Source organism: Noviherbaspirillum agri, assembly GCF_054780595.1.
The window spans coordinates 399,030-456,700 of record NZ_BAAGWA010000003.1; the positions used below are offsets into that span (position 1 = coordinate 399,030).

Below are 57,671 nucleotides of genomic sequence, written 5' to 3' on the forward strand. Positions count from 1 at the left end.
AGGCCTGTTTCCGTGCATGGTTGACGCGTTTTTTCGATGCAATGCGGCACCGTTCTGTGACACACTTGCAATGCTGCGGAATGCTACGGCGCACTTCTCCTGCCATCACCATCGTTCTCACGAGCGCCATCGGCCAAGGCCGACGCGTCCAGCAGAAAATTCTCCGGCTTGTTTTTAGGATTTGTTGAAGTGGAAGCACACCAGGCATTGCCATACCTGCGCGAGACACTGCTGTTCCTCGCGCTTACCGGAATTCTGATCCCCCTGCTGCAGCGCTGGCGCGTCAATCAGGTGCTGGGCTTTCTCGCCGCCGGGACGCTGATCGGGCCGTTCGGCCTCGGCCTGTGGGCGAACGAACTGCCGTGGCTGCAGTACTTCAGCTTTCCGCGGCGCGAAGGCGTGGTGGCACTGGCCGATCTCGGCGTGCTGTTCCTGATGTTCATGATCGGTCTGGAGCTTTCGGCGGAGCGGCTGTGGGCGCTGCGGCGCTGGGTGTTCGGCGCAGGCACCGCACAGGTAGTGGTCAGCGCGGCGGCCATCGGCGGGCTCGCCTATGCGTTCGGCAACACGCTCGAAGCTGCGGCGATTCTCGGCTGCGTGCTGGCGCTGTCGTCCACTGCTGTGGTGATGCAGCTGATGACGGAACGGCACATGCTCGGCACACCGCTCGGGCAGGCCGGGTTTTCGATCCTGATGCTGCAGGACCTGGCCGTGGTGCCGATCCTGATCATGATGGGCGTGCTCGCCAAGGGCGGCGACGATGGCCTCGTCATGCTGGCCGGCGGCACGCTGCTCAAATCCGTGGTGGCGATCGTGCTCATCTATCTGCTCGGCCGTCGCGTGATCCGCCCGTTGTTCCATTCCTTTGCGCAGCAGCGCCAGCCCGATGTCTTCATGGCGCTGACGCTGCTGTCGACGCTCGGCATTGCCAGCCTGACCGAGATGGCCGGCCTGTCGATGGCACTTGGCGCTTTCCTTGCCGGCCTGCTGTTGGCCGAGACCGAGTTCAAGCACGAGGTGGAAGTCACGATCGAGCCCTTCAAGGGTCTGCTGATGGGCCTGTTCTTCATGTCGGTGGGCATGGCCATCGACGTGCGCGAAATCGCGGCGTCGCCGGTATGGCTGCCGCTGTCGGTGGTCGGCCTGTTCCTGATCAAGTCCGTGGTCCTTGCGGTGATCTTCCGCATCGGCGGTTTCAACTGGGGGAGAGCGGTCGAAGGCGGCGCACTGCTCGGACAGGGCGGCGAGTTTACTTTCATCGTGGTCGGCTATGCACTCACGACACAGCTGATGCCGCAGGCAATCGGCCAGTTCATCATGCTGGTGGTCAGTTTGAGCCTGTTTGCCACACCGGTGGTCGCGAAGGGCGGACGCATCGTTGCCGAGTGGTGGGACAGCCGCCATCCGGACAGCAACAGCATCGACAATGCGGAGATCGAACCGGTCAACGGCACCGTGATCATTGCCGGCTTCGGCCGCGTCGGCCAACTGGTGGCGCAGATGGTATCGGCCCACGGCGCTCCCTATATCGCCTTTGAGAACAACGCGCGCCTGATCGCGAAGATGCACCCGATGGGCATTCCGGTGTATTTCGGGGATGCCGCGCGCGTGGAACTGCTGCGCAAGGTGCATGCGGAAAAGGCAGCCGCGATCGTGCTAACGATGGACCATCCGGCGTCGGCGCTGCACGCGGTCACGGCGATCCGCCGCGAGTATCCGAATGTGCCGCTGTTTGCCCGTTCACGTGATGAGAAGCATGCGCTCGCGCTGAAGCAGGCAGGCGCCTCGTATGTGATCCCGGAGACGCTCGAAGCAGGATTGCAGCTGTCGGCATTCGTTCTGCAAACGCTTGGGGTATCGGAAGGGACATCCGCGCATTTGATCCAGGTCGAACGGGATCGCCGCATTGCCGAGATGCATGGTTAATGTTCCGGCGTTATCGTCTTATACTCACTCGGCAGAGACAAACCAAAAAGACAACCAACAAGAAAGGAAGCCATGAAGATCGTTAACGATGTCACGCAATTGATTGGCAACACGCCGCTGGTGCGCATCCGCAAGCTGGTTCAGCCGGGCGGCGCGGACGTGGTGGCCAAGCTGGAGTTCTACAACCCGGCGCATAGCGTGAAGGACCGCATCGGCGTGGCGATGATCGATGCCGCCGAACAGGCCGGTCTGATCAAGCCCGACACCATCATCGTCGAACCGACCAGCGGCAATACCGGCATTGCGCTCGCGATGGTGTGTGCCGCACGCGGCTACCGCTGCGTGCTGACGATGCCGGAGACAATGAGCAAGGAGCGCCGCATGCTGTTGCGCGCCTACGGCGCCGACCTGATCCTCACGCCGGGCCCGGAAGGCATGGGCGGCGCGATCAAGAAGGCAGAGGAGCTGTGCGCGTCCGACCCGCGTTACCTGATGCCGCAACAGTTCAAGAACCCCGCCAACCCGGAAATCCATCGCAAGACGACCGCCGAGGAGATTTGGCGCGACACCGACGGCAAGATCGACATTCTGGTGGCAGGCATCGGCACCGGCGGCACGATTACCGGCGTCGGTGAAGTGCTGAAGGCACGCAAACCGTCGTTCCAGTGCATTGCGGTGGAGCCGGATGCGTCGCCGGTATTGTCAGGCGGCCAGAAAGGCCCGCACCCGATCCAGGGCATTGGTGCCGGCTTCGTGCCCGACATCCTGAACACCAAGGTCTACGATGAAGTGGTGCGCGTGAAGAACGACGATGCATTCGACTTCGCCCGCCGCGCAGCGCGCGAAGAAGGCCTCTTGGTCGGCATCTCGTCCGGTGCAGCATTGTGGGCTGCCTGTCAGGTAGCGCGCCGCCCGGAAAACCAGGGCAAGCTGATCGTCACGATCATCCCGTCCTTCGGCGAGCGTTACCTGAGCACGCCGCTGTTTGCGAACCTGGCCGACTGACGGCCGGGGTATTTGCGGCAGGGGTGTGCGGAAATCCGGCGCCGAGCGGCGCCGGAAAAACTGGTCGGAAGTTGGTGGGAGATTGGTGGAATTAGGCCGCGCCGGCGAGAATGGCTTCCGCCACTCGGCGCGCGCTCGGCAGGAAGCGCGCAATGGTCGACAGCAGATCGTCTTCCGACACCGGCTTGCCGAGATAGGCATCGCATCCCGCCCAACTGCCGCGGAACTTGTCGAAGGCAGAGGACTTGCTGCTCAACATGACTACTGCGGTGTCTTTCGTCACTGGACTGGACTTGATGCGCTTGCAGACCTGGTAGCCATCCATACCGGGCATCAGGATATCAAGGAAGATGCAGGTGTAATTCTTCGCCTGCGCCATGTCGATCGCTTTTTCGCCATTCTCCGCGTAGTCCACGTCGAAGCGGAACGGGGCCAGCTTGGCGCGCATGAAGGCGCGCACGGTCGCACTGTCATCGACGACCAGTACCGATTCCACCGGCCGGGTTTCGACGAAGACCGGGGGCGGCGGCAATTTCTTGTCGCTGGCGCGGCGGAAGGTGCGTCCATCCCATTGATCCGGGGCGTGCGCGCGGCGCGTGCGCTCTTCCAGCGCCGCCTGCATCTGCAGGTCCATCTGCTCGAACAGGCGCATCCAGTGGATTGGTTTTTCCACCAGGGGCCACTCGCTTGGCGCCGGCCCGCGTCCGATCAGCACCGCCGGCGCGTGGATGTTCGGTGCGCGCGCCTGCAACTGATGCAGGCCGTCAGTGCTGTCTGCATTCGCCAGGTAAATATCGGCACGCTCGCCCGGCGTACTGGCTTCCGCGTAGCAGAAGGGACGCCGTCCCGTCAGGCGGAAGGTAGAAGCCAGCATCGTTTTTTCGGCGGCGGTGAAGCCCAGCATTTCCAGCACGAAGCGGCGGCTCGTGGTTGGTGTGGGTGCGGATTCGAGTGTCGTATCCATGGCGAGGACGACCTGTTCAGAGAGGGTTGATCTTAGCCCGCTATCATTGCATAAGTGACAATGCATTGGCTAGCAAGCGCGTTGATTTTATTGCTTTAGTTTCATGCCAACTGTCTCATTCGGGACAGTTGGCCCGGCCCGTCATCGAAAAGCCGGATAATGGCAGCTTTGCCGATTTTTCTTGTACACCATGAGCGATTTTCGAAGTGACACCGTGACCCAGCCGACCGCCGCGATGAAGCAGGCGATGATGGAAGCGCCCTTGGGCGACGACGTGTTCGGCGACGACCCGAGCGTCAACCGCTTGCAGGAGACGGCGGCGCAGATGCTCGGCTTCGAGGCGGCGCTGCTGGCGCCGAGCGGCACGCAGACCAACCTGATCGCGATGATGACGCACTGCCAGCGCGGCGACGAAGCGATCGTCGGCCAGCAGTGGCACACCTACCGCTGGGAAGCGGGCGGCATGGCGGTGCTGGGCTCGATCCAGCCGCAACCGCTGGAACACCAGCCGGACGGCACCATTGCGTTGGCAGACATCGAGGCTGCGATCAAGCCGGACGATCCGCATTTTGCGAAGACACGGCTTGTCGTGATCGAAAACACGACGGGCGGCAAGGTGCTTCCGCTGGCCTACATGCGCGCAGTGCGCGACCTGGCGCAGCGCCATGGCCTGCGCACCCACATCGATGGCGCGCGCCTGTTCAACGCGGCCGTTGCACAAGCCGAGCTGGAAGGGACCGACCCGGTGCAGCAGGCACGCGCGATCTGCGAGGGCTACGACTCGCTGTCCCTGTGCCTGTCCAAAGGCCTCGGCGCGCCGATCGGCTCCCTGCTGCTCGGCTCCGCCGACTTCATCCGCCAGGCAAAACGTGTGCGCAAGATGCTCGGCGGCGGCATGCGCCAGGCCGGCATGATCGCCGCAGCCGGCATGCATGCGCTGCAGAACCATGTGCACCGCATGGCAGAAGATCATGCACATGCCCGGCTGTTGTCCGAAGGCTTCGCCGACATCGCGGCCATGCATCCGAAGCTGGCCGGCAAGGTGTCGGTGCATCCGGCGCACACCAATATCGTGTTCTGCGATATCGAGAGCGACGTGGCTGAAGCATTGCAGCAGCACCTCGCAACGCACGGCGTGAAAGTCACCAGCGGCTACTTCCGCACGAAGGAACGGGCGATGAAGCGCATGCGTTGGGTGACGCACCTTGATGTGAGTCGTGCGGACGTGGAACACGCATTGCGCACTGTTGCGTCGTTCTAGCAGGCTCTCGTCAACTCACCTCGGACCGTTTCGACGCATCACCGAGGTGCGCTATTGCGCATTTGCTGGTTGCCCGGCCAGCCAGCCGTGCATGCGCGCATATACGTCTGCGCTGCTGAGCAGATCCATGTGTCCCGTTCCGCATGCCACCCATTGCCGCTCGGGCGCAAAATCCAGGCGACGCTCCGGCTGCTGGTGGATGCCCAGCGCACTGTCCAGCGGCACCAGGCCGTCGCCAAGGATGCGGTCGGTGATGCTGCCGATGCTCTTGCCCAATGTCGCCGCAATCGCGTAACACTCCACGTCGGGCGGCAAGGGCAGAAGCTGGCGCCTGTCCGGCCCGCGCGCAAAGCGGTCGCGTCCGCTCCAGTCCTCTTCCAGCACATTGCCGAAGCGCAGATCAGTAATTCCGGCGCTGCGGATCTTGCCCAGTCGCGCGAGGGGTGCCGCATAGCGCGTCGCCTTGAGCAGCACATCGATCCAGTTCCCGATCCGCTCCAGCGGAGCGCCGTGATGCGGTGTGCCGAGGAAAACCAGTTTGCGCAGCAGCGGCGGCCAGGCATGGTCTTCCGCAGTGCCGTAATGGCAGGCGCTGCGGGCGATGAGGCCGCCCATGCTGTGGCAGACAAGGACCAGTTCCTCCACCGGCTGCGGCCATTCAAGGATCAATTCCTGCAACAACCATGCGAGATTGCGTCCGTTGTCCGACACGTGCCTCCCGCTGTTGTAATGCAGGTAGAGCGGCGTGTAACCGAGATCGTGCGCGAGTGCGGCGCCATGGTCGTGGCCTAGGCGGCGCCACTGCAGGTCATTCATGCAAAGGCCATGCACCAGCACGACAAGTCGTGGACCTGCATCGGGCATGACCGCACTCAACGCGTCGCGCTCCAGGCGCAGGATGCTCCCGCCATGGCGCAAGTGCATCGGAATGGCGAGGGAATTGCCGGTGCTCGCCATGTAGTCGCCAAGCACGCCATTGAGTGCCGCCAGCATGGCCTCGCGCTCGGGTGAAGAAGCGCTCTCGCCAAAAAACGGGATCAGCTTTGCCAGCAGCTTGTCGATACCACCACCAGTCACACGCGCTATGCCGCGCACCGTGTTGTAGACCATGCCGCTGATGCCGCGCGTACGGTGCACGGCAGGCGCCGGCACCACTGCCGTCCCGGGCAACCGGACAACGGTGTGATGCACCGCTTCGACGAGGTCGGTCAGGCCGACGGTCGCATCGGTCGCCAGCCGGGCCAGGGCGCGCACATCGGAAGGATGGAGATGCCGCTTCTTGTTCATCTGCTTTGTCATGCCATTAAATAATGTTGAGGTAGCTCAACTCATGTCGTCATCGCGGACGACCACTATGCGGCCAATCCGGCGGGGCATGTTGATAAATGCTGACCCGTACCTGATTTTTCACGATCTTGCCACGATCTTCTTTCTTCTTCTCAATATTTCCTTCAAGAATTCCTAATTTCTGCCATCTGGAAAAAGTCCGGAACCGGCAAGAGTTGCCGTAGTCCTAGAACCCTGTACGCGGGGCAATTTTGCAAAGGCGAAAAATTTGCTTGTGCATTCATTCATGGACAGGAGCGACATATTGAAGACAGGATTTGCGGCTTTCGGGTTGATGGCAGGTTTGATGATGGCAGCGGGCGCACAAGCGAATCCCGCCGATATCGACAAGCTGGATGATGTCGGCGTCGCCGGCGCAGTCGGTACCACCGGCATCGGCTTCCACACCACGATCCCGCTGCGTCCGAACCTGAACGCGCGCTTGGGCATGGGCTATCTCGGCTACACCTACAGCGGCCGCACCAGGGACATGGATTACGACCTGAAGCTGACTGCGAACACCTATGATGCGCTGCTTGACTGGTATCCGCGCAAGGACAGCGCGTTCCGCCTGACTGCCGGCCTGTCCTACAACGGTAACAAGATTGATGTGGATGCGCTGCCGAATGCAAGCGGCACCTATACCATCCAGGGACGCACTTACGACGCCGCGAGCGCGGGCAAGGTCAACGGCAAGGTCGATTTCAACAAGGTTGCACCGTATCTGGGCATTGGCTGGGGCCGCTCCTCTGCCAAGGAAAAAGGATGGTCATTCTCGACCGACGTCGGCGTGATGCTGCAGGGCTCGCCAAAAACCTCGCTGACCAGCAGCGGCTGTACCGCGCCGGATTCCGTCTGCCGCGAATTTGCAAACGACATCGCGCGCGAAAACGCCGCATTGCGCGACGAAGTCGGCAAGTTCAAGGTTTATCCGGTGCTTCGCGTCGGTATCAGCTACAAGTTCTGAAGACGCCTGCTTCCGGTCTTTAATAGACCTTTCCTATTGAATTCCTTTAATAAATCAACTGGCTCAATCAAATGCGAATCACTATCATTTGCTGCATGACGCTTTGATTGGCAAGGAAAGGAAAACAATATGGTCACCGCCGCTAAAACCACGAGCCAGATCGCTGTACACATGGGTGTGGCATTCGCCACCATGTATGTGGTAACCGGTTCCGTCGCCTTTGGCGGCCTGGCGGCCATCCTCGAGCCGATCTGCAATGTGATCGTGATGCCGTTGCACGAGAAGCTGTGGGAGCGCATCCGCGCACGCATCGAAAGTGGAAAGTCGCGCATACCGCAGGCCAATGCGGGCGTAATGCAAGCGACTTGAACATGGCGCGGGCCGGCTTGATGCAATCTGAGTTTCCATCTCGCGATTGCGGCCCGGCCCGAAGGATTCCGTCTTATTTCTCCAGCAGCGAACGCAGCATCCACGCCGTCTTTTCATGCACCTGCATGCGCTGCGTCAGCAGGTCGGCCGTCGGTTCATCGCCGGCCTGGTCCACCGCCTTGAACATCGAGCGGGCAGTGCGCACCACCGCTTCCTGATCCTGCACCAGTTGCCGGATCATGTCCTGCGCCGACGGCACGCCGTCCGGCTCCTTCACCGTGCTCAGGCGCGCAAAGTCCGCGTACGTCCCGGGAGCATAACTGCCCAGGGCACGGATCCGCTCCGCGATCAGGTCTACCGCCAGTGCCAGTTCGTTGTACTGCGTCTCGAACATCAAGTGCAGTGTCTGGAACATCGGGCCGGTCACATTCCAGTGGAAATTGTGGGTCTTGAGATAGAGCGTGTAGGTGTCAGCCAGCAGTCGTGACAAACCATCGACGATGCTTTGCCTGTCCTGCTCGGAAATGCCGATATCGATATCCATCTTTTTTTCTCCTGTGAGGTAGGGTAGGGCTTGCCGAACGGGCCTTGTCAGCCCGAGAGTCGATCATGACGATATCGCCATGATACCCGAGTCATGTGGCGAGCGTCTCATCCCAGAACGCCGCTTCGATCTTGTGTCCGTCAGGGTCACGCACAAAGCAGCCGTAATAGGCCGGGCTGTATTCCGGCCGCGGCCCCGGGGCGCCGCTGTCTTCTGCACCTGCGGCCAGTGCGGCCGCGTGAAAGGCGTGTACGGCCTCCTTCGACGCCGCGACAAATCCGAAGTGCGTGCCGTTGCCGACCGACGCAGGCGTGCCGTCGATCGGCGTCTGCACCCAGAACTCCGGATACAGCTTGCCGTATGCGACGGCACCGGGATGCTCCATCAGCCGGCGTGCTCCGATTGCCGTCATCACCTTGTCGTAGAACGCGACCGCGCGTTCGAAATTGTTGGTGCCGACCGAGACATGCGAAACAATGCTGGGGTTTTCGGCTGCCATGCGACTCTCCTTTGCCATGCGGGGAAACAGGCATGATAGCGATTCATGAAAGGCCGTAACGTGGCAGCAAATTGGCGCATCTCAAGCGCAATGCATGTCCGGCTGCCGCGCGGCATCGAACCTCGCAAATCACGATTGCGTGGAACGGGTGCGTACAACATTACTCACCATAATCGGAGAACACGGCATCGTCTCCCGATGCCGCTTCGCCCCTCGACACAGATACAGATGCCCCCGAGCTTTGTTCCACCTGCATGCCGGTCACCGGGTCGCGCCCGAGCCTGCTGAGGAACCGGCCCAGTTCGTCGGAAGACATTGGCATCGGTGAACGACTGTCCTGGTAGTCCGGCATTTGCATGCTGTCCGGTGCGACGGCGACGGCATCGCTGTCGCCGTGCGTAATCACCACACCATAGCCCGGTGGCATCGTGCCGCTCTCCATTGCATCGGGCAGGGCGTTGACGATCAGCGGCGGCGGGCGTTTCGGTTGCGGGAATTTGGCCTTCACGTTGATCAGCTTGGCTTTGAGCGTATCGCGGAAAAAGTCGCCCACCAGCAGCAGCGCGTTGTGCCCGCCCTGACCCCAGTGGTCGCTGCGCATCGTCACGCGCGAATCGTTAAAGCCGACCCAGGCGCCGGCAACCAGGTTCGGGTGCATCAGGATGAACCACCCATCGGTATTGTTCTGCGTGGTGCCGGTTTTGCCTGCGATATCGGCCACGATGTTGAAGCGGTTCCGCACTTCGGTGCCGGTGCCTTGCCGCACCACACCGCGCATCATGTCGATCAGTTCGGTCGCGGTTTCTTCCGACATCACGCGTTGCGGCTCGGCGCTGAATTCGGCGAGGACCTTGCCTTCGCGGTCGGTGATCTTGCGGATGAACACGGGCGGGCGGTATTCGCCGACCTTTGCAATCGTGGAATAGGCAGTCGCCATCTCGAGCAAGGTCACCGGGCTGGTCCCGAGCGACAGCGACGGCACGGCGGCAAGCCGGCTTTGCTTGACGCCGATGGCGCGTGCAAGGCCGATCACATGGTTTGCGCCGACGTCCTGCATCACCTGCGCGGTGATCGTGTTCTTTGAATAGATCAGGCCCTCGCGCATGCTCATCATGCGGCCGCTGAAACCATCCATGTCGGTCGGCTTCCAGATACTGCCGTCGTCAGCATAAATCTCCACCTGCCCGTCCGGGTAGACGCGGTCGGGCAGGAATCCCTGCTCCAGCGCCGCGCCATACACGATGGGCTTGAACGTGGAGCCGGGCTGGCGCTCGGCCTGTGCCACATGGTCAAACTGGTCGCGTTCGAAGTCACGGCTGCCGATCCAGGCCTTCACTTCGCCGCTGGTCGGGTCGATCGCGACGAAACCGGCTTCAAGACGCGTCTTGTACTCGCGCAGGCGGTCCATGAATTTCGTGTCGGCTTTCAATTTCGCCAGTACCTTCTGCGGCGACTGTCCATCGGCAACGGCCTTCTTGTAGGCCGGCGATTCACGCACGAAGGTGTCCAGCAGGTCGGGGCGTTCATTCCAGAAGTGCTTGAACGGCTCGACCTTCTTGCGTAGGGCGGCATAGGCGCTTGGCGTATGCGACGCGACGCGGTCCGTGCTGCGCCCCCATTCCACATCGGCGATGTTCTGCAGCACCTGCGCCTGGCGTTCGACTGCATCCGCTGCCGCTTTCTGCAGCCGGTCGTCAATGGTGCTATGCACGATCAGGCCGTCGGTGTAGATGTTGTAGTTGTTAGCGTCGGCCCATTCGATCAGCTGCCGCCGCACATGGGCGGCGAAGTGGGGCGCCTCGCCGAGCGGATCGGGCTGGCGGTTGAGCGCCACGTTAAGCGGCTCTTCGCGAAGCGCATCGAACTTTTCCATGCTGAGCAGCCCATGTTTGACCATCTGGCCGAGCACCACATTGCGCCGCTTCTGCGCCCGTTCCGGATTGAGGATGGGGTTGTAGTAGCTGGTTCCCTTCAGCATACCGATCAGCGTCGCACTCTCCAGCACGTCGAGGTCGGCTGCAGTCTTGTCGTAGTAGGTGCGCGCGGCCATTTCAATGCCGACCACGTTGTACAGGAAGGGAACGGAATTCAGGTACAGCGCAAGGATCTCGTCCTTCGTGTAGGCCTCTTCGATCTTCAGTGCCGTGATGATCTCGCGCAGCTTGCGTTCAACCGTACGTGCGCGGCCGATTGCTTCGGGAAACATGTTTCTTACCAGCTGCTGCGTGATCGTCGATCCGCCCTGCGCATCGCCGCGGATCGTATGTACGATGGCCGACAAGGTGCGGTGTATGTCGACACCGCGATGCTCGTAGAAGCGGTGGTCTTCGGTCGCGATCAGCGCGTCGATCACATGCGGCGAGACCTGGCTCAAGGCCACGCGTTCCTGCTGGCCTTGGCTGAATGTTGCGATATGCGTGCCGGAAGCGGATAGCAGGACGCTGGGCTTCGCGTTCTGCGCTTCCAGCAACGCTTCCAGGCCGGGTGTCTTCGGGATCGTCTGCATCACGTAGGCTGCGCCGAGAATCCCGGCAGCCACTAACAGGATGAGGAACGACCCCACTATGTTCACAGTGTGCCGAACCACTGCACGCAGCAGTGGATGTCTTCTTGGGGGCTCCGGATTGGTTTGCTGCGGGTCTTGTTTCTGTGGTTGTTCGTTATCCACCGTCGGTACCCTTCTTCTTGCTTGACCGGGATTGGACACGGCTTGTCGCGATTGGTTTTGCAATTTCTGCAAATTGCCGCAGTGCACGCAGTTGGCTCAAGCCTGGAGCGCCGTTGGCGAATGTCAGCACGGCGCGAAGCGGAGCTGTTTAAATAGGGGCTGACGGTTTATCCTGCCAGTCGAACGCAACCCACAGCACCGCCACATGCCTTTCACCCTGTCCTGCTATTACCTGGATGAACCGCTTGCCGACAACGAACTGCAATTCGTCTCGCGCACGCTGGTGGGACCGTGGGCGACTTTTCGCACCAGGGCAAGCGACCTGGAGCAGCGGCGGGTGCCTGCCGTGCTGCCTACACCGGATGAGAACGGTATCTATGCGGAAAACCGCGAGCGGCGTGCTGCCCGCATGCGGGCCAATCTGCGCCATGCGGGCATCCGCGCCGACTCGGGACGTCAGGTGGTGTGGGTCATGCCGAAAGACAACGAGTGGGATGCGATCTTCCAGTTTGCGATACGTGAAGAAACCGGCTTTGCGCCATTCGTGGCGCAGCGATGGTTCATGGAACAGGGAGTACTGGTGCGCGGCAGCGTGCGCGTGATCGATACGCAGATGCTGTTGCGCGGCTTGTAGCACCGGCCCGCAACAACAGAAAGAAAAAAGCCCCGCAATGCCGAAGCTTGCGGGGCCAAATCCTTCCTTTAGGAGGGAGGAGGAGACAACTGGTACAGCCGTATTACACAGCGCTGAAATCGTGTGCGGGTTTCAGGTTGCGCAGGACGACGAATCCGTTATTCGCGGTGACGGTATCCGACACGCTGGCGATATCGCCAAATGCCAGGCCGGCCTGCGGACGCAGGTCAGCTCGCGCTGCCGGTGCCGAGATGCGAGCGGCGATCCTGTTCAGCGCCGGGCCCATCAGGTAAGCCACCGGGAAAGCGATCGGCCATGCTGTCAGCCAGCTTTCCATCCATGCACCGAAAAAGCCGTTGCTCAAGCCCGACCACATCAAGTGCATGACCGCGGTCATGACAAGCGTGATCACGCCGCTCAACAGCAGGGATGGCAGCATCGAAGCGAGGCTGTGCGAACGGCGCACGCGATAAACGGCGGAACCGGCAGCGCCCGTTGCGGCTGATTCTGTGCTCTTCGGCAGCGAAGAAATCGGATGCGATAACGTGGTCATGATTAGAACCTCTCGTCTGGATTAGTTCACGCTTAATTACGGGATGCGATCGAACGCAGTTCGGCCGCCAAGGCCGGATGGCTTGTCTCGACATCGCGCGCCATGCGGTGCATCAGCAATACGCTTTCCAGCATGCGGCGCGAGGAGCGCTCTTGCAGCGACTTGCGCGGGTGAATCACCAGCAGGGCGGCACGCAGCACGCCGATCAGCAGTGGCTTGAATACCATCAGTAGGGCGGCGAGAATGCCCAGACCCAGCAGGGGACGTGCAATGCTCAAGGCATTGGCCGCAAATACCTGAAAGGCCGGCAGTGCAGCTTCGGCAGGAAATGCGATGGCTAAAATGGACATGTCTTGCTCCCAATCAAAACGGAATTCTGAAATTTCTTTGTTGCGTTGCAGTATAGATAGACGAAAGTTATAAAACCAATTTAAAATGCGCATATCAGATATAATTTGCGTGAATAGCGATCGGGCGTTTTCTGTTTAATAATCATTGGTTTAGCGTGACATCATGAGTTTCCTCACATTGGATCTGAACCTGCTGCGGGTCTTCGATGCAGTGATGACCGAGCAGAATCTCACACGCGCGTCTAACCGGCTGGCAATGACACAGCCTGCTGTCTCCAATGCCTTGCGGCGCTTGCGCGACGCGTTGGGTGACGAGTTGCTTATCCGTACCGCGCACGGTGTCAAACCGACGCCGCGGGCGGAAAACCTCTGGCCCGCCGTGCGGCGTGCGCTTACCGAACTGGAAGAAGCGATCGCACCGGAGCAGACCTTCGACATTGCGGCGGCACAAACGACTTTCCGTATGGCAATGGCCGATGCGACTGCGGCCTTGTGGCTGCCGGCACTGGTGCGTTCGATCGAGCGCGAAGCGCCCGGCATCACGATTCGCATGGTGCCGCTGACCACCCGCGAACCCCGGCCGATGTTGTTAAGAGGCGACATCGACCTGGCGGTAGGTTTCTTTCCGGGTGTGGTGGCGCAACTTGCCGGGGGGCAAGGCGCTTCGGTGTCGCCGATCCGCCATGAGCAGTTGTATTCCGGACAATATGTCTGTGTGATGCGCAAGAACCACCCGCTAGCGCAGGGCGAACTGACATTGGACGACTATTGTTCGGCCAACCATCTGCTTGTGAGCTTTTCGGGGCGCGCGCATGGTCTGGTCGATGAGGCATTGGCGCAAGTCGGTCGCGAGCGGCGCATCCTGTTGACGGTGAACCAGTTTTTCACCGCGGGGCGCGTGGTTGCCACGTCGGACCTGATTACGGTGCTGCCGCGCCACCTGATCGCATCGACCGGCATCACCGGCGCGCTGGTCACGAAGGAACTGCCGTTCGCGATGCCCAACATGCACATCGACATGCTGTGGCACGAGCGCGACACGCGCAACCCGGCGCACAAATGGCTGCGTTCGCACCTGAGCGGCACCACGCGCGATACCGTCACCAAGACCGGCATTCTTTGATGCTTTTGATGCCTTTGATGCGGTAAGCGACCGAAAAGGGAAAGCCCGCTCAACGGGCTATGTAAAAAGTCTGTCAACCGGCGTCCAACAAATTGCCCCGCACAAGCGGGGCAATTTTTTTTGGGGAAGGGAATAAGCGATCAGGCGTGCAGCGCTCGCATCGTCAGACCGTCAGGCTGTTTTTACTCAGTCTGACGACGCGGGCTTCCTCATCCCGGCAATCCTTTACGCGAGGCTGCCGCCGATCAGACCGCCGTCGTCCTTGGTGATGACGACCGTTGCCGAACGCGGACGGGCAGTGCCGCCATCCGGCCAGTGGCTGCCAAAGCTGGTCGGGTCTGCGAAGTCGGGCGTGGTGTCTTCACCCGGATGCTGGATGTTGACGAACAGCACCTTGCCATCCGGCGTTTCGGCCAGGCCGGTGATTTCGCACTCCTTGGGGCCGACCAGGAAACGGCGCAGGTTGGTCTCGCCGGGCGCGGCGCCGACATAGGTATCGACTGCCTTTGTGCTCGCGCCATCGACATTGGTGATGGTCCTCTTGCCGCCGTCCCCGACTTTGCCGGGCACTGCAGCCAGCATCATGCAGTTGGTGGCGTCGGTATAAGCGCCATCGTCGGTCTGGATCCATAGCAGGCCGCTACGCGCAAACCACAGGCCGTCAGGGCTGGAGAAGTCGTTGGCCGCCGTCAGGTTGGACACGTTCACGTTGGTGGCGTCGGCAGTGGAGCGTGCACCGAACAGGAACACATCCCACTTGAAGCCGGTCGCCGTGACGTCGGCGTTGTCCTCCGCCCAGCGGATGATGTGGCCGTTCGGATTGCCTTTCTGCGCAGTCGCCCCCTTCGGGTCATTGTAGAAGCGCGGATTCGCCGCATCGGTCGACGCCAGGGTGCGGTTCGACGCATTGCTGTTGGTGAGCGTCATGTACACCTCGCCGTTGGCCGGATTGACCGCGCCCCATTCCGGACGGTCCATCTTCGTGGCGCCCGCGGCGTCGGCCGCAAGACGCGTATTGACCAGCACATCGGCCTGGTCGGCAAAGGCATAGGGCGCATAAGCGGCCGTGATGTTGTTGCTGCCGAACTTCAGCTCGACCCATTCGCCGCTGCCGTCGGCATTGAACTTCGCGACATACAGCTTGCCGTCGTCCAGGTACTTGTCACCGGCGGCCATGCCCTTGTTGGCGTCTGCCGGATCCCACGGCGCGTTCGACACGTACTTGTAGATGTACTCGTTGCGCGAATCGCAGCCCATATACCAGACCAGCGGCTTGCCCGGCACGACCGGACCCGGCCATGCGCCTTCATGCGCAAAGCGGCCGAGCGCGGTGCGCTTTTTCGGCGTGGAGGAGGGATCGAACGGGTCGATCTCGACAATCCAGCCGTAGGTATTGGCGACATTGCGGAAGTCGTCGCTGCCGTCGGCAGATGCGCCGGTCTTCATCGCATTCCAGCGCGAGAACGAGGTATCGGCCGGGTCGGCTGCCGTGACGGTCGCCCACAGTTCGCGGCCGTTGCCTGCCACGCCGTAGCGCGCAAACGATGCCCGTTCCTTCGCGCTGCGCTGCGGATCGTCGGTTGCCTTGATGCGGCGGAAGTAGCCGGCCCAGTTTTCTTCCGTGGTCAGGTAAGTGCCCCACGGCGTGTAGCCGTTGCCGCAATTGTTGATGGTGCCGCGCGTTTTCGAGCCGTCGGTGGAATAGGCGGTGATCATGTACGGCGTTTTCGCCACAGGGCCGGACAGGATCATCTCGGTGAAGGTGGTGATGCGGCGGTTGAATGCGGAATCCTTCTTGTAGCTGAAGGCGTTGCCGCTCCTGTTCACTTCAACGACGCTCACGCCGTGCGCATTCATTTCCTTGATGACTTCATCGGCAACGGTGCGCGTCATCGTCGCGGTATCGATGGTGGGGCCGTTCGGGTGCAGGTAGGCCGGGGTAATCGCTTCATGGTTCATGCACAGCAGGCCGCGGTCGCTGCTGGATGCGCTGAACTTGCCGTCGCTGCCGAGGCCGAAGTAATGCATGCCGTCGTGATGGTCGCCCGCGCGTTGCGCAAACGACGCTGCCGTATCGGTGCCGTCGTTCTTGTATGCGGCCACGCTGGCCGCAATCGGATCGCCGAGGCGATACAGCACCGTGGCCGTATAGCCTGCCGGGACAATCAGTGCATCGGCGAGGCTCTTGGCGACGGCATTGAAGTTGAGCTTGAGCGTCTTCGGCAGATCGGCCGTTTCGCCGCCGACCGATGGCGAAGGCGAAGCGCTGTCGGAACCGGAACCGCCGCATGCAGCAAGTCCCGCGCCGAAGAAGGTGGTCGCTGCCACGCCAAATGTTCCTTTCAGTATTGAGCGGCGGCTCAGGCGGGCGCGCAGTACGCTGTCAAAGCTCGGGTTGTTTGAATCGTTGGTGCCAACGTCTTCGGCATCGACGAGCAGCTCGTGTTTGGTCATGTCGTTCATGGATGATCTTGTCCTTTTCCTCTGTCGTTCTCGTTTTTTCCTGGTGTTCCTGTTGTGTATTCCGGGCCTCGGGGCGCAGGCAAATGCCATCTGCTTCTGTGCTTCCCGGCCGCCCGATGGAGAACGGCGTTCGTTTCAGTACAGCGGCAAGCGCTGCGCTTCGTTTCCGGCCATATAGCCATTGCTCGTCTTCATGATCGTCACGACCCCTTCGTCCTGGACTGCCACAGCCACTTCTTCGGATTGCAGCAGGATGTTCGCCAGGCGCAGGTGACCGTGCAGGAGGCGATAACAGTTGCCTTCTCGGACGATCAGGATGTCGGGACTGATGATGGGCGTGTCGGATATCGTCATGGCATTTCTCCACGCGCTGCATGCTACGCAGTGCGTGTGACGCGCAAATGACGACTGTATGAAGGTTTGATGACAGCGCGGTGGCGCCGGGAATCGCAGTCAGCTGTGCTGTTCAGTCGGCGGGAAGCGGCCTTGCTCGGTGTCCAGGAAATCGCCTTCGGCGATCGCGCGCAGTTCCGGCGCACGCGACTCGCTGCGCAGGTACTTGATCGGAGCCAGTGCGAGCACGATGATCAACGCCCAGAACAGGAGCATCGCGAGTGTGCCGAGCCAGTGCCATCCAATCCCGTCAGTCCACATCATTGCCTCGCTCCCGGTCCATGATTTCCTGCGCGCCCGCATCAACAAAATGCAGGAGAAAAAGGTAGTAAAACGCCTGTTTACTTTGACCTGTTCGGCATCAGGGTTCACTGATTCGAATCAAGGAGAAGCAGTGCCGTCAGCACGAGGAAATCGCGCTGTATGCAGGCAGCGCTGCGATGATGACAGCTCCATCGGCATTAATCATTCGCGCGCGGGTGCTGCCGATTGCGTCGGCAGCAATTGTTTCAGCAGGGATAGACCGATAGAGCGGCGCGGCGGCTATTGACTGGCGGCAGCACGTACCGACGCCGACTCACAGCACGACTTCGCGGCACAGCTACCGGCAACGATCAGCGGATCGGCAGCTTGGTCGTGTTCTTGACTTCTTCCATCACTGCATAGGTGTGCGTTTCGCGCACGCCCTTCAACTGCAGCAGAGATTTGCCGAGGAATTCTCTGTAGGCATTCATGTCCTTCACGCGCGCCTTCACCAGATAGTCGAAGCCGCCGGCGACCATGTGGCATTCCTGCACTTCGGGAATCACTTGCACGCTGCGCTTGAAGGCTTCGAATACTTCCGGCGTAGTCCGGTCAAGCACGACTTCGATAAACACGAGCAGGGACACGTCCAGCAGCTGCGGATTAAGCTGTGCCGTGTAGTTGACGATATAGCCGGCCTCCTGCAGCTTGCGCACGCGCTCGAGGCAGGCGGCAGGGGAAAGGTTGACGCGGGACGCGAGCTCCACATTGCTGATGCGGCCATCGTTCTGCAGTTCGGAGAGGATTTTCTTGCTGATTTTGTCGAGCATTTCACGCCTTCCGCGAAGAATTTTGTTCGGCGCGATTTTCACACAAAATACAAAATTCTGATAGCAGCACCGATTTCCAGAATTAATCTTTAGTGAGCCTCACTACAATCGCATCGTTATTTTCCTAATCCATACGGACAACATGCTTATTGCTACTAAAGAAACTTCTTCGGCTGCCACTGACACCGCCGCCGTGCCTTTCTCCGCGCTGCACGCCGAGATCGAGCATGCGCCGTCGCCGCTGCGCATGGCGATCACCGCAGCTTACCGCCGCGACGAACGCGAAGCGGTGCAATGGCTGCTTGCGCAGATCCGTCCGCATGCAGCAGCCCAGGATGCGACGCAGGCGCTCGCACGCCAGCTGGTCGAGGCCGTGCGCGAACAGCGCACCCGCTCCTCGGGCGTCGACGCATTGATGCACGAATTCTCGCTGTCGTCGGAAGAGGGCGTAGCGCTGATGTGCCTGGCCGAAGCGCTGCTGCGCATTCCCGACCACCAGACCGCCGACCGCCTGATCGCGGACAAGATCAGCAAGGGCGACTGGAAGAAGCACCTCGGCGAATCGCCGTCGTTGTTCGTCAATGCCGCCACCTGGGGCCTGCTGATTACCGGCAAGCTGGTCGGCACCAACAGCGAACAGGGCTTGGGTTCCGCATTGACCAAGCTGATCGCCAAGGGCGGCGAGCCGCTGATCCGCAAGGGCGTGGATCTGGCAATGCGCATGCTCGGCAACCAGTTCGTGACCGGCCAGACGATTGCCGAAGCGCTGTCCAACAGCCGCGACAATGAAAAGCGCGGCTACCGCTATTCCTACGACATGCTGGGCGAAGCGGCATTGACCGAAGAAGATGCGGCCAAGTATTACCGCTCCTATGAAGAAGCGATCCATGCGATCGGCCGTGCTTCCAACGGCCGCGGCATCAAGGACGGCCCGGGTATCTCGGTGAAGCTGTCCGCGCTGCACCCGCGCTATTCCCGCGCGCAGCGTGAGCGCACGATGAATGAACTGCTGCCGCGCGTGAAGCAACTCACGCTCTTGGCCAAGCAGTACAACATCGGCTTCAACATCGACGCGGAAGAAGCGGACCGCCTCGAACTGTCGCTGGACCTGATGGAAGCACTGGCATTCGACCGCGATTTGGACGGCTTCGAAGGCATCGGCTTCGTCGTGCAGGCTTACCAGAAGCGCTGCCCGTTCGTCATCGATTACCTGGTCGACCTCGCACGCCGCTCCGGCCGCAAGCTGATGGTGCGTCTGGTGAAAGGCGCCTACTGGGATGCGGAAATCAAGCGCGCGCAAGTTGACGGCATGCCCGGCTTCCCGGTCTACACCCGCAAGGTGTACACCGACGTCAGCTACCTGACCTGCGCGCAGAAGCTGCTCGCTGCTACCGATGTCATCTACCCGCAATTCGCCACGCACAATGCGCACACGCTGGCATCGATCTACAACTGGGCAAAAGTCACCGGCAAGGACAACGTTGGCGATTATGAATTCCAGTGCCTGCACGGCATGGGCGAGACGCTGTACGACCAGGTTGTCGGCGCAGACAACCTGAACAAGCCGTGCCGCATCTACGCGCCGGTCGGCTCGCATGAAACGCTGCTCGCCTATCTGGTGCGCCGCCTGCTGGAAAACGGCGCGAACTCGTCTTTCGTGAACCAGATCGTCGATGAGAATGTGTCGATCGACAGCCTGATCACCGATCCGCTGAAAGTCGCCAAGCAACTCGGCGGCGAACCACATGTGAACATCGCTCAGCCGCTCGACCTGTTCGGCGCAGAGCGCAAGAACTCGGCGGGCGTGGATTTCAGCAATGAAAACGTGCTGCGCGAGATCGACACGGTATTCAGCCAGCTCGGCAACCGCCAGTGGCAGGCCGCACCGCTGCTGGCCAGCACTGCCGCCAACAACGGCCAGCCGGTTGCAATCTGCAATCCGGCCGACCGCCGCGATGTCGTCGGCCAAGTGATTGAAGCCGGTGAGCAGGAAGTGGAAAGCGCACTTGCCGCAGCACAGGCGTATGCGACTGACTGGCAGACCACGCCGCCGGCAACCCGCGCCGACATGCTGGTGCGCGCCGCAGACTTGCTCGAAGAACACAAGCTGGAATTCATGGCACTCGCCATTCGCGAAGCCGGCAAGTCCTTGCCGAACGCTATTGCCGAAGTGCGCGAAGCCGTCGACTTCCTGCGTTACTACGCAGCACAGGTGCGCGACAATGCGAATGCGCAAGCTCTCGGCCCGGTCGTTTGCATCAGCCCGTGGAACTTCCCTCTGGCAATCTTTATTGGTGAAGTCAGCGCAGCGCTGGCAGCAGGCAACGTCGTACTCGCGAAGCCGGCGGAGCAGACACCGTTGATCGCGTGCCGTGCGGTGCAGTTGCTGCATGAGGCAGGTATTCCGCGCGGAGCATTGCAGTTCCTGCCGGGCACCGGTGAAACGGTGGGTGCGAAGCTGACGGCCGATGCCCGCGTGCGCGGCGTGATCTTTACCGGTTCCACCGAAGTGGCGCAGTTGATTAACCGCACATTGGCCAAGCGCGAAGTGCATGAAAAGCAGGACATCCCGCTGATTGCGGAAACTGGTGGCCAGAATGCGATGATTGTTGACTCTAGTGCCTTGCCGGAGCAGGTCGTGCAGGACGTCATCACCTCGGCATTCGACAGCGCCGGCCAGCGCTGCTCCGCGCTGCGCGTGCTGTGCCTGCAGGAAGACATTGCAGACAAGACCATCACGATGCTCAAGGGCGCCATGAAGGAACTGCGCATCGGCAATCCCGACCGTCTTGTCACCGACATCGGCCCGGTGATCGATGCTGAAGCACAACAGAACCTGCTGCGCCATATCGACCGCATGAAGTCGCAGGGCAAGAGCGTGCATCAGCTGCCGTTGCCGGAAGCATGCGGCCATGGCACCTTCGTCGCACCGACCGTCATTGAAATCAAATCGCTGGATGAACTGCAACGCGAAGTGTTCGGTCCGGTGCTGCATGTGCTGCGCTATCGCCGCGAAGCATTGCCGCAACTGATCGATGCGATCAATGCGACCGGGTACGGCTTGACACTGGGCGTCCACTCGCGCATCGACGAGACGATCGAGTTCATTACGTCGCGTGCGCACGTCGGCAACATCTACGTGAACCGCAACATCGTCGGTGCGGTCGTTGGCGTGCAACCTTTCGGCGGCGAAGGAAAATCCGGTACCGGCCCGAAGGCCGGCGGCCCGCTGTACATCAAACGCCTGCAACGCAATGCAACTGTTGCACGCGGCGCACATACGATCCACCAGCAACAGGCTTCGGCTGCCTGCAAGCCGGCATTCGACAGCCTGCTGGCCTGGGCGAGCACGCACGGTCATCAACGCATCGCTGCACTGGGAGAAACGTATGTACATGCGACGTTGCTGAATACATCGCTGGTGTTGCCGGGCCCGACCGGTGAGCGCAATACGCTGACGTTTGCTCCGCGCGGCACGGTGCTGTGTGCTGCAACGACTGTTGCAGGCTTGTTGAATCAACTCGCTGCGGCGCTCGCCACCGGCAACAGCATCGTCGTCTCGGCAGAAACGGCAGCTTTGTTGCCTCAGGGCCTGCCGCAGGAAGTGCGTGCGGCAATCAAGGTGGTGAAGCAACAGGAACTGTCCACCGTTGCGTTGCAGATCGCCTTGGTCGACAGCGCCTGGGGCGGCTCGGTGGTACCGGTGCTTGCCGCACGCGACGGTGCTCTGGTGCCGGTGATCGAAACGGGCGAAGCAGAGCCGATTCCGCTGTGGCGCCTGGTTGCCGAACATGCGGTATGCGTGAACACGACTGCGGCAGGCGGCAACGCAAGCCTGATGACGCTGGGCGCATAACGCGGATGCAATGAATCTTCTCTTCCGCGGTGAAGAGAAGATTCAGGACAGATAAGTCCCGCTTGGGAGAACGCCTTGCCGGCACTGCCGGTGAGGCGTTTTTTTTATTTTTTTTCTTTCTCGCACAACTTACTCGCGCCTGAACTCTTGCCCGCACGCCAAGTCCTATCCGGATGTCACGTGCATCAAGAATCGCCGCATGGAGCGGGCTTGCAGTCTTCGTCCTGCTCCTTGCCTGTATTGCAGTACTGCTCAGCTTCGACTGGAATCGCGCCAAGCCTTGGATTAATGCGCGCGTGAGCGAAGCCACCGGCCGGAACTTCGTGATCCACGGCGATCTCGCGCTGACCTGGCATGCGCCAAAAGGCGAGCGCGGCTGGCGCGCATGGGTGCCATGGCCGCGCCTGAATGCGCAGGATGTGAGCCTGTCCAATCCGGCATGGGCCAGGACGCCGCAAATGGCCCGCGTGCGGGAAATCACGTTTTCGGTCAATCCGCTTCCACTGTTGCAGCAACGGCTCGTCATTCCCTCCCTGGGACTGAACAATCCACAGTTGTCGCTCGAGCGTCTTTCCGACGGCCGCAACAACTGGACTTTCAAGCAGAAGGGCAGTGAGCCATCCGTCTGGAAAGTGGATCTGCAATCGCTTGTCTTCAACAACGGCAACATCATCGTTCTCGATGCAGTCAAACGCGCCAACCTGAAGATCGACATCACTGCGCTCAACAATGGCGGCATGTATCAGGTCGGCTGGCGGGTTGGCGGCATGTTCAACGGTGAGACGGCCAACGGCACCGGACGGGCGGGCGCGGTGCTATCGCTGCAGCGCCCGAATGCGCAGTATCCGTTCGAGGCAAAGCTGCGTGTGGGAAAAACCAGCATCGACGCGAAGGGAACACTGACCGATCCGCGCCGGCTTGCCGCACTGGATCTGAAGCTGAAGTTCTCCGGCGTGAGCATGGCGCATCTGTATCCGCTGATTGGCGTGACCTTGCCGGAAACCCGGCCGTTCACGACGGAAGGACGGCTGGTCGGGTCGCCCAATCGCGGTGCGCAAGGCGGGCACTGGACCTATGAAAAATTCACCGGCAGGGTCGGCAGCAGCGATCTGTCCGGCACCCTGCGTTATCAGTCGCCTCAGGCATGGCAACGAAGACCGCTGCTCGAAGGCACGGTGGTGTCGAACCTGTTGAACTTCAATGACCTGTCGCCGCTGATCGGTGCCGACTCGGATGCCAGCCGTGCACAACGCGGCGCGAGATCCGTGCAGCCAGACGACAAGGTGCTGCCGGTGGAAACCTTCAAGACCGAACGCTGGACGGCCATCGATGCCGATGTGCAGTTCACCGGCAAAAAGATCATCCGGCAGAAAGAACTCCCGATCAATAACCTCGTCACCCGCCTGCAGCTCAAGGATGGCGTACTGTCACTGGCGCCGCTGCGGTTCGGCGTCGCTGGCGGCAACCTGACCGCAACGCTTCGTCTGGATAGCAACAAAAAACCGATGCAGGCAGACATGCGGATGTCGGCGCGCCATCTGAAGTTGAATGAACTTTTCCCAACGCTGACCAGCATGCAGGCCAGCCTGGGTGAGATCAATGGTGAAGCGACACTGCGTGCCAACGGCAACTCGGTCGCCAGCCTGCTCGGTTCGTCGAATGGCGACATGCGCCTGATTGTCAACCAGGGAACGATCAGCAAGTTCCTGCTGGAAGCGGCCGGGCTGAACATCGGCAGCGTGGTGATCACGCGCCTGTTCGGCGACAAGCAGGTCGCGCTCAATTGTGCTGTGAGCGACTTCCAGATCAAAAAAGGCGTGATGCATGCGCGCGCCTTCGTGGTCGATACGCGCGATGCGACGATTTATGTGAAAGGGGATATCCGCCTCGGCCAGGAACAGCTCGACCTGACCGTGCTGCCGGAAACCAAGGGCGTACGCCTGATTTCGCTGCGCTCGCCGCTATATGTGAACGGCCCGTTCAAGAAGCCGCAGGTCGGCGTGGACAAGGGCACGATCGCCTTGCGTGCCGGCAGTGCGATCGCGCTCGGCGTGCTAGCGCCGGTTGCATCGGCGCTGATTCCTTTGGTGAACGTCGGGCCGGGCGCGCATAGCGAATGCGGGAATTTGCTGGCACAGGCTTATGAGCAGGCGGTTGCCGGCTCCGGGGAGCGCAACAGCATGGACAGCAGCGGCGAATAAATAGGTTTCCGTGTTCCCTGGCATGGAAGTGAGTCGGAACATGCCGTCCCCACTCGTTGAATCAGCAGGCTATCAAGAGGCAATGCACCTTGCTGTAAAGTCTGTCAGAGAACCGTCCCGTCCGGTAACGTTGTGCACGCGCTTGCAGAAAAGCCTCTGTCGCTTTGGCAAGAATGCTTTAGAACCGAGCATTCCAGAAAAATCATTTACTCGAGGCACTCGACGCTGAGCCGACTGCCGCAGCGCCGGAATAAAGGCGCAATTTGGAAGGAAGAACTCGCTGCCAAGCGCTCGTTCATTGCCCCCTCCCATTTCAAACCAACATTGACTGAGAAGATGCCTCAGCACCGTATGTGTCCATACGCGGGGGAGGATGTGGGCCGCACGCTTGACTGCGTCACGCATTGATTCCGGCATGCAGTTGATCGTGCTCTCAAACAACGAAGCCACGGCCTCACGTATATCGGGTCGCTTGTGCTGCTCCGCGACCTCTTGCTCTACATGTCGCCTGATGTCAGCAAACAGGGTAGCGCCAAAAGAAGGATATCGGCTCGGCAGCGAGGCGAGGAAGTCGCGCGCCGCCTCGGTGCGCATTTTGCGATGCGCGTTGCGCCGCGACTCGAATATCGCTGCGTCTTGCTCATTGAGGATGGTGAAGTGACCTTGCTTGTCGCGCTCGATTTCCGCGGCGATCATCTCGGCGCATCTCGATGCAATCCGCAAAGACAGCCTGGATTTGAACGTGGAACCTGCATCGACGCTTGTTCGTAGCAGCGTAAGAGCATCACTCTCCGAGTCCGCCGCCCCAGATGCCCCAAACCGGAAGTAGCACATTCCCGGAATCAGCCATTCGGCTGCAAAGGGCAGAGCTCGAATTCAGCTCTCGCCCAATTGTTCGAAAGCTCTGCAATTTGCTCTATCCGATGCTTTCAATATTCGCCAGGAAGCGCACTTTGCAACCGTCACAAAACGTTACATGCGTAAGTGCCCCATTTGCGCAGCAACCTTTAAAGGCGTGGAGAGGTGCATTTTCACTTTCCGTTGTGCTGTTGGAAACGGATGTTCGGTGGCGTAGTCACTGCACTGCAAACCTTCCCACTATTCTCAAGTTCAGAGTTTTCCAAGGTTTGATCCCATTTGCGGGAATGCACTTGATGTAACTAAGGGTCACCCGTACAAGCATCAGCCAACCCGCATCCGGGTGGAGCGGACATGACTCGGTTCTCCACGATGATTGGAAAGGCGTGTCGGCTGACGTGGCAACGCGCGAGAGCCGGTCTACTGCATGCGCCGATAAAATCACCAGACTAAAGCTCTCATGGGGAACGGCATTTCATGGCGACGACCGTCCCCCCGAGAGAGAAAGGATGAGACGCATCCTAATCTGTATCTTTTAGCAGGATACCGGCTGACTGAAGGCGTTACGGACCTGCTTATAGATCTAGATTAATGACGGCGCGCTCGCTTCCGGCGTCGCATCGTCATTTGGCTCGTTCTGAATGCCGCGCGCTGTTTTCCCGGGTTTTTACCTCGAAGCGCCTGTTTGAAAAAACGCTTCGTCCGGACCGCTTCTCGATCAGGGATTCGGCCGGCTCTCCAAGTGGCGCGCACTCCTGCCTCAATCGCGCTCATCCGCCTTCACTGAACGTGGTGTCGGCGGACCTTCAGACGTCTTGTCATACCGGCGCTCCGCTGCATTGGCAGATTCATTACACAGCAATAATTCCGGCGACATGCGTCCTACTCATACCATCCTTTCAACTTACATAAAGTAACGTTGACGACAGGAACCTTTCCTGGCGGAAATCACTCTTACCGCCAGTCATAGGGGGTGCGTTCCCTTCCCGGAACGGCGGGTACAACAAGCATCTGCCATTCCGACACCGTTTTTTCTATGCCTTAGGAGCACGCAGTGTCTTCCCGTATTACCTTTCCCTCCAGTCTTGTTCTCGCGTTGTTGCTCCCCGCCTGCGGCGGCGGCGACAGTGGAGACGCCTACGCCGGCAGACAACCGACAGAAGCAACCCTAGCGGCGGCGAGTTACGTTGATCCTGACTTTATTGAAAGCGCTACGGATACCGACGCCGATTCGGACACCCATGCCGGGACCGCCTCTCAAGACAACCGCTACCTGGCCGGGAGCACGGTTGTTGGCGCGAGTCCCTCCAACTACAAGGCGATGTGGTCTTGGCGGGATCGCGATATCTACAACGCGACCGAACAGCAAAAACTGTTGAATTTTGCCGTTGCCAACAAAATCACTTCCATCTATGTCAGCGCGGAATGGCTGATGCGTGACTACCCACAGCAGTTTGCCGCGTTCATTAACGCGGCCGCAAGCCGGAACATCACGGTGGAACTACTCTTGGCCAATCATGAATGGGCATTGACCGCCAATCACCAGCAAGCGATCGATCAGGTACGCAAAGCCAACGCTTTTGTGCGCAACCTGACAGGAGCCAAGCCGGTCGGTCTCCATTTCGATGTCGAGCCCCACTCGTTGCCGGGCTGGGAGACAAACAAGGTCTCCTACGGCAACCAAGTTATTGATCTGTATGCAAAGGTCAATAAGGTCAAGGATCCGAGCCTTTCCGTCAACGCCGACATGGCAATGAGCTATCGCACCATCAATATCGTTCGAAACGGCATCACCAAGACACTTCAGAAATGGGTCATTGACTCGACGGACCACACCACGTTGATGGCGTACCGGGATTATGCGCTTGGCGCGGACAGCATTACCTATCACGCCAATACCCCGGTAACCTATGCGGGTCGACGCGGCAAGGTAACCTATGTCGGCGTCGAAACAACCTGTAATCTTGCGCCGGAAAAAATCACTTTTTGTGAAGAAAAACGTGCTGGCCTCAACACGGAACTGAGTCATGTCGTAGCAGAGTATGCCGGGGCGCGCGGCTTCGGCGGCCTGGTCGTGCACGACTACGCGGGTTACTCCATTCTGCCTTGACCACAAACCGCACGCCTTGAAGCCGCTTATCCGCTTCTGGCGTGTTCACCTCCTGTGCCGGCGCAGTACCGGCACAGGTCATTACCGGAGCACGAAAATGGATTCCGGAGGATTAGTATCCGGCATCTGGTAATAGACCATTTCGGTGCATTCCGCGACGGTCCCGTCGATGTCCAGATACGTCTCCCGGTCACCATGCTGTTCGATAGCCCGGATGAGTAGCTTCACGATTTCAGTACTCAACATGGCAACTGCTCCTTTTAGGGATCAGACCGCTTATTCGACTGTGACGCTTTTTGCGAGATTTCGCGGCTTGTCGACATCGGCGCCGCGTGCCAACGCGGTATGGTAAGCAAGCAACTGCAACGGCACCACATGCTGGATCGGCGACAGCACCCCATAGTGCTGGGGCAGAGTCAACACGTGGAGCCCGGGTTCGGCCGATATATCTGAACCCGCGTCCGCTAGTACATAGAGTTCTCCGCCGCGGGCGCGTACTTCCGCCATATTGGATTTCAGTTTTCCCAGCAGGGCATCGTTAGGTACCGTGGTAATGACCGGCATGGCCGAAGTCACCAGGGCAAGCGGTCCATGCTTGAGTTCGCCTGCCGGATAGGCTTCGGCGTGGATATAGGAAATTTCCTTCAGCTTCAACGCTCCCTCGAGCGCTATCGGATAGTGCGCACCGCGCGCGACAAACAAGGCGTTCTCCTTGGTCGCAAACTCCTGCGCCCATTCCTTTAACGCCGGTTCCAGCGCCAGCACGGCCTGGATTGCAGTCGGCAGGTTCAAGACGGCCTCCCGGTAAAGACGCTCGCGCTGCAGTGCGAGGCGTCCCTTTGATTTGGCCAGGGACATTGCAAGGAAAAAGAGTGCCACCAGCTGCGTCGTAAACGCCTTTGTCGATGCGACACCGGTTTCGGTACCGGCCCGCGTCAGAAACGTCAATCCGGCCTGCCGGAAGATGGCGGAACTGGCCACGTTGCAGATCGCCAGCGTATTCCGATGGCCGAGCGATTTGGCATACGAGAGCGCCGCCAGCGTGTCCGCCGTTTCTCCCGACTGGGAGACGACCACGATCAACGATTGCGGATCGATTGCCGGCTTGCGATACCGGTATTCACTGGCAACTTCCACCGCTACCGGAACACCGGCGATTTCCTCGATCCAGTACTTTGCCGTCATCCCGGCATAAAAGCTGGTGCCGCACGCCAGAATCTTCACTTCGCTGCAGTCGCGAAAAATCGCCTCTGCGCCGGCGCCGAAAGCAGCGGATGAAAAACCGTCCATTGCCTTGATGGTTTCGTTAATCGCGCGCGGCTGTTCAAAAATTTCCTTAAGCATGTAGTGCTGGTAATCGCCCAGGTCGCAGGAGGCCTGTTCTGCGTCAAGCGTCACGACCGACCGCACGACGGCGTTGCCACCGAGGTCCTGGATCTGCACGCTTTGCCGCTGCACATCGACGATATCCCCATCTTCCAGATACATGATCCTCTTGCTCGCGCCGGACAGCGCCAGCACATCGGACGCAAGGAAATTTTCTCCATCACCAAGGCCGACAACCAGCGGACACCCCATGCGCACACCTACCATGCGATGCGGCTCGTTCTCACAGACCACGGCCAGCGCATATACGCCTTCCAGGCAGGACACGGCGCTCCGGACCGCGGCCAGCAGGTCACCCCGGTAGAACCGGTTCACCAGATGAACTACCGCCTCCGTATCCGTTTGCGACTCGAACGTATAGCCTTCGAGCATCAGCTCGTCTCTGATTTCGGCATAGTTTTCGACGATTCCATTGTGCACAAGCGCTATGCATTTACCGCTCGTGCGCGTTCGCGAGAGGTGGGGATGCGCATTGTCCATATTCGGGATACCGTGGGTCGCCCACCGGGTGTGCGCAATCCCTGCGGAACCCTCAATAGCCGTTTCGGCGACCTGGCGCTGAAGATCCGCGACCCGGGAAATTGTCCTGGCCCTCCGCACTCCCGTCTCGTTGATGGCAAGGCCGCAGGAATCGTATCCACGGTATTCGAGCCGCTTAAGCCCTTCAAGCAGGAAGGGAACCACATTACGTTGCGCAATCGCGCCGACAATGCCACACATACGCTTCCTTTCACCCGGCGAAGGCCGTTTTCACCCCAAACCTCTTAAACCAGCCTAATGGCCCGCGTTACCGTAATCGCTTTCCTCGTAAATCAGGAACACATTCGACATCAGGCGGGAGCCGCAGCGTTCGATCCGCTCGCCTACACGCTGCGATTTCAGTTTCTTGAACCGGCTTACCACCGCCGGGGCCAGATGATCGAGCTCGACGGGTGTCTTGCCTCCCTCATCGCGCCAGACATAAAGGCCAGAATTCGGCCGCTCTTCGATACAAATCATGACAACCTCCAATCCCGATCCACATCCCTTGCGGATCCTTCGTTAGTTGTGAACGCTCGCGACCTTGTCTTCCCTCGTCTCGCGCCAGAATGCCAGGCGCTCAATCGGGAAGTGGCGATCAAACTGCACGTTTACAGGCAGTACATTGACGCGATACTGCTCCGGCAAACCCTCCAACGGGTCGAGCAGCACCACGACCGAGTGGTGGCGGACGGTCAGCGGATTGGCGCGATCGGGCGGGAGCCGTTGCGCCTGCATCTTCACTTCGGTGACGCGCGCACGGTGCGAGTAGCCATCGAGGAAATTCACCGTTGCCCAACTGTTGACGGTGGCATATTTTGCCCACGACGGCTCCACGAACACTTCAATTTTTGCCGGCCGCTGGAGCCGCAGGCTCGCAACCTCGGCGCCCGCGGCGATCCACTCACCGTGCTTGCCGAAGACCTGCGCGACGATGCCGTCCTCCGTCGCGCGCACCTTCATTGCTTCAAGCATGGCTGCCTTCTCAGCCAGCCGCGGTTCCTGCGTTACCAGCGGCACAACCTCCGGTGACGAACCCGTTGCCCGGGCAGAGCGCGACCGGACTGCCTTCAGGTCATTTTGTGCCGTACGCAGGTTGCGCTGCGCTGCAGCCATGTCCGCGTATGCTTGCGCGACCTCCGTTTGCGTCGCCGCGCCTTGCCCGGCCAGTTCGCTCATCCGTTCGTACTGTTGTTTTCTCAGGGAAAACAGCTCGCGTGCTTCAGTCACCGCAGCGTTCAGGTTCGTGATTCCGCGGCCGCCGACACCGCGCGATTCTGCGTCGTTCGGCGCCGGTGCAGCCTTTGCCCGCTGGCTCTCAAGCAGAAAGTTATATTCCTGTTCCAGTACCTCGTTGCGCAGCTCGGCAATCACGTCGCCCTCCCTGACGCGTCGGCCGACCGGTATCGTGCTCACTACCCGTCCGGCGACAGGCGCCTTAAGTACCGTTTCATCCATCGCGACAAAGCCGGGCATATCGGCCCAGACGGCGCCATAGATGAGGCGCGACAGGAAAATAAGCAGCGGCGCCAGCACGAAAAGAACGAGAATGCGCCAGCGCCAGTTCGCGATTTCTCGCTTGCTCGCTGCATAACGGACGGCAAGGCCGTTTACCTCGTGGGCGACGGCCGGATCAGCAGAAAACCTAATCTTCATAAAGTGCTCCATTGAGGTAATCGTCCAGCGACTGGACAATGATTCCTGCGAAGTTCGGTTCGGCTTGCAGGCGCAGGGCAATCTTGTGGAATGCGCTTACCACGGTCTTTTTCGGCCTTTTCGCATAGCTCTCTTCCTTCGACAGGACGGGCTCGATCGACTGGGCCAGGCTAAAGCGAAGATCGGGATGCGAACGCATCACATTAGCGATGTTGTCAGTGACTCTGTCCTGGTTGGTTGAATACTGCATGAGCGCCACTTCGGCTGCTCCGGCGTCTTTCAGGCCGGAGAGCAAACCTTCGACCGCCACATCGCGCGGATGCAGCGTCACCGCGATGGGGAGATCGGTTTTCCCGTGCAGGTCGCGGACCAGCGAAACGAGTCCCGGTGCCCAAAGGGCCTTCTTGTCGTCGGGCACCTGGCTTTTTTCGATATCCAGATGGATCCCCGAAAAACCGAAGCCGTTGAGCTGCTCGACGATCCGGAGCAGTTTCTTGTCTTCGCCGGGTTGGATCCAGCCGGGATCCCCGAGCAACAGCCCTACTTCGATCTGCCGTTTTCTTGCGCTGGAAAGGAATGCGTTGAGGCGCCTGCGCTCTGCCCGGCGCGTTGTCACACCCTCGATCTGTAACGCGTTCAACGAGAGCAGCACACGGTTGGTTCTTGGAATTTTTTCCCAGAATGCGTCGGCGTTGGCGGGCTTGAACCTGTTGAAAGCGTGCCATGCATACCAGCCAAGCAGCGGTACGTTGCTGTCCCTCGCGGCAATGACCTGGTCTTTTTTTGCGCCTTGAAGCGATGCCGAACGGAAGTGCAGCGATTGCGGCGGCAGGAGCGTCTGCATTAGAAGTGGCTCGGCCTGGGTGACGAGGTCTGTGCGCGCCTTAGCCTCGCCGGCGCAATCGCCCAGGCCCATCATGTCGATGCGTGCCTTTGCAAGCATCAGTTCCGCGTCCAACTGCTCATAGAATGCCTGGTACAGCGCATGACGCGTCCGTACCAGATGCGCGACGGTATCCCCGTCCCGATGCGACACTCTCAAGCGCGCCACTCTTTCAGCTTCTTTTGCCGCGCCGAGCCGCTGTTCGAGCATGGCAATATGTTCCTGCCGAACGACCACTTCTCGTTTTACTTTCTCGATCGCTGAAAGATATTCCTGCCTTTGCTGATCCAGCTCGATCTGTGCCTTGGCCATCTCGGCTAGCGCAAGGTTCTTTGCCGTACTGTGCGGATCGGGCCCACCCAGCGGGAACATAATGTCGATGGAAACAGCAGTGCTTGTGCCGCTGTGGCCGTTCTCGTAACGGCTCAGGCCCTGGCTGATGGTGAGGCCGGAATCAGGAAGCCGCCGCCCGGCCAGCGCAAGCGCTCGCCGCTTTTCCTCCAGCGCAGACGCCAGCAACTGCAGCGTCGGGTGCGTCTGGGCGTCGTCCGCACCCGCCGTCGCCAGCCTGCAATTGACGGGAAATTGCGGCACCTGAACCTCGAAATCGTTCCGCGGATAACCGGTGATTTTCTGTATTTTCGCGGCGCTCTCTGCCGCGAGCGCGTTGGCGGCGACTTCGTCATTGCCCGCCGTATGGAGGCTCGCCTTGAGCGCCTTGTAATCGGCATTCAGGATCAGCCGGGCATTCATTCGGGCGTCGAGCACCTTGAGCGTATCGCCCTGGCTATAGGAATATGAGCGGGCCAGCCGCGCCTGCTCGCGACGAAAATAGTGTTCGGCATACGCATAGCGCAGACCCTTCAGCGTCTCCATCTGCGCGACCTTCTCGCGTGCCTTTGCAATGGCGATATTGGATTCGGCAATTTCCGCGGTCTTGAGCAGCGCGTCGCGCCTTCCGAACAGCGGTATCTGCAAACCGATCACGGCAGAATACCGGGCATACCGCTCCTGATCTGCGGTAAGCACTGTTTCTGAACGGTTAACGGCGCCCGACGCTTGTGTCGTCTCGACGCCGTACCGCTCCGGGCGCACCGGATCCTTCGTGGAAGCCGCCGTTCCGCTCACAAAAAGCTTTGGCGCCATGTTGGAGAGTGCCAATCCATGGCGTGCCTCGGCCGCTTCGCGCTCGCTCACGGCGATCCGTACGGGAGGAGACGACATCACCATGCTCTCCAACATCGGCAGGCTTAGCTTTTCCTGAGCTAAAGTTTCCACGGTGGAGGCGACTGCCGCCACGAATACAAATAGCTTTTTCATTTCAGAATTTGGTTTTCTTGAGAACCCACCAGGGCGCCATCGACGTATCCAGATGGCCTCGATTAAACACCTCGTGCATCAACCCTATCGTGCTGCATACCCGTTCATAGAATGCGAAAAGCGGGTAAATAGGCAGATAAAGAAAGTAGAAGGCATCGGCCTTGGGCCGCTCCGACACGAGCAGCCAGTACAGCGCGAAGAAAATGGTCAATGCCGCCAGATAGACCAGGTATACGAAAAATAGGATGCCGACCACAATGCCCGCGTCATACGCGAGGAACAGGTAGGAGGTATATCCGAGGATCAGGAAAGGCATCATGATCTGGAAGATCACGCCGGTCACCAGGTGGGAGATGAAGTTCTTCCAGCCAAGCAGCCCCGGACGCAGGTTCTTCCGGTACTTCCTGAGGTAGATGTAGAAAAGGTCCCCGTCCCAGCGCAGGCGCTGCATGAAGAAACTCCAGAACGTGTCAGGCACGTCGGTGTGTCCGACCACCTTGGGATCGAACACGATGCGGTAATCGGGGTGGCGCCTGAAGTACTGCTTCAGGCGCTGTGTCATATCCAGGTCTTCGGCCGTACCGGCGTCCCAGCCCCCGACCAGGTTGAGGATGTCGGCGCGAAAGATGCCGAATGCGCCGGAGATGTTGTTGACTACGTTGAACGCAGCCAGGCCGGTCTTTCCTCCGCCTATCGAGATCAGATACTCCAGCGCCTGAAAACGCGTCACGAGCGACTTCGCAGCGTTCCTGACGCGCAGATTGCCCGCAACCGCTATCACGTTCGGATCGTTGAAGTGACGCACGGCGTTGTACACCATGTCGTTGTCAAAAGAGGTGTCGCCATCCAGTGCCATCACTATCTTGCCAGTCGCAATGGAACGGCCCGTGTTAAGGGAAGAGACTCTTCCACCGCGCTGCCACTTCGGCAGGACGATCAGTTTGCGCTGCGGCATGGCATTGATCGAGCCAAGGTGGCGACGTGCCGCCAGCAGCGTATCCCGGTTCTGTACCGCTCCGTCGATGACGGCAATGATTTCTATTTCACCCGGATAGATCTGCGTGGCCAGCGATTGCAGCGTAAACCGCACGTCTTCCTTTTCCGAATAGCAGGTAATCACGCATGACACCTTCGGAAATTTCTTGGGCACGTAAACTTGCGCAATATTTTGGAGAATGGCATACCGCATGATGCCGAGCATAACGATCAGCATCAGGGGAAGTTCGAGGAATAGTGCGAACGGAATAAATCGGGTCAGGATCTCGCCGAAGGTTGATGCGCTCACGCCCAGCACCATGGTGAGGAAACTGACCAATGCGGAATAAAGCATGGGAATTCACCTTGCCAGAAGCGCCTGCATGATGTTGTCGGAGCTTTCGCCGACGGCGATGTCGCGCGGGGCAAATGCGCTCTTGATGCGGACAGCGAAGGTCACCGCAGCATTTGCCGGCTGGATTTCCTTGACCTTTGCCACCAGGCGCCTTTCGATTTCCTCCGGGTGCGAGAACGGCAGCAACAGCCACAGGCGTTCACTGCTGTCGATGCAGGTAATGTCCGACTCGCGCAGCATCTGGCGCATCCGCGACGCATACTCGTTGATCAGCGAATGCACCTTCGCTGTTCCTAATGCAGACAGCAGCTCCGGGATATTCGTGAACTCCACCACCATGACGCCGAAGTTCACCGTTTCATACCGCTGCTGGGTCCTGGAAGACCAGTCCAGGAGGTGGCGGAAATAAGCGGGAATCACATGATTACCGTCATCCGTAATCGAGAACGATTCATGGAATTGCCCCTGGCGCAAGGCCTCCATGCCACGTGAGTTCAAGGTGAGCGTGTACACTTCCTGGACATCGAGTTGATCGGGGTCTACCTTGGCTTCGCAGTCAAGACAATGAGCGACGATACGCGGCTCCATTGCGAAGGAATTACACTTCCTGCAGGCGTATTGCGCCGTCGGCAAATCGTAATCGACGCCGATGTGGCGCAGCCGCGCCTGACACTTTGGACACACCAGCGCGCCTTCGAGCTCGAAATCCCCTTTACGGGATGAATGACCGCACGTAAAGCAGTGGAGAGACGGCGTGTGCTTTACGTCGATACTGGAACAACTGGGACATACGTCAACGAACGAAACGTGCCCGCTGCCGCACTCTTTGCATAGTCGGATCCTGTTGACCAGCCGTGCTGGAGAGAGCAGCCGGTTGCGGACCAGCCGGTCTATCCATTCGGAAGTTTCTTCGTTGGCGCCCAAGTATTGCGCAATCGGATAGACATAGAGCGATTTTGCCTGCGGCGTGTATTGCGGAATCAGTTCGTGATCGCCGCGCACGTACAGGTAGAGCAGGAGTTTCTCCGCCGGGATAAGACTGCCGAAGTCGATATGCAGGCCCTTCTTTGCCAAGTCTGCACGTGCAATACGAATGACGGCTTTTTCAAACTCTTCACATCCATCAAGTATTGGACAGGAGCACTCTACTTCGGTGAATGCCAACCTGTCCCACCAGAATGAACTCCTGATTTGGTCTGCAAGCTTTGAAATGTCGCCTTGCCAGGTTCTGTCGATCCAGAAACCGCTTGCATCACTATTGGATTGAATGAAGTCATCCCATCTTTCAAAACATCGTGTGCCGTCGGGATAGACATCCGGGTTCGCCGTTAACACAGTTACAAAACTCATGGCTTCTCCTCAGGGAGTCTCGATAGAAAGCTTCGCGCGGTTCACGAGGGGGCAATGCAATGACGCAGTCCTAACCGACTATCAGTCACTTAATAATCCAAGGCCCTTATGATGAAGACGTATGCAAGAAAACATTTGTGGTACCTCAAGCACCGCGGTATTGAAAAATGTTTATTGCAGCGTTTGCAATGCGTAAGAATTTCAGACGATGTGACCTGCTATCAGAGATTAGTACGGCAATGATGTAGAGACTGCCCATGGGATGCAGGCATGAAAAAGCGATTCACAGAAGAACCGATGATCGGCGTCTTAAATGAAGCGAAGCGGACATGAAGGTGGCAGAACTGTGCCGCAAGTATGGCATTAGCGACGCAACCTACTACAACTGGAAGGCCAAGTTTGGCGACATGACCGTGTTTGAGGGGCAGCGACTGAAGGTGCCGGAAGCCGAGAACAACAAGCTCAAGCGATTGCTGGCAGAGACCATGCTGGAAAATGGGGCCTTAAAGAATGTTGTGGGTCGAAAGTGGTAAGCCCGCAAGCCAAGCGTGCAGCGGTGTTATATCTTATGACTGCCCATCAATTGGGTGTCACGCGCGCATTTCAGGATCACCTGCCGCGCACAGAGGCTCGCTCCAACTGCCGGCGAACGAGGGCGCGTCAGCTGAGTAGGCCGAGAGCGAAAGAAGCAACGCACACAGGGCTAAAGGGCAGCGGATTAGCATATGCTCTCTAACTGCGTATTTCGATAGGCCGATGAAGAGGAAAGATGCGCTGTGCGGTGCAGATGTCGAGTGGCTGGTGCGGGCGGGTGCGCTTCGGGAACAGCCAGTCCTGCGGCCACGCGTACTTCCAGTAGGTGCGCAGTTGGGCCAGCAGTGCCGGCGACAGCAGCGTGTAGCGGTCCTTGTTCCCCTTGCCGCATACGACGCGGATCATCATGAGGTTTGCATCGATGTCGGCGCACCGCACATGGCAGGCTTCGCTCACGCGCAGCCCGGCCGCATAGGCCGTCACCAGCAACGTGCGGTGCAGCGGCTGCCGTGCCGCGTTCAGGATGCGGGCCACTTCGTCGCGTGACAGGATCTCGGGCTGCCTGCTGCCGGCGCGCTGCCGTTCGGTGATCAGGTGGTGCAGGTACTGTTCGATCTCGGCAATCGACAGCGTGTCGGGGGAGCGGTGGTAGTGGCGGGCGATCGCCGCCACCGCGCCGATGTACGCCTTCTGCGTACCGGGTGCCAGGCCGCGTACCACCATGTCGGCCTGCATCTACTGGCGTAATACGCTCATGTGCGCCTCCTTGACTGGACCGGGAACATTCCATCGTCCAACGTAGGAGACGCTTTAGCACCGCACGCATCGGGTCGCGCTTCTTGCCACTACGCAGCGGTTTAGTTCAACGTTGAATAAAGTCCAGCTCAGAACTTTCAAAGCTGCTACTGCTCTACCTTGCTCACTGATCGATTTGCCGAGGACAAGGATGAACATACTCATGGTGTTGACGTCGCATGACCAGCTGGGCGATACCGGCAAGAAAACCGGCTTCTGGCTGGAGGAATTCGCGGCTCCTTACTACGTATTCAAGGATGCAGGCGCCAAGATCACTGTGGCCACGCCCAAGGGCGGCCAGCCGCCGCTCGACCCCAAGAGCGATGCACCCGACGCGCAGACCTCGGCCACCGAGCGATTCAAGAAGGACCAGGAAGCACAGCGCTTGCTCAGCGACACCGTGCTGCTGTCGAGCGTGTCGCATGAAGAATTCGACGCTGTGTTTTATCCCGGCGGACATGGTCCCTTGTGGGATCTGGCAGCGGATCAGGATTCGCTCACGATGATCCAAAGCATGCATGCCGCCAACAAGCCGGTCGCTGCGGTCTGCCATGCGCCAGGCGTGCTGCGCGATGCCAAGCTGCCCAATGGCCGTCCGCTGGTCGAAGGCAAGCATGTGACTGGTTTTACCAATACCGAGGAAGAAGCGGTGCAGTTGACCAAGATCGTGCCTTTCCTGGTCGAAGATGCATTGAAGAAAGCCGGCGGCATGTATTCCAAAGGACCGGACTGGGCGCCGTATGTGCAGATCGACGGCATGCTGGTCACCGGCCAGAATCCGGCGTCATCGGAAGAAGCCGCAAAAGCGGTACTGAAGCTGCTCGCCGAACGGCACTAAAGCCTTCGTTGCGGGCTGATGTGGGCTGCTAGCAGCGTGTTCGGTGCAGTGAAATGTCGGTTGAGTTCCTACGAGCAATGGCAGAAAAGCACTGTTGATCGGACACTGCAAAGGATTACATAAAGGCAAAAATCGATCCAAAGCGGAAGTTCACATTGACGAAAAGCTGCCGCTCAGCGCCGGGATTGGCGCCTCATGATCTGCTATCACGATGCTGTCGAACTAAGCTGTCGGACGCATGAGCGCCTATCAACTCGGACCGATTTGCTAGGCTAGATCTATGGGATATGACCGAGAAATTTCATCTTGGCAATCTACTCTTGCGAGGTTAACGGCGGAACTCGCAAGGACTTGCAATTGCCTTAGCGTATTGTTCACTTGTCTGAGGCGGGTCTAAAGCACTTTCTTTTCCAAAAACAGACGCTTCGCATGGTGGTATTCGGGAGTGTTACTTGCAACGGTGGCGATACCGTGGTTCTGAATGATAATTTTCCCCTGTGGCGCGTTTCATTCTACGCACTTATCGCTCGTCCACGTAAAGATACCGCCAGATAATTTGTTACTCCGGCTTCCCCAGTCCTTTCTTCATGGCTTGCCGATGCACGAACCTACATGAATCCATGGGGTCCTAAAGATTCCCGTCCGTAGTGTTTTTCTTCACACGCGCCGCGAAGGCGCTGTTTCAGAAAGTACATCATGGCCGTCAACACGGTCCTCATCGTTTCCAACGACGATCCAGACGCGAAGTTGCTCAAAGACACGCTCGCTACTGCGCGGGATGGACCCTTTGTCACAGAATGGGTTCGTCATCTGTCTGATGCCGTAAACCGCTTGGAAAAGCATGACGTCGACATTATTCTGGTCGACCTTTTCCTCCCGGACAGTCACGGTATCGCCACCTTCGATGTGCTCTTCACGGTGAGTCCGCCCATTCCGATCATGACGCTCTGCGACGAGGAAAATGAACAACTCGCCATGGAAGCGGTGCAGCGCGGTGCCCAGGGTTTTCTCAGCAAGGGCCACTTCCAGAACTCCCTGGTGCCTCAGGCCCTTCGCAACATCATCCAGCGCAAGAAAGTGGAAGAAGCGCTCTTCGTGGAACGGGAGCGGTCGCGCGTCACCCTTGAATCAATAGGGGACGGCGTTCTTAGCACCGATCTCGCGGGTAACGTTACCTACATGAATGCAGAAGCGGAACGGATGACAGGCTGGTCACGTGACGAGGCGTTGAGCCGGCCGGTTGCCGAGGTTTTGCATCTGATTGATGGCGAGACGCGGCAGTCCGCAAGAAACCCGGTAGAAATGGTCATCGTGCATGGCAAAAACCTGGCCCTTCACGCCAATTCGGTTCTGGTGCGCCGGGACGGATATGAATCGCCGATTGAAGATTCCATCGCACCAATCTTTGACCGATACGGCGACATTACTGGCGCGGTTGTGACGTTCCACGACGTCTCCGAAGCCAAGTCCATGGCACAGAAAATGGCGCACCTGGCGCAACATGACTACCTTACCGGCCTGCCGAACCGCTTGCTGTTAAACGACCGCCTGACGCAGGCCATTGCCTACGCGAAGCGGTATACCACCCAGCTTGCGGTTCTGTTTATGGACCTCGACAATTTCAAGCACATCAACGACTCACTCGGGCACGCAGTGGGCGATAAGCTGCTCGAATCCGTCGCAAATCGACTCTTATCTCAAGTGCGGCATTCCGACACGGTAAGCCGCTTGGGTGGAGACGAGTTCGTTGTCCTTGTGCTGGAAGATGCACTGGCAGAGCACGCCACCATTACGGCTGAAAAAGTCCTCCATGCACTCACATCACCGCACCACATCGCTGGTCATGAGCTCCACATCACGACGAGCATCGGCATCAGCGTGTTTCCTGCCGACGGGGACGACGCCGATACGTTGGTCAAGAATGCAGATGCGGCCATGTATCACGCGAAGAAAAAGGGCAAAAGCAACTACCAGTTCTTCAATAGCGCCATGAATGCGTTAGCAGTGGAGCGCCAAGCCACGGAGGTGGAACTGCGTCGCGCAATTGCTGGAAACGAGCTCCTGGTGTATTACCAGCCAAAGGTCGACTTGATTTCAGGAATGGTTACTGGCGCGGAAGCACTCGTTCGTTGGATTCATCCCAAGAAAGGCTTGATGTTTCCGGACTCATTTATTGCCATAGCTGAAGATTCGGGCCTGATCGCCGCTATAGGGCAAATAGTCCTGCGCCAAGCATGCCAGCAGGCCAAGGCATGGCGCGACCAGGGAATGCAATCCTTCACCATTGCCGTCAACGTATCGGCGATCGAATTTCGAGATAGTCGCTTCGTGGAGAATCTCCGGAATGTGTTGGACGAAACAGGCTTGGACGCGCGATTTCTTCAGCTCGAGCTGACTGAAAGTGTACTGATGCGAAACGTGGTATCAAGCAGTGCGGTCCTTCATGAACTGAAACAGCTTGGCGTGCAGCTTGCCATCGATGATTTCGGCACCGGCTATTCCAGCTTGAGCTATCTCAGCCAGTTCCCGATCGACGTGTTGAAAATAGACCAGTCCTTTGTGCAAAGCATCTCATCGAACGGCGGTAATGGCGTCATCGTCAATGCCGTGATCGGTATGGGAACGAGCCTTGGGCAAAGAGTCGTTGCGGAAGGTGTCGAAACACCGGCGCAGCTTTCATTTCTCCATGCACATCACTGCGCCGAGGGGCAGGGGTATCTTTTTAGTGCGCCAATACCGGCAGACGAATTTATGCGGCTTATACAGCGGGGCACCATCGGTGCCAGTGTTCCGCTGCAATAACGGCGTGCTCCTAATTTCCTAATTTACCAATTACCTCGCATAAACTGCGCCATTTTTACGCCCGTTGCCGAACATCAGACCTTCCCGTCCTCTGGAGCTCCACTCAGTCGAATGCGTCTGCATCGACAGACTTTAGTGCTCGAGATCACCCGCTTGCCTGCAAGCCGTCCGCCTCGCGGGCTACGAACGATCAGCGTGCGACCGGATGCGGCCAGTCGCCTTGTGTACACAGGCGCTTGACGATGCCGAAGGCATAGCGCGATGCAACGCGGTCGATAAATTGCATGAAGTCGAGCGGCGAATCTTCATTCGCGCCGTCGGAAATCGTGCGCACCACCGCAAACGGCACGCCGAACTCAAAGCAGACCTGCGCAACGGCCGCGCCTTCCATCTCCACTGCCAGTAAGGCAGGAAATGCTTCCTTCAGCGTCACTTGCCGTGCACGGCTGTCAATGAATTCATCACCACTGGCAATCAAGCCGCGATACACACGCGGCTGACTGAGCCGGAACGTGTCCCGATCCTGGGCGGTAATCATGGTGCCAAGATCTTGGGAAACAAAGTCCTGTGCCGATTGCACAAGCCTGTCGGTCAGGTGCAAATCCGACGCGAAATGCGACTGGCCGAGCAGCGGCACTTCAAAGCGTGGAAACAACGGCGTGGCATCCATGTCGTGCTGGACCAGCGATTCCGCAACCACGATGTCGCCGACCTGCATGTCCGGTTCCACCGCACCGGCTACGCCGGTAAATACGATATGCGTGACGCCAAAGCGCTCGATCAGGGTTGCGGCGGTGGCTGCGGCAGCGACCTTGCCGATGCGCGACAGCACGCAGACCGTATCGATCCCCCACAGCTTGCCCGTCACGTAATCCCGCATGCCGCGGCTGATCGTTTGCGCGTCCGGCATGGTGTCGATGAGGCCGGCCTGCTCCTGGTGCAGTGCGCTAATCAGGCCGAGGCGGGGAGTAACTGAAGACATGGGGGAGACCTGTAAAGACCTGCGTTGTACAGAAATGAAGCGAAAAGGCGTTTTTTTGAAGCACGACCGTAGCGTAGTGTGGATGCGGATCTTTGTCCAACCGCGGCTGGTGAGAGGTTTGGGGTTTTTTATTTTGTAGTTGATATATATATCTGGTAGTGATTGTTAACAGTGCATCACTTCTGTGGATAAGTGGGTAAACGGCTACGTAAACAAGCGCTTAAGCGAAGCATAAATAGCTGAACAAGGCGTGTATGGCGAAAGGATAGTTTCGGGATAAAAAACGCCTCGTTGGTGTTTTCAATCCTTATCCTGTTTACATCCAGCGCCTATCCAAAGACTTATCCACAGGATGCTGCAAAAAATATTTTTCAAACCGCGCGATTTATTGCCTTGTAGGTAACGAAAACCGCTATGCCTGCCACAAATCGTGCAATAACGAGAACACCGCAGCGATCAACGGCTCATTTTTCCGTTTCGCCAGCGCAATAAAGGACAGTTCGGTCGACAGGCTGACTGCATCGGCAATCACCAGCCCATGCACATGCGCTTCCCGCAGCGCGACCGATTCGCGTACCAGTGACAGGCCGACACCCGACTTCACCAGATCCAGCATCGACGGCTCCTGGTCGACCAGCGCAACCTTGTTCGGCGTGACCTTGTAGTGGGCGAAAGTTTTCGTCAGCAGGCGGTTGTGCGCGGATTCCGGCGGCGTCCAGATCCACGGCAGTTTGGCCAGCTCCGGCCAGTCGCGGCCGGCGATCCGGTTTTTCCAGCCTTGCGGCGCAACCACGTTGTAAGTGAAGGAGGTCAGCGTCTGGGCATGGAATTCCTTGCCCGGCGCGCCGAGAAAATAGCCGGCATCGAGTCCACCGCTCTTGATCTGCTGTAGTACCCAGCCCGACATGCCGTGTTGCAGGCGTGTCGAGACCTGCGGGTAGGTTTCCACCAGCCGTTTCAGGAAGGGGCCGAGGCGGATGAATTCCGGATCGAGGATGGTGCCGATCGACACCTGGCCGGACAGTGTGGAATGCAGCGAGGCTGCGCCCTGGCGAAATTCCGTGACGCTTTCCATCACGCGCTCCGCAAACGGCAGCAGCTTGGCTCCGTCATCGGTCAGCGCCATGCCGGACGGCGTGCGGGTGAACAACTGCAGGTTCAGCTCCGCCTGCAGCGACTTGATCTGCAAGCTGACGGCCGGTTGGGTCAGGTGCAGCCGTTCGGCCGCCCGTGTCAGGTTGCCCTCATCCGCGACGGTGACGAAGGCACGGAGTTGTGTCAGATCCATGGGGCAGGTCCATCCATTATTAAATCCGCTTATAACAAACTTGATAATAACTCATTGGATTCCGCCGGAAAGCGCCGTTATGCTGCTGAAAATCGCCAAACTTCCAAAGGAATTCTTATGACGCAGGTAATCCAGCATTACATCGGTGGCCGTGTGGTTGAGTCGACCAGCGGGCGCAAACAGGACGTATTCAATCCCGCCACGGGTGAAGTCAGCGCGCAGGTCGCGTTGGCCAGCGTCGATGAAGTCAATGCTGCGGTTGCCGCCGCGCGCGAAGCGGCACCGGCCTGGGCCGACACGGCGCCATTGAAGCGTGCGCGTGTGCTGTCGAAGTTCAAGGAACTGCTCGAAAAGCATCATGACGACCTCGCCGCCGCGATCACGCGTGAGCATGGCAAGGTGTTCTCCGATGCAAAAGGCGAAGTCACGCGCGGCTTGGAAGTCGTGGAATTTGCGACCGGCATCCCGCAATTGCTGAAGACACAGTTCACCGACAACATCGGCGGCGGCATCGACAACTGGCAGTTGCGCCAGCCGCTGGGTGTGACCGCCGGCATCACGCCGTTCAACTTCCCGTTCATGGTGCCGATGTGGATGGCGCCAATGGCCATTGCGACCGGCAATGCGTTCATCCTGAAACCGTCCGAGCGCGATCCGTCGCCGTCGTTGATGGTTGCCGACCTGTTCAAGCGCGCCGGCCTGCCCGATGGCATCTTCAATGTCGTGCAGGGTGACAAGCTGGCTGTCGATACGCTGCTGCACCATCCGGATGTGAATGCGGTGTCCTTCGTCGGCTCCACGCCGATTGCGGAATACATCTATACCGAAGGTGCCAAGCGCAAGGGAGCGTATCCGCTGCGTGTGCAGGCATTGGGCGGTGCGAAGAACCACCTGGTCGTGATGCCGGACGCCAACCTCGACCAGGCCGTCGATGCGTTGATCGGTGCCGCTTACGGTTCCGCCGGTGAGCGTTGCATGGCGATTTCGGTCGCAGTCGCAGTCGGCAGCGTCGCCGACAAGCTGGTCGAAGCGCTGATTCCGCGCGTGAAAGCATTGAAAGTAAAGAACGGCATGGAGCCGGATGCGGAAATGGGTCCGGTCGTGACCGCGCAGCACAAGGCCAAGATCGAAGGCTATATCGCCGCCGGCGTCGAAGCGGGCGCAAAACTGCTGGTCGATGGCCGTGGACTGCAGGTACCGGGCCATGAAAAAGGCTTCTTCCTCGGCGGCTCGCTGTTCGACCATGTGACGCCCGAGATGACGATCTACAAGGAAGAGATCTTCGGGCCGGTGCTGTGCGTGGTGCGCGTGCCGGATTTTGCATCGGCAGTACAACTGATCAACGCGCATGAGTTCGGCAATGGCGTGGCGCTGTACACATCCGATGGCAATACCGCCCGCGAATTCTCGCGCCGCATTGAAGTCGGCATGGTCGGCATCAACGTGCCGATTCCGGTGCCGATGGCCTGGCATTCCTTCGGCGGCTGGAAGCGTTCGCTGTTCGGCGACGCGCATGCCTACGGCGAAGAGGGCATCCGTTTCTACACCCGCTACAAGTCCATCATGCAGCGCTGGCCGGACTCGATTGTGAAGGGCGCGGAATTCACGATGCCGGTGGCAAAGTAGTAAGTCCTGTTAATACTGCCTGTGGATAAGTCTCTGGAGAAGCGCTGGATGTAAACGGGATAAGCAATGAAGTCTTCACAAGCGCATTTTTTGTCCCGAATCCATCCCATCGTCATACAGGGATTATTCAGCTGTTTATGCAGCGCCTAAATCATTGAATCGGCAATGGTTTACCGACTTATCCACAGAAAAGGGGAGTTGTTAACAACTACTACTATTTTTATATATCAAATACAGATATAAAAATCCGCTTCACTTCATCGGCGGCCGCAAGGCAAAAAACGGAGCAACAACATGGAATCCGCAGGAAAGTACGACTACATCATCATCGGTGCCGGAACAGCAGGCTGCGTATTGGCAAACCGTCTGGCACAGGATGCGGGTGTCTCCGTGCTCTTGCTGGAGGCAGGGCGCAAGGACGACTACATGTGGATCCATATCCCGGTCGGTTACCTGTATTGCATCAACAATCCGCGCACCGACTGGCTGTTCCGCACCGAAGCCGATGCCGGATTGAATGGGCGCAGCCTGATTTACCCGCGCGGCAAGGTCCTGGGCGGTTGCTCGTCGATCAACGGCATGATCTACATGCGAGGGCAGTCTCGTGATTACGATACGTGGGCAGAGCTCACCGGCGACCCGAGCTGGCGCTGGCAGCAAGTGCTGCCGGTCTTCAAGAAGAGCGAGGATTACCACGGCGGCGCGGATGCTTTCCACGGCGCCGGCGGCGAATGGCGCGTCGAACGGCAACGCCTGTCATGGGAAATCCTCGACGCTTTCCGCGATGCGGCGGAGCAGGTCGGCATTCCGAAGTCTGACGACTTCAACCGTGGCGACAATGAAGGTTGCGGCTACTTCGAAGTAAACCAGAAGAAAGGTTTGCGCTGGAACACCGCACGTGCCTTCCTGAAGTCTGCCGAAGGGCGCAAAGGCCAGCTCGACATCATGACCGGCTGCCACGTAAAGCGGCTGCGGCTGCAACAGACGGAGCAGGGCATGGTGTGCACCGGCGTCGAGTTCACCGGAGGCGGCACGGAGTGGTTTGCCGAGAGTAGAAAGGAAACGATTTCCACTGCCGGTGCCGTCGGTTCGCCGCAGATCCTGCAACTGTCGGGCATCGGACCGGCGTCGCTGCTGCTACAGCATGGTGTGCCAGTGGCTGTTGATTTGCCGGGTGTTGGCGAAAACCTGCAAGATCATCTGCAACTGCGGATGGCGTTCAAGGTGAAGGGTGTGAAAACGCTCAACACGATGGCGAACAACTGGTTCGGCAAGATGCGGATCGGCATGCAATATGCAGTGTCGCGCAGCGGCCCGATGTCGATGGCACCGTCGCAGCTCGGCGCATTCACGCGTTCGGACGCGTCGCAATTGACGCCAAATCTCGAATACCACGTACAGCCGCTATCGCTGGAAAAATTCGGCGAACCGCTGCATGCGTTCCCTGCATTTACCGCTAGCGTGTGCAACTTGCGACCGACGTCGCGTGGTCATATTCGCATTGCAACCGGTGATCCGTTTGCTGCACCGAAGATCACACCCAATTATCTGAGCACGCCGGAAGACACGAAGATTGCTGCACAGGCACTGGCGCTGACACGTCGCATCGTTGATGCACCGGCACTGAAAAAATATGCACCGGAAGAATTCAAGCCTGGTCTGCAATACCGCACCGAAGACGAACTGGCGAAAGCGGCGGGCGATATCGGCACCACGATCTTCCATCCGGTCGGCACCTGCAAGATGGGGCGCGACGATGATCCGATGGCGGTCGTCGACAGCCAGATGCGCGTGAAGGGCGTGCGCGGATTGCGCGTTGTTGATGCCTCGGTAATGCCGACAATTACATCGGGGAATACCAATTCGCCGACGATCATGATTGCGGAAAAGGCAGCGCAGTGGATTCGCGAAGCGCGTACCGGAGAAAAGGCTGCGACGTTCAATATGCCGGAGGTAGTGGTAAGCCCTGTAAGTTAGCTGTAAGTAACAAAAAATTTCTTCGTGCTAACATCCGTGGACGCTTGCATCGAACAAAACAGAACATTGATGCAGGCTAAACAATCAACAGATCAATTGTCTGTTGTATTGCCACCCCCCTAGTCGTACTGTGTACTGTGCATCATCGTTATGCACAACCTTCTGTCCAATAACAGTCAACAGGGAGAACCAATGGCGGATGTTGTTTTGGAGACGAGACGGCTGACCAAGGAGTTCAAGGGGTTCACAGCCGTCAACAACGTAAGTTTGAAGGTGCAGCGTGGACACATCCATGCATTGATCGGCCCCAATGGCGCCGGCAAGACGACCTGTTTTAATTTGCTGACCAAGTTCCTGACGCCTACTTCAGGGCAAATCCTGTTCAATGGGCGCGACATCACGGCGGCCAAGCCGGCGCAGATCGCGCGTCAGGGCATTATTCGATCCTTCCAGATTTCCGCCGTGTTCCCGCACCTGACCGTGCTGGAGAATGTGCGCATCGGTTTGCAGCGCCCGCTCGGCAATTCTTTCGCCTTCTGGCAAACCGAAAGGAAGCTGAACACGCTGAATGATCGTGCGATGTCGCTGCTGGCACAGGTCGATCTGGAAAAGTTCGCCGACACGATGACCGTCGATTTGCCGTACGGCCGCAAGCGTGCTCTGGAAATTGCGACGACGCTCGCAATGGAACCGGAACTGATGCTGCTGGATGAGCCGACACAGGGCATGGGCCATGAAGACGTGCATCGCGTGACCGAGCTGATCAAGAAAGTATCGGCCGGCCGCACCATCCTGATGGTCGAGCACAACATGAGCGTGATCGCCGGCATCAGCGACAAGATATCCGTGTTGCAGCGCGGCGCCGTCCTCGCAGAAGGCCCGTATGAAGAAGTATCCAAGAATCCGCAGGTGATGGAAGCCTACATGGGTACCACCGGCGGTGAATTGCAGGGAGCCCATTGAATGGCAGCGGCGCTTGAAATCAAGGATCTGCACGCCTGGTATGGCGAGTCGCACATCCTGCATGACGTGAATTTGTCGGTGAACCAAGGTGAAGTCGTCACGCTGCTCGGCCGCAACGGCGCGGGTCGCACTACGACGCTGCGCGCGATCATGGGGCTGACCGGCGCACGCAAGGGTTCGATCAGGATCAATGGTGTGGAGGCAATCAATTTCGCGACGCACCGCATTGCCCATCTCGGCGTCGGTTATTGCCCGGAAGAGCGCGGTATCTTTTCTTCCCTGTCTGCGGAAGAAAACCTGTTGCTGCCGCCGGCGGTATCAAAGACCGACAAAGGCATGTCGATCGACGAAATTTACGAGATGTTCCCGAACTTGCGGGAACGCAGGGCAAGCCAGGGCACGCGTCTTTCGGGTGGTGAGCAGCAGATGCTCGCCGTCGCGCGCATCTTGCGCACTGGCGCACGCCTCTTGCTGCTGGACGAGATTTCCGAAGGCCTCGCGCCGGTCATCGTGCAGGCGCTGGCGCGCATGATCACCATGCTCAAGGCCAAGGGCTACACCATCGTGATGGTTGAACAGAATTTCCGCTTCGCTGCACCGCTGGCCGATCGCTTCTTCGTGATGGAGCACGGCCAGATTGTCGAGACTTTCGCTGCATCCGAACTGGATAACAAGATGCCCGTGCTGCATTCGCTGCTCGGAGTATAAAAAGCAGGCCGAAGAAATAAATGGGCCGCCATATTCATAAAAGGAGATCGAGATGAAATTGAAAGCACTTGCACTTGCAGTATCAGCAATGTTTGCAGTTGGTGTCGCAGGAAGCGCGTCTGCGCAGATATCCGGAGATACGATCAAGATCGGCTTTATTACCGACATTTCCGGCTTGTATTCCGACATTGACGGTGCCGGCGGCGTCGAAGCAATCAGGATGGCGATCGCCGATTTCGGCGGTTCGGTGAACGGCAAGAAGATCGAGCTCATTTCAGCCGATCATCAGAACAAGGCGGACGTCGCGGGCAGCAAGGCACGTGAATGGTTTGACCGCGAGGGCCTGGATGTCCTGATCGGCGGTACCAACTCCGGTACCAGCCTGGCGATGGCGAAGGTCGCGGCGGAAAAGAAAAAGCCGTTTCTGGCGATCGGTGCCGGCACGGCCCGCCTGACCAATGAAGAGTGCACGCCGTACACGGTGCATTATGCGTATGACACCGTGGCGCTGGCCAAGGGAACCGGGTCTGCGGTCGTGAAGCAGGGCGGAAAAAGCTGGTACTTCCTGACGGCTGACTATGCGTTCGGCGCGTCGCTGGAGAAAGATACGTCTGACGTCGTCAAGGCCGCGGGCGGCCAGGTGCTCGGCAGCGTCAAGCATCCGCTGTCGGCCTCCGACTTCTCCTCCTTCCTGTTGCAGGCACAATCCTCCAAGGCGCAGATCCTCGGTCTTGCGAATGCGGGCGGCGACACGATCAACGCGATCAAGGCAGCCAACGAGTTCGGGATTACCGGTTCGATGAAGCTGGCCGGCTTGCTGATGTTCATCAACGACGTGCATTCGCTCGGCCTGAACCTGACAAAGGGCATGTACCTGACCGACGGCTGGTATTGGGACCAGAATGACGACACCCGCAAGTGGGCGAAACGCTACTTCGAGAAAATGAAGAAGATGCCGTCCATGCTGCAGGCTGCGGATTACTCGGTCACCATGCAATACCTCAATGCGGTCAAGGCCACCGGCACCGACGACGCAGACAAGGTGATGGCGCATTTCAAGAGCACCAAGATCAACGACATGTTCGCGAAGAATGGCGTGGTCCGTCCGGACGGGCGCATGGTGCACGACATGTACCTGATGCAGGTGAAGGCACCGAACGAGTCGAAGTACGCCTGGGATTACTACAAGGTCGTACAGACGATTCCGGGTGATCAGGCATTTACCACCAAGGCCGAATCGAAGTGCGCGCTCTGGAAATAACGGCCGTGTAGCAGGGCGGGGCGGCATTGCATGCTGTCCCGTTTTCTGGATCAAGGGACAGAAGCGATCCCTTCCTCTTGCGCGAGAAGCGGTGCACGTTGTTTGCGCCCGGTTCTCGCGCTCTCATTGTGAGAAAAGTTCGACTGCGCAAGTCGCTGAATTGCCAGTGCCGCTGGTTCACCGCATTGCGCGCATGCGAATACTTACTTTCAATGGAAGCCGCGCGCCATATGACAATGGCAATATCAAGGCAACACCTTCTCGAAACCGGTCGCTATGGAAATCTTTGGCATACCTTTGCAAGCAATGTTGAGCCAGCTGCTGTTAGGCCTGGTCAACGGCTCGTTCTACGCGATGCTGTCGCTGGGGCTGGCGGTCATTTTCGGCCTGCTCAACGTGATCAATTTCGCGCATGGCGCGCTGTACATGATGGGCGCGTTCCTCGCATGGATGGGCCTGAATTACTTTGAAATCAATTACTGGGTGATGCTGCTGCTCGCACCGATCCTGGTCGGCATCTTCGGCATCCTCATCGAGAAATCCATGCTGCGCTGGCTGTACAAGCTCGACCACCTGTACGGGCTGCTCTTGACCTTCGGCATCACGCTGATGCTGGAAGGCCTGTTCCGCTCGTTCTATGGCGTGTCCGGCCAGCCGTACTCGGTGCCGGAAGCGCTGGGCGGCGCGTTCAACCTCGGCTTCATGATCCTGCCGAAGTACCGCGCGTGGGTCGTTGTTGCGTCGCTGATCGTGTGCTTTGCGACCTGGTTCGTGATCGAAAAGACCAAGCTCGGCGCCTACCTGCGGGCCGGTACCGAAAACCCGAAGCTGGTCGAAGCGTTCGGCATCAACGTGCCGCTGATGGTCACGCTGACCTACGGCTTCGGTGTCGCGCTGGCCGCGTTTGCCGGCGTTTTGGCCGCGCCGGTGATCCAGGTGTCGCCGCTGATGGGGTCCAACCTGATCATCGTCGTGTTCGCGGTGGTCGTGATTGGCGGCATGGGATCGATCATGGGCTCGATCATCACCGGCCTGGGGCTCGGCGTGATCGAAGGCCTCACGCGTGTGTTCTATCCGGAATTGTCGGCCACCGTGGTGTTCATCATCATGGCGATCGTGCTGATGATCCGTCCGGCCGGCTTGTTCGGTAAAGAGAAATAAGGAGTTGGAAATGAACAAGAAAGTCGGATATGCCATTGCGCTGGCCGCGGCGCTGGCCTTGCCGTTCTATATGTACCCGGTGTTCCTGATGAAGGTGCTGTGCTTTGCGTTGTTTGCGTGCGCCTTCAACCTCTTGATCGGCTTCACCGGCCTGCTGTCGTTCGGCCACGCCGCCTTCTTCGGCGGCGCCGGCTATGTCGCCGGCCATGCGCTGAAGGTGTGGGGCCTGCCGTTCGAGCTGGGGCTGGTCGCCGGCATTGCTGCGGCCGCCGTCATCGGCCTGGTGATGGGCCTGCTCGCGATCCGCCGGCAGGGCATCTACTTCACGATGATCACGCTCGCGCTGGCGCAGATGCTGTACTTCGTCGCGTTGCAGGCACCGTTTACCGGTGGCGAGGATGGCTTGCAGGGCGTGCCGCGCGGCAAGCTGCTCGGCGTGGTCGACCTTGGCAATGACTTGACCTTGTACTACGTGGTGCTGGCAATCTGCATCGGCGGCTTTGCCCTGATCGTGCGCACCGTGCATTCGCCGTTCGGGCAGGTCTTGAAGGCGATCAAGGAAAACGAGCCGCGCGCGATCTCGCTCGGCTACGACGTCGACAAGTACAAGCTGCTCGCGTTCGTGCTGTCGGCCTCGCTCGCCGGCCTGGCCGGTGCGACGAAGACGGTCGTGTTGGGCTTCGAGACGCTGACCGACGTGCACTGGAGCATGTCGGGCCTGGTGGTCTTGATGACGCTGGTCGGCGGCCTGGGTACCTTGACCGGCCCGATCGTCGGGGCAGTGGTGATCATTGCGCTGGAGAACAAGCTGGGCGACTTCGGCAACTGGATGGCGGAGCTGACGACGATCGAATGGTTCCGTTCGATCGGTGAATCGGTGACGATCGTTACCGGCTTCATCTTCATCGTCTGCGTGCTGGCATTCCGCAGGGGGATCGTGGGGGAGATTGGTGCATTAATGAAACGCCGGCCTTCGAGTCCCGCGCACTCAGCTCACTGAGCTAATAATTATTCGAAAAAACCGGCAGCCAATCTGCCGGTTTTTTTTGCTCCGTACTTTTACAAAGCTGCAGCGTAAATTGCCCGCGCGTCTTCACGTGAAACCTGACGCGGGTTATTTGTCAGCAAACGTGTCTGTAGCATGGCGTCGTCGGCGAGGCGGTCGAGATCCGATTCGGCGATTCCCACTTGCCGCAGGCGGGTTTCGATACCGGTACGTTGTGCAATCTCATCCATGCGGTCGATCAGCGCCTGCGTGCGGGCTTCCGCACTTCCGGTAGCACCGGGCGCGACGATTTCTGCCAATTCTGCATACAAGGTCGCTGCATTCGGAGCGTTGAAGCGCAATACATGTGGCAGGACCAAGGAGTTCGATAACCCGTGCGGCACATGGAAAATCCCGCCGATCGGGTAGGCGAGGGCGTGTACCGCGGCGCATGGCGCATTGGCAAAGGACTGGCCTGCGAGCATCGCACCGAGCAGCATTGCTTGGCGGACCGCGAGGTTTTTCCCATCTTCACAGGCGGTAACGATATTCTCCGAGAGAAGCTGTAGTGCCTGCCGCGCCAGCATGTCCGACAGCGGGTTCTTTTTAATCTTCGTTGTATAGGCTTCGATGGCGTGCACCATTGCGTCGATGCCGGTTGCAGCGGTCACTTTGGACGGCAGGCCAACCGTCAGCTCGGCATCCAGAATAGCCAGGTCGGCATACAACTGCGGTGAGACGACGCCCATTTTGGTCGTTGCTCCGGTGGTTACGATCGAGATCGGCGTGACTTCGGAGCCGGTTCCCGCCGTCGTCGGGACCTGCACCAGCGGCAGGCGGCGGCCTTTAACATTGCCAATGCCGTACATGGATTTCAGATCCTGTTCGCTGTTCACCAGCACGGCAATCAGTTTGGCGACGTCCATCGAGCTGCCGCCGCCAATGCCGATGACGAGGTCGATTTCCTTTTTCCGTGCGTCTTCCACGGCTTTCATGACGACCGCTTCCGGCGGATCTGCGATAACGTCTGAGAAGATGCTGACGGTCAGGCCGGCTTGACCGAGGCTGGCGATGGGAGATTCGAGCAGCCCGGTCTTCAGAAAACCAGCGTCGGTGACGATGAGCGCATGACGCGCGGCGGAAAAGTGATGCCTGACGGTAGCGCCGAGGCGGGTAGAGGCACCGGGTTCGGATACGAGGTGCGGTACGGTGCTGAAAGTGAACGCTGCAGAAGTGCTCATCATCTCTCCTTTTTGTAGGTTACTGATTGTAGCAATGCGGCTTGCAGTAAACATTGAAGCAAGGATCTGATCGCGCAAAAAAGCGGGATAAGGTTACTTACAAATATTTGCTGCAGCCGTTGTGCATTTGGTATAGCGCGGCAGGACACACGTCGTTACGATAGACATTTCCTGCTTGCAAGATACCTCGCGAAGCAGCAGGGTAAGTGTCAAGGTCAGTCATAAGAAGAAAGTTTTATGTTTCACGTGAAACATACCCTTGAAAGGTTTCATCATGTTTGATCCGTCGGTTATCTTTCAGCGCACGCATGAAGGACGTGCTGAAATAAAACAAAAAAGCCATGGACTGACGCAAAGTGAACGCCTGGTGCTGATCATGGTGGATGGCGTATCGACTTACCAGCAAGTGCGCGACAAGCTGCCGTCCCTGACCGACGACCGCTTCAATCGCGGACTTCGCAAGCTCCATCAGAAAGAACTGATTCTCGAGGTGTTCATGCCGACCGAGGAAGCCGAGGCCGAGCATCTGGAGCAGGAGGTAATCGACCGATTCCTGCATCAGGACGCACTCGACCCGGTGACGATCATCATGTTTGACCCCGAGGATGAGCTGGGCGGTATATCCGCTCCGGCCGTGTCTCCCTACCAAAAACTGCTCGAGAAAACGCCTTCGGCAGCACAACCACTACCGCAGCTCGAACCCCAGTGGTCACGGCAAGAGCCGGCCCAGCCTGCACCGCAAACAGCACCGCAAATAGGTGCAGTCGCTCAGGCAGCTTCTGAAGCCGCTGTCCTTGAGCCCCAAGAAATCCATACGCCGGCTGCGTCAGCCGAGTCCGCGCCGCCCCCGGTGGAGGCGCTGGACGACGTTCATAAGGAAATGGTGGATCTCCTGGCGGAGGAGGTGAGGCAGAGAAATGTGGCGAGACCCGCACGGATGGCTGGACGCCCTGAGGCTCCTCCTCTCAACATCCTACCGCCCAAGCCGGCCGAGCGAAGAAGTTCCTCGGTACAGCTGCACTGGGGCTATTGGATGATGGGCATCGGCGCAACGTTTATCGTTGGCTATTTCGTACTTTAGATTCAAAATCGGTTTGTTTCACGTGAAACAAACCGTCATGCGACAGACCGTTGATCGTGGCACCGATTAAAAACACTTTATAATCTCGCCTCTGGCGCATACGGCGCCACTCCTGTCTATTGCGTCTCGCCGAGGCGAACTATGTATTTTCCAACCGAATTTGATGTCATCGTAGTGGGTGGTGGCCATGCCGGCACCGAAGCTGCGCTCGCCTCGGCCCGCATGGGCCAGAAAACACTGCTGCTCACCCACAATATCGAAACCTTGGGGCAGATGTCCTGCAATCCGTCCATCGGCGGCATTGGCAAAGGACACCTGGTGAAGGAAGTGGACGCGCTTGGCGGCGCGATGGCGATTGCCACCGATGAAGCCGGCATCCAGTTTCGTATCCTGAATTCATCCAAGGGTCCTGCGGTCCGCGCCACACGTGCGCAGGCTGACCGCATCCTTTACAAGAAAGCGATTCGCGGCCGCCTGGAGAACCAGCCAAACCTCTGGCTCTTCCAGCAGGCAGTTGACGACCTGATGGTGGAGGGCGATCGTGTCGTTGGCGCCGTGACTCAGGTGGGTATCCGTTTCCGCAGTCGTGCCGTTGTGCTCACCGCGGGAACCTTCCTTGATGGAAAGATCCACGTCGGCCTGAACAACTATGCTGCCGGCCGCGCCGGCGACCCGCCCGCTGTATCACTTTCGGCGCGGTTGAAGGAATTGAAGCTTCCACAGGGCCGCTTGAAGACCGGCACGCCGCCACGCATTGACGGCCGCAGTATCGACTTCTCGGTGTTGGATGAACAGCCCGGTGATCTCGATCCGGTACCGGTATTTTCCGTGATGGGCTCGGCTGACCTTCATCCTCAGCAGCTGCCGTGCTGGGTCACGCACACCAACGAGCGCACGCATGACATCATCCGCAGCGGACTTGACCGCAGCCCGATGTACACCGGCGTCATCGAAGGCGTCGGTCCGCGTTACTGTCCGTCGATCGAGGACAAGATCCACCGCTTCGCCGACCGCACCTCGCACCAGATCTTCCTCGAACCGGAAGGCCTGACCACCAACGAGTTCTACCCGAATGGCATCTCGACGAGCCTGCCGTTCGACGTGCAGCTGGCGCTGGTGCACTCGATGCGTGGCCTGGAGAATGCACACATCCTGCGCCCCGGCTATGCGATCGAATATGACTACTTCGACCCGCGCGGCCTGAAAGCCTCGCTCGAAACCAAAGCGATCCAGGGTCTTTTCTTCGCCGGACAGATCAACGGCACCACCGGCTACGAAGAAGCGGCTGCGCAAGGACTACTCGCCGGACTGAATGCCGCACTCTTCACGCAGGAGCGGGATGCCTGGACGCCGCGCCGCGACGAAGCCTACCTCGGCGTCCTCGTCGATGACCTGATCACGAAGGGCGTGCAGGAGCCGTACCGCATGTTCACCAGCCGCGCCGAATACCGCCTGAGCCTGCGCGAGGATAACGCCGATCTGCGCCTGACGGAAATCGGCCGCCAGCTCGGCTGCGTCGGCGATGCCCAATGGGCGGTTTTCGAGAAGAAGCGGGAAGCGATCGCTCGGGAGCTGGAACGCCTGAAATCGACATGGGTGAACCCGCGTCTCGTCTCAGAAGCAGAAGCGGAACGCGTCTTAGGAAAAGGCATTGAGCGCGAGTATGCGCTTACTGATCTCCTGCGCCGCCCGAACGTGCGCTACGAAAGCCTGATGACGCTGAAAGGTGTCGACGGCCAGGAACTCGCCGGTCCGGCTGTCGACGACGAAGCGGTGCGCGAACAGGTCGAGATCCAGGTGAAATACGCAGGCTACATCGACCGCCAGGCACGCGAAGTCGAACGTCACGACTACTACGAAAACCTGAAGCTGCCGACGGTACTCGATTACATGGAGGTACGCGGCCTGTCCGTCGAAGTGCGCCAGAAGCTGAACAAGCATCGCCCGGAGACGCTGGGCCAGGCGTCGCGCATTTCCGGTGTCACGCCGGCGGCAATTTCGCTGCTGCTGGTGCACCTGAAGAAGGGCGGTTTCAAGGAATTCAGCGACGCGCAGGTGGCCACGTAATGGCGGGCTTCGACCGTGAGCAACTGACCCGTACGCTCGCATCCGGTGCGAGCGAACTGCACATTACACTCAGCGGCACCCAGCTTGCGCGACTGATCGACTACCTCGCGCTGCTGGTGAAATGGAATGCCGTCTACAACCTGACGGCCGTGCGCGACCCGGCACAGATGGTGACGCAGCATCTGCTGGATTCGCTGGCGGCAGTACCCGCATTCGCAGGCGCGAAGCAGGTGCTGGATGTCGGTGCAGGCGGCGGTTTGCCTGGCATCGTGCTCGCGATCTGGGCGAAAGAGGCGCAGCCCGACATGCGCATCTCGCTGATCGACACGGTGCACAAGAAGACCGCGTTCCTCACGCAGGTCAAAGCAGAACTGGGCCTCACCAACGTTACCGTGCACACCGCGCGTGTCGAGCAGCTGCAGGTGCTGCACAAGTTCGACATCATCACATCGCGCGCGTTTGCCGAACTGGCCGACTTCGTCACATGGTCTGGCCATCTGCTGGCAGAAGGAGGACGCTTCATCGCATTGAAGGGCGTGATGCCGAATGAGGAAATCGCCCGGCTGCCGGCAGGCTGGAAGGCAAACACCGTGCAGCCGCTGCACGTGCCCGGTCTCGGCGCAGAGCGCCATCTGGTTTTCATTGAAGCAGGAGCGTGACAATGAGTGCGTTGTTTCATTCCATGGGCATCACCGACATCTGGCAGCTGATTGCTGCGACGATGGTCTTCCTGATGCTGCCCGGCCCCGGCACCTTCTGCGTGCTCACATCGACCGGACAGCACGGCCTGCGCGGCGGATTTGCATCGCTCGCCGGCCTGATGCTTGGCGATGCAGTCCTGATGTTCCTTGCGGCGATCGGCGTCGCTGCGCTGCTGAAGGCAAACGCGCTGCTGTTCCAGGGAATGCAGTACCTCGGTGCAGCGTATCTCGCTTACCTCGGCATCAAGCTGTTGACGGCGAAGCAGGGGCAGGGCGGGGCAGTCGTGCCTTTCTCCGATGCTGCTGACTTCCGGCGCGGCTTTCTCGTCACGCTCATCAATCCGAAGGCGATCGTGTTTTACATGGCGTTCTTCCCGCTCTTCATCAATCCCGCCACGCATCAGGGCAGTTTCACGTTCCTGACGATGGCAGCGGTCATTTCCACTTGCACCCTGTTTTACGGCAGCCTGCTCGTCATTGCTGGCAATGCAGCCGCCAAGCGTCTTGCACGCAATCGCCGCATCGCCGCTTTTGCCTCGAAAGCAGCGGGCGTTTTCCTGATCGGTTTCGGCGTCAAACTCACCACTAACTAAAACAATATGGCCAAAATATTCTGTGTCGCCAACCAGAAGGGCGGCGTCGGCAAGACCACCACCGCAGTGAACCTCGCCGCAGGACTGGCGGCACATGATCAGCGCGTACTACTCGTCGATCTCGACCCGCAGGGTAACGCGACGATGGGCTCGGGCATCAACAAGGCCACGCTCGAAGCCTCCGTGTACGAGGTCCTGCTCGGCATGTCGGATATCAAGACTGCGCGCAAGACCTCCGAATCCGGAAAGTACGACGTCTTGCCCGCCAACCGCGAACTGGCCGGTGCGGAAGTGGAAATGGTTGAGCTCGAAAACCGCGAAAAGCGCCTGAAAGACGCCATCGCAGAAGTCGACACAGAATACGATTTTGTCCTCATCGATTGCCCGCCGGCGCTGTCGATGCTGACGCTCAACGGCCTGTGCGCAGCCCACGGCGTGATCATCCCGATGCAGTGCGAATACTACGCACTCGAAGGCCTGT

Annotated in this window: 47 protein-coding genes and 1 pseudogene (1 of these 48 only partly in view); 25 read left to right on the plus strand and 23 right to left on the minus strand. The window is 59.1% G+C overall.

Annotation, left to right across the window (positions count from 1 at the left end; genetic code table 11):
- The first annotated feature begins 168 nt into the window (after nucleotides 1-168).
- Together ACYVIA_RS07330 and cysK are read left to right on the plus strand one after the other, a co-directional pair.
- Entirely contained in the window at nucleotides 169-1,926 is a 1,758-nt protein-coding gene (locus tag ACYVIA_RS07330; RefSeq protein WP_460839381.1) for a cation:proton antiporter domain-containing protein, read from the plus strand.
- 72 nt (nucleotides 1,927-1,998) lie between these two features.
- A complete protein-coding gene (gene cysK, locus ACYVIA_RS07335) occupies nucleotides 1,999-2,931 on the plus strand; it encodes a cysteine synthase A (RefSeq protein WP_460839383.1) in 933 nt (310 codons plus the stop codon).
- Nucleotides 2,932-3,022: 91 nt separating this feature from the next.
- Here the strand turns inward: cysK and ACYVIA_RS07340 are convergent, their stop codons facing one another.
- A complete protein-coding gene (locus ACYVIA_RS07340) occupies nucleotides 3,023-3,895 on the minus strand; it encodes a response regulator (RefSeq protein ID WP_460839385.1) in 873 nt (290 codons plus the stop codon).
- A 190-nt stretch (nucleotides 3,896-4,085) separates the two neighbouring features.
- Between ACYVIA_RS07340 and ltaE the strand changes: the two genes are divergently transcribed.
- The gene (gene ltaE, locus ACYVIA_RS07345) at nucleotides 4,086-5,156 is read left to right on the plus strand and encodes a low-specificity L-threonine aldolase (protein ID WP_460839387.1); all 1,071 of its coding nucleotides are present in this window, start codon (nucleotides 4,086-4,088) and stop codon (nucleotides 5,154-5,156) included.
- A gap of 51 nt (nucleotides 5,157-5,207) precedes the next feature.
- Here the strand turns inward: ltaE and ACYVIA_RS07350 are convergent, their stop codons facing one another.
- Complete coding sequence (locus ACYVIA_RS07350; RefSeq protein WP_460839389.1) at nucleotides 5,208-6,443, minus strand: alpha/beta fold hydrolase; 1,236 nt, start codon at nucleotides 6,441-6,443, stop codon at nucleotides 5,208-5,210.
- A 304-nt stretch (nucleotides 6,444-6,747) separates the two neighbouring features.
- On the opposite strand from ACYVIA_RS07350, the gene ACYVIA_RS07355 reads away from it, so the two are divergent.
- Nucleotides 6,748-7,449, plus strand: coding sequence for a hypothetical protein (locus ACYVIA_RS07355; protein WP_460839391.1), 702 nt, complete (start codon nucleotides 6,748-6,750; stop codon nucleotides 7,447-7,449).
- Nucleotides 7,450-7,578: 129 nt separating this feature from the next.
- Nucleotides 7,579-7,818: a DUF2061 domain-containing protein gene (locus tag ACYVIA_RS07360; RefSeq protein WP_460839393.1), complete on the plus strand. Its 240-nt coding sequence runs from the start codon at nucleotides 7,579-7,581 to the stop codon at nucleotides 7,816-7,818.
- Nucleotides 7,819-7,891: 73 nt separating this feature from the next.
- Here the strand turns inward: ACYVIA_RS07360 and ACYVIA_RS07365 are convergent, their stop codons facing one another.
- From ACYVIA_RS07365 to ACYVIA_RS07375, 3 genes are all read right to left on the minus strand, one after another.
- Nucleotides 7,892-8,362 (minus strand): Dps family protein, encoded by a 471-nt coding sequence (locus ACYVIA_RS07365; RefSeq protein WP_460839395.1) that lies wholly within the window; start codon nucleotides 8,360-8,362, stop codon nucleotides 7,892-7,894.
- Between the two features lie 91 nt (nucleotides 8,363-8,453).
- Nucleotides 8,454-8,861, minus strand: a complete 408-nt coding sequence (locus ACYVIA_RS07370) for a VOC family protein (protein ID WP_460839397.1) — start codon at nucleotides 8,859-8,861, stop codon at nucleotides 8,454-8,456.
- A gap of 160 nt (nucleotides 8,862-9,021) precedes the next feature.
- On the minus strand, nucleotides 9,022-11,424 hold the full coding sequence (locus ACYVIA_RS07375; RefSeq protein WP_460839399.1) for a penicillin-binding protein 1A: 2,403 nt from the start codon (nucleotides 11,422-11,424) through the stop codon (nucleotides 9,022-9,024).
- A 310-nt stretch (nucleotides 11,425-11,734) separates the two neighbouring features.
- Here ACYVIA_RS07375 and ACYVIA_RS07380 point away from each other — a divergent pair, with 310 nt between their 5' ends.
- Nucleotides 11,735-12,163 carry a hypothetical protein gene (locus ACYVIA_RS07380; RefSeq protein WP_460839401.1) on the plus strand — a complete coding sequence of 143 codons (429 nt, stop codon included), beginning with the start codon at nucleotides 11,735-11,737 and terminating at the stop codon, nucleotides 12,161-12,163.
- A 103-nt stretch (nucleotides 12,164-12,266) separates the two neighbouring features.
- Here the strand turns inward: ACYVIA_RS07380 and ACYVIA_RS07385 are convergent, their stop codons facing one another.
- Entirely contained in the window at nucleotides 12,267-12,716 is a 450-nt protein-coding gene (locus tag ACYVIA_RS07385) for a DUF2798 domain-containing protein (RefSeq protein ID WP_460839402.1), read from the minus strand.
- A 32-nt stretch (nucleotides 12,717-12,748) separates the two neighbouring features.
- Nucleotides 12,749-13,159, minus strand: a complete 411-nt coding sequence (locus tag ACYVIA_RS07390) for a hypothetical protein (RefSeq protein WP_460839404.1) — start codon at nucleotides 13,157-13,159, stop codon at nucleotides 12,749-12,751.
- Nucleotides 13,160-13,229: 70 nt separating this feature from the next.
- Here ACYVIA_RS07390 and ACYVIA_RS07395 point away from each other — a divergent pair, with 70 nt between their 5' ends.
- Nucleotides 13,230-14,189 carry a LysR family transcriptional regulator gene (locus ACYVIA_RS07395; RefSeq protein WP_460839406.1) on the plus strand — a complete coding sequence of 320 codons (960 nt, stop codon included), beginning with the start codon at nucleotides 13,230-13,232 and terminating at the stop codon, nucleotides 14,187-14,189.
- Nucleotides 14,190-14,414: 225 nt separating this feature from the next.
- On the opposite strand, the gene ACYVIA_RS07400 is transcribed toward ACYVIA_RS07395, so the two are convergent.
- The 4 genes from ACYVIA_RS07400 to ACYVIA_RS07415 form a co-directional block, all read right to left on the minus strand.
- Nucleotides 14,415-16,652 carry a PhoX family protein gene (locus ACYVIA_RS07400; RefSeq protein ID WP_460839407.1) on the minus strand — a complete coding sequence of 746 codons (2,238 nt, stop codon included), beginning with the start codon at nucleotides 16,650-16,652 and terminating at the stop codon, nucleotides 14,415-14,417.
- Nucleotides 16,653-16,787: 135 nt separating this feature from the next.
- Nucleotides 16,788-17,006, minus strand: coding sequence for a hypothetical protein (locus ACYVIA_RS07405; RefSeq protein ID WP_460839409.1), 219 nt, complete (start codon nucleotides 17,004-17,006; stop codon nucleotides 16,788-16,790).
- A 99-nt stretch (nucleotides 17,007-17,105) separates the two neighbouring features.
- Nucleotides 17,106-17,309, minus strand: a complete 204-nt coding sequence (locus ACYVIA_RS07410) for a hypothetical protein (RefSeq protein WP_460839411.1) — start codon at nucleotides 17,307-17,309, stop codon at nucleotides 17,106-17,108.
- Between the two features lie 350 nt (nucleotides 17,310-17,659).
- A complete protein-coding gene (locus tag ACYVIA_RS07415) occupies nucleotides 17,660-18,118 on the minus strand; it encodes an Lrp/AsnC ligand binding domain-containing protein (protein ID WP_057288946.1) in 459 nt (152 codons plus the stop codon).
- Nucleotides 18,119-18,260: 142 nt separating this feature from the next.
- Here ACYVIA_RS07415 and putA point away from each other — a divergent pair, with 142 nt between their 5' ends.
- On the plus strand, nucleotides 18,261-21,974 hold the full coding sequence (gene putA, locus ACYVIA_RS07420) for a trifunctional transcriptional regulator/proline dehydrogenase/L-glutamate gamma-semialdehyde dehydrogenase (protein ID WP_460839414.1): 3,714 nt from the start codon (nucleotides 18,261-18,263) through the stop codon (nucleotides 21,972-21,974).
- Nucleotides 21,975-22,147: 173 nt separating this feature from the next.
- Nucleotides 22,148-24,175 (plus strand): AsmA family protein, encoded by a 2,028-nt coding sequence (locus ACYVIA_RS07425; RefSeq protein ID WP_460839416.1) that lies wholly within the window; start codon nucleotides 22,148-22,150, stop codon nucleotides 24,173-24,175.
- A gap of 72 nt (nucleotides 24,176-24,247) precedes the next feature.
- On the opposite strand, the gene ACYVIA_RS07430 is transcribed toward ACYVIA_RS07425, so the two are convergent.
- Nucleotides 24,248-24,871: a hypothetical protein gene (locus tag ACYVIA_RS07430; RefSeq protein WP_460839418.1), complete on the minus strand. Its 624-nt coding sequence runs from the start codon at nucleotides 24,869-24,871 to the stop codon at nucleotides 24,248-24,250.
- 1,216 nt (nucleotides 24,872-26,087) lie between these two features.
- Here ACYVIA_RS07430 and ACYVIA_RS07435 point away from each other — a divergent pair.
- Nucleotides 26,088-27,143: a hypothetical protein gene (locus tag ACYVIA_RS07435; RefSeq protein ID WP_460839420.1), complete on the plus strand. Its 1,056-nt coding sequence runs from the start codon at nucleotides 26,088-26,090 to the stop codon at nucleotides 27,141-27,143.
- Nucleotides 27,144-27,224: 81 nt separating this feature from the next.
- Here ACYVIA_RS07435 and ACYVIA_RS07440 read toward each other — a convergent pair whose 3' ends face one another.
- The 7 genes from ACYVIA_RS07440 to ACYVIA_RS07470 are packed head-to-tail and all read right to left on the minus strand — an operon-like array spanning nucleotide 27,225 to nucleotide 35,587.
- Entirely contained in the window at nucleotides 27,225-27,389 is a 165-nt protein-coding gene (locus ACYVIA_RS07440; RefSeq protein WP_460839422.1) for a hypothetical protein, read from the minus strand.
- A 30-nt stretch (nucleotides 27,390-27,419) separates the two neighbouring features.
- Entirely contained in the window at nucleotides 27,420-29,249 is a 1,830-nt protein-coding gene (gene glmS / locus ACYVIA_RS07445; protein ID WP_460839424.1) for a glutamine--fructose-6-phosphate transaminase (isomerizing), read from the minus strand.
- 54 nt (nucleotides 29,250-29,303) lie between these two features.
- Entirely contained in the window at nucleotides 29,304-29,528 is a 225-nt protein-coding gene (locus ACYVIA_RS07450; protein WP_460839426.1) for a hypothetical protein, read from the minus strand.
- A gap of 42 nt (nucleotides 29,529-29,570) precedes the next feature.
- A complete protein-coding gene (locus ACYVIA_RS07455; RefSeq protein WP_460839428.1) occupies nucleotides 29,571-30,704 on the minus strand; it encodes an HlyD family secretion protein in 1,134 nt (377 codons plus the stop codon).
- Nucleotides 30,694-32,907 (minus strand): TolC family protein, encoded by a 2,214-nt coding sequence (locus ACYVIA_RS07460; RefSeq protein WP_460839430.1) that lies wholly within the window; start codon nucleotides 32,905-32,907, stop codon nucleotides 30,694-30,696. The genes ACYVIA_RS07455 and ACYVIA_RS07460 overlap by 11 nt, the downstream gene beginning before the upstream one ends.
- A 1-nt stretch (nucleotide 32,908) precedes the next feature.
- Nucleotides 32,909-34,237 (minus strand): glycosyltransferase family 2 protein, encoded by a 1,329-nt coding sequence (locus ACYVIA_RS07465; protein WP_460839432.1) that lies wholly within the window; start codon nucleotides 34,235-34,237, stop codon nucleotides 32,909-32,911.
- Nucleotides 34,238-34,243: 6 nt separating this feature from the next.
- A complete protein-coding gene (locus ACYVIA_RS07470) occupies nucleotides 34,244-35,587 on the minus strand; it encodes a TackOD1 domain-containing metal-binding protein (RefSeq protein WP_460839434.1) in 1,344 nt (447 codons plus the stop codon).
- Nucleotides 35,588-35,857: 270 nt separating this feature from the next.
- Here ACYVIA_RS07470 and ACYVIA_RS07475 point away from each other — a divergent pair.
- Nucleotides 35,858-36,194: pseudogene (locus tag ACYVIA_RS07475) on the plus strand (transposase); the annotation flags it as partial.
- 125 nt (nucleotides 36,195-36,319) lie between these two features.
- On the opposite strand, the gene ACYVIA_RS07480 reads toward ACYVIA_RS07475, so the two are convergent.
- Nucleotides 36,320-36,844, minus strand: a complete 525-nt coding sequence (locus tag ACYVIA_RS07480; protein ID WP_460839436.1) for a tyrosine-type recombinase/integrase — start codon at nucleotides 36,842-36,844, stop codon at nucleotides 36,320-36,322.
- 223 nt (nucleotides 36,845-37,067) lie between these two features.
- On the opposite strand from ACYVIA_RS07480, the gene ACYVIA_RS07485 reads away from it, so the two are divergent.
- Both ACYVIA_RS07485 and ACYVIA_RS07490 read left to right on the plus strand, forming a co-directional pair.
- Nucleotides 37,068-37,754 (plus strand): type 1 glutamine amidotransferase domain-containing protein, encoded by a 687-nt coding sequence (locus ACYVIA_RS07485; protein WP_460839438.1) that lies wholly within the window; start codon nucleotides 37,068-37,070, stop codon nucleotides 37,752-37,754.
- 696 nt (nucleotides 37,755-38,450) lie between these two features.
- A complete protein-coding gene (locus ACYVIA_RS07490) occupies nucleotides 38,451-40,556 on the plus strand; it encodes a putative bifunctional diguanylate cyclase/phosphodiesterase (RefSeq protein ID WP_460839440.1) in 2,106 nt (701 codons plus the stop codon).
- A 190-nt stretch (nucleotides 40,557-40,746) separates the two neighbouring features.
- On the opposite strand, the gene ACYVIA_RS07495 is transcribed toward ACYVIA_RS07490, so the two are convergent.
- Both ACYVIA_RS07495 and ACYVIA_RS07500 read right to left on the minus strand, forming a co-directional pair.
- Nucleotides 40,747-41,538, minus strand: coding sequence for a 5'-methylthioadenosine/adenosylhomocysteine nucleosidase (locus ACYVIA_RS07495; RefSeq protein ID WP_460839442.1), 792 nt, complete (start codon nucleotides 41,536-41,538; stop codon nucleotides 40,747-40,749).
- Nucleotides 41,539-41,950: 412 nt separating this feature from the next.
- Entirely contained in the window at nucleotides 41,951-42,826 is an 876-nt protein-coding gene (locus ACYVIA_RS07500; protein WP_460839444.1) for a LysR family transcriptional regulator, read from the minus strand.
- 117 nt (nucleotides 42,827-42,943) lie between these two features.
- Between ACYVIA_RS07500 and ACYVIA_RS07505 the strand changes: the two genes are divergently transcribed.
- The 7 genes from ACYVIA_RS07505 (at nucleotide 42,944) to ACYVIA_RS07535 (ending at nucleotide 51,522) form a co-directional block, all read left to right on the plus strand.
- A complete protein-coding gene (locus ACYVIA_RS07505; RefSeq protein ID WP_460839446.1) occupies nucleotides 42,944-44,452 on the plus strand; it encodes a CoA-acylating methylmalonate-semialdehyde dehydrogenase in 1,509 nt (502 codons plus the stop codon).
- A 294-nt stretch (nucleotides 44,453-44,746) separates the two neighbouring features.
- The gene (locus ACYVIA_RS07510) at nucleotides 44,747-46,429 is read left to right on the plus strand and encodes a GMC family oxidoreductase (protein WP_460839448.1); all 1,683 of its coding nucleotides are present in this window, start codon (nucleotides 44,747-44,749) and stop codon (nucleotides 46,427-46,429) included.
- A gap of 192 nt (nucleotides 46,430-46,621) precedes the next feature.
- Entirely contained in the window at nucleotides 46,622-47,392 is a 771-nt protein-coding gene (locus ACYVIA_RS07515; protein ID WP_460839451.1) for an ABC transporter ATP-binding protein, read from the plus strand.
- Complete coding sequence (locus tag ACYVIA_RS07520) at nucleotides 47,393-48,100, plus strand: ABC transporter ATP-binding protein (protein ID WP_460839453.1); 708 nt, start codon at nucleotides 47,393-47,395, stop codon at nucleotides 48,098-48,100.
- Between the two features lie 52 nt (nucleotides 48,101-48,152).
- Nucleotides 48,153-49,361, plus strand: a complete 1,209-nt coding sequence (locus ACYVIA_RS07525) for an ABC transporter substrate-binding protein (RefSeq protein ID WP_460839455.1) — start codon at nucleotides 48,153-48,155, stop codon at nucleotides 49,359-49,361.
- Between the two features lie 276 nt (nucleotides 49,362-49,637).
- Complete coding sequence (locus ACYVIA_RS07530; RefSeq protein ID WP_460839457.1) at nucleotides 49,638-50,522, plus strand: branched-chain amino acid ABC transporter permease; 885 nt, start codon at nucleotides 49,638-49,640, stop codon at nucleotides 50,520-50,522.
- Between the two features lie 10 nt (nucleotides 50,523-50,532).
- A complete protein-coding gene (locus tag ACYVIA_RS07535) occupies nucleotides 50,533-51,522 on the plus strand; it encodes a branched-chain amino acid ABC transporter permease (RefSeq protein ID WP_460839459.1) in 990 nt (329 codons plus the stop codon).
- A gap of 59 nt (nucleotides 51,523-51,581) precedes the next feature.
- Here ACYVIA_RS07535 and ACYVIA_RS07540 read toward each other — a convergent pair whose 3' ends face one another.
- Nucleotides 51,582-52,748: an iron-containing alcohol dehydrogenase gene (locus ACYVIA_RS07540; RefSeq protein ID WP_460839727.1), complete on the minus strand. Its 1,167-nt coding sequence runs from the start codon at nucleotides 52,746-52,748 to the stop codon at nucleotides 51,582-51,584.
- A gap of 259 nt (nucleotides 52,749-53,007) precedes the next feature.
- On the opposite strand from ACYVIA_RS07540, the gene ACYVIA_RS07545 reads away from it, so the two are divergent.
- The 5 genes from ACYVIA_RS07545 to ACYVIA_RS07565 form a co-directional block, all read left to right on the plus strand.
- The gene (locus tag ACYVIA_RS07545) at nucleotides 53,008-53,829 is read left to right on the plus strand and encodes a hypothetical protein (RefSeq protein WP_460839460.1); all 822 of its coding nucleotides are present in this window, start codon (nucleotides 53,008-53,010) and stop codon (nucleotides 53,827-53,829) included.
- 141 nt (nucleotides 53,830-53,970) lie between these two features.
- A complete protein-coding gene (gene mnmG / locus ACYVIA_RS07550; protein WP_460839462.1) occupies nucleotides 53,971-55,896 on the plus strand; it encodes a tRNA uridine-5-carboxymethylaminomethyl(34) synthesis enzyme MnmG in 1,926 nt (641 codons plus the stop codon).
- Nucleotides 55,896-56,555: a 16S rRNA (guanine(527)-N(7))-methyltransferase RsmG gene (gene rsmG, locus ACYVIA_RS07555; RefSeq protein WP_460839463.1), complete on the plus strand. Its 660-nt coding sequence runs from the start codon at nucleotides 55,896-55,898 to the stop codon at nucleotides 56,553-56,555. The genes mnmG and rsmG overlap by 1 nt, the downstream gene beginning before the upstream one ends.
- Before the next feature lie 2 nt (nucleotides 56,556-56,557).
- Nucleotides 56,558-57,190, plus strand: a complete 633-nt coding sequence (gene leuE, locus ACYVIA_RS07560; protein ID WP_460839465.1) for a leucine efflux protein LeuE — start codon at nucleotides 56,558-56,560, stop codon at nucleotides 57,188-57,190.
- 6 nt (nucleotides 57,191-57,196) lie between these two features.
- A protein-coding gene (locus ACYVIA_RS07565; RefSeq protein WP_460839467.1) for a ParA family protein crosses the window boundary here: on the plus strand, nucleotides 57,197-57,671 show its 5' portion. The gene runs 296 nt beyond the window's last position; 475 of the gene's 771 nt are visible here — the first part of the coding sequence; the start codon lies at nucleotides 57,197-57,199; its stop codon lies off the right edge, out of view.

Bases quoted from the DNA above. Each gene is read 5' to 3' on its own strand.
- cysK (WP_460839383.1), top strand. From the start codon at position 1,999: ATGAAGATCGTTAACGATGTCACGCAATTGATTGGCAACACGCCGCTG.
- ACYVIA_RS07340 (WP_460839385.1), bottom strand. From the start codon at position 3,895: ATGGATACGACACTCGAATCCGCACCCACACCAACCACGAGCCGCCGC.
- ltaE (WP_460839387.1), top strand. From the start codon at position 4,086: ATGAGCGATTTTCGAAGTGACACCGTGACCCAGCCGACCGCCGCGATG.
- ACYVIA_RS07350 (WP_460839389.1), bottom strand. From the start codon at position 6,443: ATGAACAAGAAGCGGCATCTCCATCCTTCCGATGTGCGCGCCCTGGCC.
- ACYVIA_RS07360 (WP_460839393.1), top strand. From the start codon at position 7,579: ATGGTCACCGCCGCTAAAACCACGAGCCAGATCGCTGTACACATGGGT.
- ACYVIA_RS07365 (WP_460839395.1), bottom strand. From the start codon at position 8,362: ATGGATATCGATATCGGCATTTCCGAGCAGGACAGGCAAAGCATCGTC.
- ACYVIA_RS07370 (WP_460839397.1), bottom strand. From the start codon at position 8,861: ATGGCAGCCGAAAACCCCAGCATTGTTTCGCATGTCTCGGTCGGCACC.
- ACYVIA_RS07380 (WP_460839401.1), top strand. From the start codon at position 11,735: ATGCCTTTCACCCTGTCCTGCTATTACCTGGATGAACCGCTTGCCGAC.
- ACYVIA_RS07385 (WP_460839402.1), bottom strand. From the start codon at position 12,716: ATGACCACGTTATCGCATCCGATTTCTTCGCTGCCGAAGAGCACAGAA.
- ACYVIA_RS07390 (WP_460839404.1), bottom strand. From the start codon at position 13,159: ATGCGCATTTTAAATTGGTTTTATAACTTTCGTCTATCTATACTGCAA.
- ACYVIA_RS07395 (WP_460839406.1), top strand. From the start codon at position 13,230: ATGAGTTTCCTCACATTGGATCTGAACCTGCTGCGGGTCTTCGATGCA.
- ACYVIA_RS07400 (WP_460839407.1), bottom strand. From the start codon at position 16,652: ATGAACGACATGACCAAACACGAGCTGCTCGTCGATGCCGAAGACGTT.
- ACYVIA_RS07405 (WP_460839409.1), bottom strand. From the start codon at position 17,006: ATGACGATATCCGACACGCCCATCATCAGTCCCGACATCCTGATCGTC.
- ACYVIA_RS07410 (WP_460839411.1), bottom strand. From the start codon at position 17,309: ATGATGTGGACTGACGGGATTGGATGGCACTGGCTCGGCACACTCGCG.
- ACYVIA_RS07415 (WP_057288946.1), bottom strand. From the start codon at position 18,118: ATGCTCGACAAAATCAGCAAGAAAATCCTCTCCGAACTGCAGAACGAT.
- putA (WP_460839414.1), top strand. From the start codon at position 18,261: ATGCTTATTGCTACTAAAGAAACTTCTTCGGCTGCCACTGACACCGCC.
- ACYVIA_RS07425 (WP_460839416.1), top strand. From the start codon at position 22,148: ATGTCACGTGCATCAAGAATCGCCGCATGGAGCGGGCTTGCAGTCTTC.
- ACYVIA_RS07430 (WP_460839418.1), bottom strand. From the start codon at position 24,871: ATGATCGCCGCGGAAATCGAGCGCGACAAGCAAGGTCACTTCACCATC.
- ACYVIA_RS07440 (WP_460839422.1), bottom strand. From the start codon at position 27,389: ATGTTGAGTACTGAAATCGTGAAGCTACTCATCCGGGCTATCGAACAG.
- glmS (WP_460839424.1), bottom strand. From the start codon at position 29,249: ATGTGTGGCATTGTCGGCGCGATTGCGCAACGTAATGTGGTTCCCTTC.
- ACYVIA_RS07450 (WP_460839426.1), bottom strand. From the start codon at position 29,528: ATGATTTGTATCGAAGAGCGGCCGAATTCTGGCCTTTATGTCTGGCGC.
- ACYVIA_RS07455 (WP_460839428.1), bottom strand. From the start codon at position 30,704: ATGAAGATTAGGTTTTCTGCTGATCCGGCCGTCGCCCACGAGGTAAAC.
- ACYVIA_RS07460 (WP_460839430.1), bottom strand. From the start codon at position 32,907: ATGAAAAAGCTATTTGTATTCGTGGCGGCAGTCGCCTCCACCGTGGAA.
- ACYVIA_RS07465 (WP_460839432.1), bottom strand. From the start codon at position 34,237: ATGCTTTATTCCGCATTGGTCAGTTTCCTCACCATGGTGCTGGGCGTG.
- ACYVIA_RS07470 (WP_460839434.1), bottom strand. From the start codon at position 35,587: ATGAGTTTTGTAACTGTGTTAACGGCGAACCCGGATGTCTATCCCGAC.
- ACYVIA_RS07480 (WP_460839436.1), bottom strand. From the start codon at position 36,844: ATGGTGGTACGCGGCCTGGCACCCGGTACGCAGAAGGCGTACATCGGC.
- ACYVIA_RS07485 (WP_460839438.1), top strand. From the start codon at position 37,068: ATGAACATACTCATGGTGTTGACGTCGCATGACCAGCTGGGCGATACC.
- ACYVIA_RS07490 (WP_460839440.1), top strand. From the start codon at position 38,451: ATGGCCGTCAACACGGTCCTCATCGTTTCCAACGACGATCCAGACGCG.
- ACYVIA_RS07495 (WP_460839442.1), bottom strand. From the start codon at position 41,538: ATGTCTTCAGTTACTCCCCGCCTCGGCCTGATTAGCGCACTGCACCAG.
- ACYVIA_RS07500 (WP_460839444.1), bottom strand. From the start codon at position 42,826: ATGGATCTGACACAACTCCGTGCCTTCGTCACCGTCGCGGATGAGGGC.
- ACYVIA_RS07505 (WP_460839446.1), top strand. From the start codon at position 42,944: ATGACGCAGGTAATCCAGCATTACATCGGTGGCCGTGTGGTTGAGTCG.
- ACYVIA_RS07510 (WP_460839448.1), top strand. From the start codon at position 44,747: ATGGAATCCGCAGGAAAGTACGACTACATCATCATCGGTGCCGGAACA.
- ACYVIA_RS07515 (WP_460839451.1), top strand. From the start codon at position 46,622: ATGGCGGATGTTGTTTTGGAGACGAGACGGCTGACCAAGGAGTTCAAG.
- ACYVIA_RS07520 (WP_460839453.1), top strand. From the start codon at position 47,393: ATGGCAGCGGCGCTTGAAATCAAGGATCTGCACGCCTGGTATGGCGAG.
- ACYVIA_RS07525 (WP_460839455.1), top strand. From the start codon at position 48,153: ATGAAATTGAAAGCACTTGCACTTGCAGTATCAGCAATGTTTGCAGTT.
- ACYVIA_RS07530 (WP_460839457.1), top strand. From the start codon at position 49,638: ATGGAAATCTTTGGCATACCTTTGCAAGCAATGTTGAGCCAGCTGCTG.
- ACYVIA_RS07535 (WP_460839459.1), top strand. From the start codon at position 50,533: ATGAACAAGAAAGTCGGATATGCCATTGCGCTGGCCGCGGCGCTGGCC.
- ACYVIA_RS07540 (WP_460839727.1), bottom strand. From the start codon at position 52,748: ATGAGCACTTCTGCAGCGTTCACTTTCAGCACCGTACCGCACCTCGTA.
- mnmG (WP_460839462.1), top strand. From the start codon at position 53,971: ATGTATTTTCCAACCGAATTTGATGTCATCGTAGTGGGTGGTGGCCAT.
- rsmG (WP_460839463.1), top strand. From the start codon at position 55,896: ATGGCGGGCTTCGACCGTGAGCAACTGACCCGTACGCTCGCATCCGGT.
- leuE (WP_460839465.1), top strand. From the start codon at position 56,558: ATGAGTGCGTTGTTTCATTCCATGGGCATCACCGACATCTGGCAGCTG.